The sequence below is a fragment of the Burkholderia sp. 4M9327F10 genome, assembly GCF_005503145.1.
In the GTDB taxonomy this organism is placed as follows: domain Bacteria; phylum Pseudomonadota; class Gammaproteobacteria; order Burkholderiales; family Burkholderiaceae; genus Paraburkholderia.
Genome location: NZ_SCNV01000003.1, coordinates 284,837 through 333,818, shown reverse-complemented (window position 1 = coordinate 333,818; position 48,982 = coordinate 284,837). Strand labels below are relative to the sequence as shown.

The 48,982-nt window shown below is 61.7% G+C and carries 52 protein-coding genes (1 of these 52 only partly in view); 25 read left to right on the top strand and 27 right to left on the bottom strand.

Annotated elements, in window-relative coordinates; translation table 11 throughout:
- From FFS45_RS05790 to FFS45_RS05780, 3 genes are all read left to right on the top strand, one after another.
- Positions 1-1,493, top strand: a 1,493-nt coding sequence (locus FFS45_RS05790) for a DHA2 family efflux MFS transporter permease subunit (protein ID WP_137953736.1), incomplete at its 5' end; no start/stop codon positions are given.
- A gap of 131 nt (positions 1,494-1,624) precedes the next feature.
- Positions 1,625-2,539 carry a glutaminase gene (locus FFS45_RS05785; protein WP_137953735.1) on the top strand — a complete coding sequence of 305 codons (915 nt, stop codon included), beginning with the start codon at positions 1,625-1,627 and terminating at the stop codon, positions 2,537-2,539.
- A gap of 180 nt (positions 2,540-2,719) precedes the next feature.
- Positions 2,720-4,141 carry a pyridoxal-dependent decarboxylase gene (locus tag FFS45_RS05780; protein ID WP_137953734.1) on the top strand — a complete coding sequence of 474 codons (1,422 nt, stop codon included), beginning with the start codon at positions 2,720-2,722 and terminating at the stop codon, positions 4,139-4,141.
- Between the two features lie 97 nt (positions 4,142-4,238).
- Here the strand turns inward: FFS45_RS05780 and FFS45_RS05775 are convergent, their stop codons facing one another.
- Positions 4,239-5,768 carry a PLP-dependent aminotransferase family protein gene (locus FFS45_RS05775; RefSeq protein WP_137953733.1) on the bottom strand — a complete coding sequence of 510 codons (1,530 nt, stop codon included), beginning with the start codon at positions 5,766-5,768 and terminating at the stop codon, positions 4,239-4,241.
- 123 nt (positions 5,769-5,891) lie between these two features.
- On the opposite strand from FFS45_RS05775, the gene FFS45_RS05770 reads away from it, so the two are divergent.
- Positions 5,892-6,530, top strand: a complete 639-nt coding sequence (locus FFS45_RS05770) for an FMN-binding negative transcriptional regulator (protein ID WP_137953732.1) — start codon at positions 5,892-5,894, stop codon at positions 6,528-6,530.
- A gap of 81 nt (positions 6,531-6,611) precedes the next feature.
- Here FFS45_RS05770 and FFS45_RS05765 read toward each other — a convergent pair whose 3' ends face one another.
- A complete protein-coding gene (locus FFS45_RS05765; RefSeq protein WP_137953731.1) occupies positions 6,612-7,517 on the bottom strand; it encodes a LysR substrate-binding domain-containing protein in 906 nt (301 codons plus the stop codon).
- A 166-nt stretch (positions 7,518-7,683) separates the two neighbouring features.
- Here FFS45_RS05765 and FFS45_RS05760 point away from each other — a divergent pair, with 166 nt between their 5' ends.
- The 3 genes from FFS45_RS05760 to FFS45_RS05750 are packed head-to-tail and all read left to right on the top strand — an operon-like array spanning position 7,684 to position 9,424.
- Entirely contained in the window at positions 7,684-8,226 is a 543-nt protein-coding gene (locus FFS45_RS05760) for a sugar ABC transporter (protein ID WP_137953730.1), read from the top strand.
- Positions 8,227-8,233: 7 nt separating this feature from the next.
- The gene (locus FFS45_RS05755) at positions 8,234-8,560 is read left to right on the top strand and encodes a hypothetical protein (RefSeq protein WP_137953729.1); all 327 of its coding nucleotides are present in this window, start codon (positions 8,234-8,236) and stop codon (positions 8,558-8,560) included.
- A gap of 18 nt (positions 8,561-8,578) precedes the next feature.
- Entirely contained in the window at positions 8,579-9,424 is an 846-nt protein-coding gene (locus FFS45_RS05750; protein ID WP_137953728.1) for an MBL fold metallo-hydrolase, read from the top strand.
- Positions 9,425-9,712: 288 nt separating this feature from the next.
- On the opposite strand, the gene FFS45_RS05745 is transcribed toward FFS45_RS05750, so the two are convergent.
- From FFS45_RS05745 to FFS45_RS05720, 5 genes are all read right to left on the bottom strand, one after another.
- A complete protein-coding gene (locus tag FFS45_RS05745; RefSeq protein WP_137953727.1) occupies positions 9,713-10,117 on the bottom strand; it encodes a VOC family protein in 405 nt (134 codons plus the stop codon).
- A gap of 278 nt (positions 10,118-10,395) precedes the next feature.
- Positions 10,396-10,803, bottom strand: coding sequence for a hypothetical protein (locus tag FFS45_RS05740; RefSeq protein ID WP_137953726.1), 408 nt, complete (start codon positions 10,801-10,803; stop codon positions 10,396-10,398).
- Between the two features lie 1,115 nt (positions 10,804-11,918).
- A complete protein-coding gene (locus FFS45_RS05730; protein WP_137953724.1) occupies positions 11,919-12,272 on the bottom strand; it encodes a hypothetical protein in 354 nt (117 codons plus the stop codon).
- An 87-nt stretch (positions 12,273-12,359) separates the two neighbouring features.
- Complete coding sequence (locus FFS45_RS05725; RefSeq protein WP_137953723.1) at positions 12,360-12,767, bottom strand: nuclear transport factor 2 family protein; 408 nt, start codon at positions 12,765-12,767, stop codon at positions 12,360-12,362.
- Between the two features lie 30 nt (positions 12,768-12,797).
- Positions 12,798-13,580: a glucose 1-dehydrogenase gene (locus FFS45_RS05720; RefSeq protein ID WP_137953722.1), complete on the bottom strand. Its 783-nt coding sequence runs from the start codon at positions 13,578-13,580 to the stop codon at positions 12,798-12,800.
- A 114-nt stretch (positions 13,581-13,694) separates the two neighbouring features.
- Here FFS45_RS05720 and FFS45_RS05715 point away from each other — a divergent pair, with 114 nt between their 5' ends.
- Positions 13,695-14,594 (top strand): LysR family transcriptional regulator, encoded by a 900-nt coding sequence (locus FFS45_RS05715; RefSeq protein WP_137953721.1) that lies wholly within the window; start codon positions 13,695-13,697, stop codon positions 14,592-14,594.
- A gap of 140 nt (positions 14,595-14,734) precedes the next feature.
- On the opposite strand, the gene FFS45_RS05710 is transcribed toward FFS45_RS05715, so the two are convergent.
- Both FFS45_RS05710 and FFS45_RS05705 read right to left on the bottom strand, forming a co-directional pair.
- Positions 14,735-15,346: a hypothetical protein gene (locus FFS45_RS05710; RefSeq protein ID WP_212745702.1), complete on the bottom strand. Its 612-nt coding sequence runs from the start codon at positions 15,344-15,346 to the stop codon at positions 14,735-14,737.
- Between the two features lie 24 nt (positions 15,347-15,370).
- Positions 15,371-16,237 (bottom strand): AraC family transcriptional regulator, encoded by an 867-nt coding sequence (locus FFS45_RS05705; RefSeq protein WP_137953720.1) that lies wholly within the window; start codon positions 16,235-16,237, stop codon positions 15,371-15,373.
- 134 nt (positions 16,238-16,371) lie between these two features.
- On the opposite strand from FFS45_RS05705, the gene FFS45_RS05700 reads away from it, so the two are divergent.
- On the top strand, positions 16,372-17,034 hold the full coding sequence (locus FFS45_RS05700; RefSeq protein ID WP_249362666.1) for a glutathione S-transferase family protein: 663 nt from the start codon (positions 16,372-16,374) through the stop codon (positions 17,032-17,034).
- An 86-nt stretch (positions 17,035-17,120) separates the two neighbouring features.
- Here FFS45_RS05700 and FFS45_RS05695 read toward each other — a convergent pair whose 3' ends face one another.
- The 4 genes from FFS45_RS05695 to FFS45_RS05680 form a co-directional block, all read right to left on the bottom strand.
- Positions 17,121-17,606, bottom strand: a complete 486-nt coding sequence (locus tag FFS45_RS05695; protein WP_137953719.1) for an NUDIX hydrolase — start codon at positions 17,604-17,606, stop codon at positions 17,121-17,123.
- 363 nt (positions 17,607-17,969) lie between these two features.
- Complete coding sequence (locus FFS45_RS05690; protein ID WP_137953718.1) at positions 17,970-18,263, bottom strand: hypothetical protein; 294 nt, start codon at positions 18,261-18,263, stop codon at positions 17,970-17,972.
- A gap of 411 nt (positions 18,264-18,674) precedes the next feature.
- Positions 18,675-19,037, bottom strand: a complete 363-nt coding sequence (locus FFS45_RS05685; RefSeq protein WP_137953774.1) for a transcriptional regulator — start codon at positions 19,035-19,037, stop codon at positions 18,675-18,677.
- Between the two features lie 5 nt (positions 19,038-19,042).
- Positions 19,043-19,345: a type II toxin-antitoxin system HigB family toxin gene (locus tag FFS45_RS05680; protein WP_137953717.1), complete on the bottom strand. Its 303-nt coding sequence runs from the start codon at positions 19,343-19,345 to the stop codon at positions 19,043-19,045.
- A 147-nt stretch (positions 19,346-19,492) separates the two neighbouring features.
- On the opposite strand from FFS45_RS05680, the gene FFS45_RS05675 reads away from it, so the two are divergent.
- The 3 genes from FFS45_RS05675 (at position 19,493) to FFS45_RS05665 (ending at position 22,630) form a co-directional block, all read left to right on the top strand.
- Positions 19,493-20,437, top strand: a complete 945-nt coding sequence (locus tag FFS45_RS05675; protein ID WP_249362665.1) for a PadR family transcriptional regulator — start codon at positions 19,493-19,495, stop codon at positions 20,435-20,437.
- Positions 20,438-20,490: 53 nt separating this feature from the next.
- Positions 20,491-21,306, top strand: a complete 816-nt coding sequence (locus FFS45_RS05670; protein WP_137953716.1) for a siderophore-interacting protein — start codon at positions 20,491-20,493, stop codon at positions 21,304-21,306.
- A gap of 61 nt (positions 21,307-21,367) precedes the next feature.
- Positions 21,368-22,630 carry an MFS transporter gene (locus tag FFS45_RS05665; RefSeq protein ID WP_137953715.1) on the top strand — a complete coding sequence of 421 codons (1,263 nt, stop codon included), beginning with the start codon at positions 21,368-21,370 and terminating at the stop codon, positions 22,628-22,630.
- Between the two features lie 150 nt (positions 22,631-22,780).
- Here the strand turns inward: FFS45_RS05665 and FFS45_RS05660 are convergent, their stop codons facing one another.
- Complete coding sequence (locus FFS45_RS05660; protein WP_249362663.1) at positions 22,781-23,791, bottom strand: EthD domain-containing protein; 1,011 nt, start codon at positions 23,789-23,791, stop codon at positions 22,781-22,783.
- Positions 23,792-24,487: 696 nt separating this feature from the next.
- On the opposite strand from FFS45_RS05660, the gene FFS45_RS05655 reads away from it, so the two are divergent.
- The gene (locus tag FFS45_RS05655) at positions 24,488-24,931 is read left to right on the top strand and encodes a MarR family transcriptional regulator (protein ID WP_249362661.1); all 444 of its coding nucleotides are present in this window, start codon (positions 24,488-24,490) and stop codon (positions 24,929-24,931) included.
- 295 nt (positions 24,932-25,226) lie between these two features.
- Entirely contained in the window at positions 25,227-26,408 is a 1,182-nt protein-coding gene (locus FFS45_RS05650; RefSeq protein WP_249362659.1) for an MFS transporter, read from the top strand.
- 28 nt (positions 26,409-26,436) lie between these two features.
- On the opposite strand, the gene FFS45_RS05645 is transcribed toward FFS45_RS05650, so the two are convergent.
- The 4 genes from FFS45_RS05645 to FFS45_RS05630 form a co-directional block, all read right to left on the bottom strand.
- The gene (locus FFS45_RS05645) at positions 26,437-28,374 is read right to left on the bottom strand and encodes an EAL domain-containing protein (protein WP_137953712.1); all 1,938 of its coding nucleotides are present in this window, start codon (positions 28,372-28,374) and stop codon (positions 26,437-26,439) included.
- 181 nt (positions 28,375-28,555) lie between these two features.
- Complete coding sequence (locus FFS45_RS05640) at positions 28,556-29,359, bottom strand: enoyl-CoA hydratase (RefSeq protein ID WP_137953771.1); 804 nt, start codon at positions 29,357-29,359, stop codon at positions 28,556-28,558.
- 108 nt (positions 29,360-29,467) lie between these two features.
- The gene (locus tag FFS45_RS05635) at positions 29,468-31,240 is read right to left on the bottom strand and encodes an AMP-binding protein (RefSeq protein ID WP_249362657.1); all 1,773 of its coding nucleotides are present in this window, start codon (positions 31,238-31,240) and stop codon (positions 29,468-29,470) included.
- 52 nt (positions 31,241-31,292) lie between these two features.
- Positions 31,293-32,426 carry an acyl-CoA dehydrogenase gene (locus FFS45_RS05630; RefSeq protein ID WP_137953711.1) on the bottom strand — a complete coding sequence of 378 codons (1,134 nt, stop codon included), beginning with the start codon at positions 32,424-32,426 and terminating at the stop codon, positions 31,293-31,295.
- Positions 32,427-32,704: 278 nt separating this feature from the next.
- Between FFS45_RS05630 and FFS45_RS05625 the strand changes: the two genes are divergently transcribed.
- From FFS45_RS05625 to FFS45_RS05605, 5 genes are all read left to right on the top strand, one after another.
- The gene (locus FFS45_RS05625; RefSeq protein WP_137953710.1) at positions 32,705-33,748 is read left to right on the top strand and encodes an AraC family transcriptional regulator; all 1,044 of its coding nucleotides are present in this window, start codon (positions 32,705-32,707) and stop codon (positions 33,746-33,748) included.
- 109 nt (positions 33,749-33,857) lie between these two features.
- A complete protein-coding gene (locus tag FFS45_RS05620) occupies positions 33,858-35,375 on the top strand; it encodes a nodulation protein NfeD (RefSeq protein ID WP_137953709.1) in 1,518 nt (505 codons plus the stop codon).
- Positions 35,376-35,465: 90 nt separating this feature from the next.
- Positions 35,466-36,239: a slipin family protein gene (locus FFS45_RS05615; protein ID WP_137953708.1), complete on the top strand. Its 774-nt coding sequence runs from the start codon at positions 35,466-35,468 to the stop codon at positions 36,237-36,239.
- Positions 36,240-36,351: 112 nt separating this feature from the next.
- Positions 36,352-36,612: a DUF4148 domain-containing protein gene (locus FFS45_RS05610; RefSeq protein ID WP_137953707.1), complete on the top strand. Its 261-nt coding sequence runs from the start codon at positions 36,352-36,354 to the stop codon at positions 36,610-36,612.
- A gap of 333 nt (positions 36,613-36,945) precedes the next feature.
- The gene (locus tag FFS45_RS05605; protein ID WP_137953706.1) at positions 36,946-38,247 is read left to right on the top strand and encodes an NCS2 family permease; all 1,302 of its coding nucleotides are present in this window, start codon (positions 36,946-36,948) and stop codon (positions 38,245-38,247) included.
- 177 nt (positions 38,248-38,424) lie between these two features.
- On the opposite strand, the gene FFS45_RS05600 is transcribed toward FFS45_RS05605, so the two are convergent.
- Together FFS45_RS05600 and FFS45_RS05595 are read right to left on the bottom strand one after the other, a co-directional pair.
- Complete coding sequence (locus FFS45_RS05600; protein ID WP_137953705.1) at positions 38,425-38,715, bottom strand: DUF1488 domain-containing protein; 291 nt, start codon at positions 38,713-38,715, stop codon at positions 38,425-38,427.
- A gap of 291 nt (positions 38,716-39,006) precedes the next feature.
- Positions 39,007-39,279 carry a DUF2964 family protein gene (locus tag FFS45_RS05595; protein ID WP_249362655.1) on the bottom strand — a complete coding sequence of 91 codons (273 nt, stop codon included), beginning with the start codon at positions 39,277-39,279 and terminating at the stop codon, positions 39,007-39,009.
- 201 nt (positions 39,280-39,480) lie between these two features.
- Between FFS45_RS05595 and FFS45_RS05590 the strand changes: the two genes are divergently transcribed.
- From FFS45_RS05590 to FFS45_RS05580, 3 genes are all read left to right on the top strand, one after another.
- Positions 39,481-41,391, top strand: coding sequence for a sigma-54-dependent Fis family transcriptional regulator (locus tag FFS45_RS05590; protein WP_137953769.1), 1,911 nt, complete (start codon positions 39,481-39,483; stop codon positions 41,389-41,391).
- A 147-nt stretch (positions 41,392-41,538) separates the two neighbouring features.
- The gene (locus tag FFS45_RS05585) at positions 41,539-42,690 is read left to right on the top strand and encodes a VIT1/CCC1 transporter family protein (protein ID WP_137953704.1); all 1,152 of its coding nucleotides are present in this window, start codon (positions 41,539-41,541) and stop codon (positions 42,688-42,690) included.
- On the top strand, positions 42,687-42,968 hold the full coding sequence (locus FFS45_RS05580; protein ID WP_137953703.1) for a 2Fe-2S iron-sulfur cluster-binding protein: 282 nt from the start codon (positions 42,687-42,689) through the stop codon (positions 42,966-42,968). Before FFS45_RS05585 ends, FFS45_RS05580 begins: the two co-directional genes overlap by 4 nt.
- Positions 42,969-43,196: 228 nt before the next feature.
- Here FFS45_RS05580 and cysC read toward each other — a convergent pair whose 3' ends face one another.
- From cysC to FFS45_RS05565, 3 genes are all read right to left on the bottom strand, one after another.
- Positions 43,197-43,787, bottom strand: coding sequence for an adenylyl-sulfate kinase (gene cysC / locus FFS45_RS05575; protein WP_171029574.1), 591 nt, complete (start codon positions 43,785-43,787; stop codon positions 43,197-43,199).
- Positions 43,788-44,252: 465 nt separating this feature from the next.
- The gene (locus tag FFS45_RS05570; RefSeq protein ID WP_137953702.1) at positions 44,253-44,447 is read right to left on the bottom strand and encodes a YqaE/Pmp3 family membrane protein; all 195 of its coding nucleotides are present in this window, start codon (positions 44,445-44,447) and stop codon (positions 44,253-44,255) included.
- Between the two features lie 51 nt (positions 44,448-44,498).
- Entirely contained in the window at positions 44,499-44,690 is a 192-nt protein-coding gene (locus tag FFS45_RS05565) for a DUF1653 domain-containing protein (protein ID WP_137953701.1), read from the bottom strand.
- A 170-nt stretch (positions 44,691-44,860) separates the two neighbouring features.
- Between FFS45_RS05565 and FFS45_RS05560 the strand changes: the two genes are divergently transcribed.
- From FFS45_RS05560 to infA, 3 genes are all read left to right on the top strand, one after another.
- Entirely contained in the window at positions 44,861-45,079 is a 219-nt protein-coding gene (locus FFS45_RS05560; RefSeq protein WP_137953700.1) for a hypothetical protein, read from the top strand.
- 525 nt (positions 45,080-45,604) lie between these two features.
- Complete coding sequence (locus FFS45_RS05555) at positions 45,605-45,886, top strand: hypothetical protein (protein WP_137953699.1); 282 nt, start codon at positions 45,605-45,607, stop codon at positions 45,884-45,886.
- A gap of 37 nt (positions 45,887-45,923) precedes the next feature.
- Positions 45,924-46,199, top strand: coding sequence for a translation initiation factor IF-1 (gene infA / locus FFS45_RS05550; protein WP_137953698.1), 276 nt, complete (start codon positions 45,924-45,926; stop codon positions 46,197-46,199).
- A 54-nt stretch (positions 46,200-46,253) separates the two neighbouring features.
- Here infA and FFS45_RS05545 read toward each other — a convergent pair whose 3' ends face one another.
- From FFS45_RS05545 to FFS45_RS05530, 4 genes are all read right to left on the bottom strand, one after another.
- Positions 46,254-47,036, bottom strand: a complete 783-nt coding sequence (locus FFS45_RS05545) for an IclR family transcriptional regulator (RefSeq protein WP_249362653.1) — start codon at positions 47,034-47,036, stop codon at positions 46,254-46,256.
- Positions 47,037-47,142: 106 nt separating this feature from the next.
- Positions 47,143-48,048 (bottom strand): SMP-30/gluconolactonase/LRE family protein, encoded by a 906-nt coding sequence (locus FFS45_RS05540; protein WP_137953696.1) that lies wholly within the window; start codon positions 48,046-48,048, stop codon positions 47,143-47,145.
- The gene (locus FFS45_RS05535; RefSeq protein ID WP_137953695.1) at positions 48,045-48,890 is read right to left on the bottom strand and encodes a citryl-CoA lyase; all 846 of its coding nucleotides are present in this window, start codon (positions 48,888-48,890) and stop codon (positions 48,045-48,047) included. Before FFS45_RS05535 ends, FFS45_RS05540 begins: the two co-directional genes overlap by 4 nt.
- A gap of 10 nt (positions 48,891-48,900) precedes the next feature.
- On the bottom strand, positions 48,901-48,982 hold the end of the coding sequence (locus FFS45_RS05530) for an MFS transporter (RefSeq protein WP_137953694.1). The gene runs 1,367 nt beyond the window's last position; 82 of the gene's 1,449 nt are visible here — the last part of the coding sequence; the start codon falls outside the window, past its right edge — the gene reads right to left on this strand; it ends in the stop codon at positions 48,901-48,903.

Genomic DNA, 48,982 nt, shown 5'->3' with positions numbered 1-48,982 from the left:
TCGCCGTCGCGCTCGCCACCTTCATGAACGTGCTCGACACGTCGATCGCCAACGTCGCCATCCCGACCATCTCGGGCAACCTCGGCGTCTCAGTGGATGAAGGCACCTGGGTGATCACCGTATTCGCGGCCGCCAATGCCGTGTCGATTCCGCTCACCGGTTGGCTCACCCAGCGCGTCGGCCAGATCAAGCTGTTCGTCGGCGCCATTCTGATGTTCGTGCTGTCGTCATGGCTATGCGGTATCGCCCCGACGCTGCCCATCCTGCTGATGGCCCGGATACTCCAGGGCGCCGTCGCCGGTCCGCTGATTCCGCTGTCGCAGGCAATTCTGCTCGGCTCGTATCCCAAGGAGAAATCCTCCACGGCCCTCGCCTTGTGGGCCATGACCGCCACGGTCGGCCCGATTGCCGGGCCCGCGCTCGGCGGCTGGATCACGGATAGCTATAGCTGGGCGTGGATCTTCTACATCAATATTCCGGTGGGTATTTTCGCGGCCGGCGTCACGTGGATGATCTATCGCACCCGCGAAACGCCCACCCGCAAGCCGCCTATCGACGTGGTCGGCCTCGGCCTGCTGATCGCCTGGGTCGCCTCGCTGCAGGTGATGCTCGACAAGGGCAAGGATCTCGACTGGTTCTCCTCGCCGGTGATCGTGATTCTGGGCATTACGGCGCTGATCAGTTTTGCGTTCTTCCTGGTGTGGGAGCTGACCGAGGAGAATCCGATCGTCGACCTGCGCCTTTTCAGCCAGCGCAACTTTCTGGGCGGCACGATTGCGATCTCGGTGGCTTACGGGGTGTTCTTCGGCAACCTTGTGCTGCTGCCGCAATGGATGCAGGAGTACCTGAACTACCGCTCGGTGGACGCCGGCCTCGTGACCGCGCCGCTCGGCGTGTTCGCGGTGATTCTCGCGCCCGTCATGGGCCGCGTCCTGCCGCGCTCGGATGCGCGGGTTATCGCCACGCTCGCGTTTGTCGGCTTTGCAATTGTGTTCTATATGCGCTCGCGCTACGTGATCGAGATCGACACCTGGCATCTGGTGCTGCCTACCCTGCTGCAAGGCATTCCGATGGCGATGTTCTTCGTGCCGCTGACTGCGATCATCCTGTCCGGGCAGCCGCCGAACAAGATTCCGGCGGCCGCGGGCCTGTCGAATTTTGTGCGGGTGTTTTGCGGCGCGGTGGGCACCTCGATTGCCGGCAACGAGTGGAATAACCGCACGGTGCTGCACCATGCGCGCCTGACCGAACAGGCCACCGTCGATAATCCGGTGTTCAACCAGCAGATCGCTTCGACCCAGTCGCTACTGCATCTGAACACGCAGTCGGCGCACGCGCTGTTCGACTTCACGGTGAATACGCAAGCCGCAATGATGGGGCTCAACGATATTTTCTACGTGTCGGCGATCATCTTTGTGCTGATCATTCCGTTGATCTGGATTACGCGGCCCTCCAAGGGCGGTGGTGGACCGGACGCGGCCGGGGCTCACTAAGCGGGCTCACTAAGCGGGCTCACTAAGCGCCACGCGGGCAATGCGACAGGCCGGCCGGGCGATGCTCCGGCCGATTCGCCATTTGCGGCGGCTTGCCAGTAAAATCGCGGCTCCCACGCTCGCTCCAGCTCATGAACTACCAAGGCATCCTCGAACAGATCCATCACGATCTGCAGCCCTATCTGGGCACCGGCCGCGTTGCCGACTACATTCCCGAACTGGCAAAGGTCCCAGCCGACAGCTTCGGCATGGCCATCGTCACGACCACCGGCGAAGTCTTCCGCACCGGTGAGGCCAACACCCGTTTCTCGATTCAGAGTATTTCCAAGCTATTCGCCTGCACCATGGCTTTCCGGCTGCTCGGCGACGAGTTGTGGCAGCGCGTCGGCCGCGAGCCGTCGGGCACGGCGTTCAATTCCCTGGTGCAGCTCGAAACGGAACAAGGCAAGCCGCGCAATCCGTTTATCAACGCCGGCGCGCTGGTCGTCACCGACGTGCTGAGCCGCCGTTTCGTGCGGGCGGAAACCGCGCTGGTGGAATTTATGCGCCGCCTGACCGGCGAGGTGACGATCGACTACGATTTACGCGTCGCGCAGTCGGAGCTGCAACACGCCCACCGCAACCGGGCGATGGCGCATTTCATGGCGAGCTTCGGCAATATGGAAATGCCGGTCGATGTGGTGGTAGACGCGTATTGCCGGCAATGTGCGATTTCCATGAGCTGCGTCGAGCTGGCCAAGGCGGCGCTGTTTCTGAGCAATGGCGGCGTGGTGCCGTCGACCGGGGAGCGGATTCTCGACGTTAGCTCCGCCAAGCGCCTGTCCGCGCTAATGCTGACCTGTGGCACTTACGATGCCGCAGGCGACTTTGTGTTTCGCGTCGGCTTGCCGGCAAAAAGCGGTGTGGGCGGCGGCATCGTCGCGGTGCTGCCGGGCGAGATGGCGGTGTGCGTGTGGTCGCCGGGGCTCGATGCGAACGGCAATTCGCTTGCCGGCGTAAAGTCATTGGAATGGCTGACCACGCTGACGGGGAAGTCGATTTTTTGATGCCGCCGTCAGCGGTAAAGCCGTTACCCGGTGGATACGATGATCGTGGTTCGAGCTGTGGAGAAACGCTATTACATGAAGCTGTAGTTGCCTCGCTTGCATATGAGTTCTATAGCGGCGCAAGCCTTCGGGGATGATGGACGGCTTGCGCTCCGGGTCACCGCTACACTGGAATTTCGCATGAACGACATCTCCGCTTTTCGCCCTGTACTTGAACACGCGCTGAATCACTCGCTGGCGCATCTGGACAACCTGGAGCACAGCCCCGTCGCGGCCCGCGCCAGTCTGGATACGCTGCGCGAACGCTTGCTGAAACCGCTCAACAGCGAGGGCATGCCTGCTGAGCAGGTGATTGATGAACTCGTCGCTGACACCGCCGGAGGCATCATGGGCAGTGCGGGCGGCCGTTTTTTTGGCTGGGTGATAGGCGGATCGCTGCCCGCCGCGCTGGCGGCGGACTGGTTGACCAGCGCCTGGGATCAAAACGCGGCGTCGTATGCATGCAGCCCAGCGGAAGCGGTGATTGAAGAGGCATGCGGCGACTGGTTAAAAGATCTGCTCGGCTTGCCCGAACACGCCAGCTTTGCATTGACGAGCGGTTGCCAGATGGCGCATGTCACCGCGCTGGCGGCAGCGCGAAACGCGTTGCTCACGAAGCGAGGATGGCAGGTTGAACGCGACGGCCTCTTTGGCGCGCCGAAGCTTCGCATCCTGAGCGGCGATCAGTTTCACGGCAGCATTACGCGAGCAACGCGTTTGCTGGGAATGGGAACGGATTCGGTGACAGGACTGCGGACCAATCAGTCCGGTCAGCTGGACGCCGCAACGCTTGAACAGGCGCTGGAGAATTCCCCCGACGCGCCCACGATTGTCCTGCTGCAGGCGGGCGACCTCAACATTGGTGCGTACGACCGCTTCGCTGAGCTCATTCCACTCGCGCATCGCTATCAGGCATGGGTCCATGTCGATGGGGCGTTCGGCCTGTGGGCTAACGCCAGTGCACGCTATCAACACCTGCTCTCGGGTGTCGAGCATGCCGATTCGTGGTCAACCGATGGGCACAAATGGCTAAACGTGCCGTACGACAGCGGTTTTGCCTTCGTCGCGCACCCGCAGGCGCATCGCAATGCGATGTCCTACGAAGCAAGCTACATATCGCACAACGATCAGGTTCGCGAACAGAAGGACTGGAATCCGGATTGGTCGAGACGTGGGCGAGGAGTGGCAACTTACGCGGCGCTACGGCAACTGGGCCGCCGCGGCGTTGCTGCCTTGATCGACGGGTGTTGCGATGCTGCGCACGGCCTCGCGACCGGCATCTCCGCCCTTCCCGGCGCCGAGCTGATCTGGGAGCCGCAGATCAATCAGGGGCTGGTGCGCTTTCTGGATCCGCGACCGGGCGCCACGGAGAGCGATCATGACAGATGGACCGATGCGGTCACTCAGGCGGTTCTGGATGGCGGGGAAGCGTTATTCAGCAACACTACCTGGCGCGGGAAGCGTTGCATGCGCGTGTCTGTATGCAACTGGCAAACCAGCGCGCAGGATGTGGCGCGTGCGATTGCAGCCGTGGCGCAGGCGTTGCGGGAGCGGAATACGTAAAGGAAGGTCGGCCTGGACGGATAAGGTTTTAGGCCGAGCCATTCCTGCGCGTCTGCGCGTCAGCCAGGATGGCTACCTTGCTTTCGCTCTCAGCCACTCACGAGGATGCCTTTCGTAAAGCACCGTGTCTTCGTTTGCGTGCCTTCATCACTTCGGCGATCACTGCGGCAAGACGTTGCGCGGCCGCCTTCATTTGCGCGTTGCTGAATCCCCCGAATCCGAGCACGAGACCAGGCCGCCCCGTTCCCGGCGCAAACATCGGCGATACGGCGCGTACAGCCACTCCGGCACGCGCGGCAATCTCCACCACTGCGCGATCGTCCACGCCCTCCGCCAGCCAGAGGACAAGATGCATGCCCTGATCGCCGGGTTCCAGCCACGCCCAATTCTTGGGAAGCAGCGCGTCAAGCGTTTCTATCAGTTGAATCCGATGGTCGGAGTACACCGTCCGGACTTTGCGGATGTGGCGCTCCAGATAGCCCTGGGCCATGAAGGCCGCCAGCACATGCTGGTCGGCGTTGGGTGGATGACGGTCCATCAGCACACGCGCACCGCAAAATGCATCGACCAGATCATCGGGAACGATCACATAACCTGCCCGCAATGATGGAAACAGGATCTTGCTGAACGTGCCGAGATAGACGACCCGTTCCGGGTCCAGTCCCTGAAGCGACGGAAACGGATAGCCCTGGTATCTGAGCTCGCTGTCGTAGTCGTCTTCGACGACCCATGCCTGGTTGGCACGCGCCCACCCCAACAACGCATTGCGCCGGGCCATGCTCATCGGCATCCCCAATGGGTACTGATGCGACGGCGTGACAAACGCAGCGCGGGCATGAGGCGCCATGCGGATCCCTGCTTCGACGTCGATGCCCTCGGCGTCAACCGGTACGCGAACCATCGCATCGCGGCGCCCCGTGCTCTCGAGTATTGCAGTAACGCCACGGTAGGCCGGATTTTCTACCCAGGCCTGATCGCGCGGACCCAGCAACACTTGAGACGCGAGAAAGAGCCCCTGCTGCGTTCCGCTGGTAACGATGACCTGACCCGGATCGCAGCGCACCGAACGCGACTTGCGCACATAGCCGGCAATCGCTTCACGCAGCGGCAACGCCCCGTGCGGATCGGTGTATCCGGCCGGCGCGCCGGGCCCTTTGGCACGCAGACGATTGCCGAGCCGGCGCCAGATGTCGGCCGGAGCCGTCAAACCGATGGGTACGGAAATGGCAAACGGCACCGGAGGCAGCGGCTTGAATTCCCGCGCGATCTGCGCAAACGCTGCCGCGGGCGCCGGCAAGCCGGCCCGAGCCGGGCGCCGCAGGGCTGCGCGAGGTTCGCTGGCCGGTTGCGGTTCGGCCAGCGCCTGTGCGACGCGCGTGCCAGCGCCTTCCTTCGACTCCAGAAAACCCTCGGCGATCAACTGCTCGTAGGCGTCGACCACCGTGCCGCGCGCAATTTGCAGCGAAGCCGCTAGCGCGCGCGTGGACGGCAACGCGTCGCCAGGTTCGATATCGCCTTGGCGCACCGCTTCCCGCAACGCCTGCGCCACCTGGCGGCTCAGGCTGCCCGCCGCGCGATCCAAAGTGCCGAGAGACGGAATCTCTGCGACCCGGGCCGTTCTCGCCATTATTCTGGTCCTATAAAAATGCTCCAAACCGGCCCTGTAGGATAAACCAGTTTTTCACCAGAATGCGTACAGGAGAACTTCGAAACAGCCCCTTCAACACCTCAACCCGCTCCCGGAACCAGCATGTACGTACCAGCCCATTTCAATGAGTCCCGCACCGATATCCTGCACGCGCGCATCGCGCAATATCCCTTCGGCACGTTAATTACGCATGGGAAAGGCGGTCTGGACGCCAACCACATTCCGTTCGAACTCGCAGCAGGCGAAGGCGAGCTGGGCGTGCTGCGCGCGCATGTCGCGCGGGCCAATCCGGTATGGCAGGAGGTCGCGAACGGCGACGAGGTGCTCGTAGTCTTTCGTGCTGGAGATGCCTACATCTCACCGAGCTGGTACCCGAGCAAACATGAATTCCACAAGCAGGTGCCGACCTGGAACTATGTTGTCGTCCATGCATACGGACGCATCGCCGTTCACGATGACGAGCGATACGTGCGTGGCGTCGTTGGCCGGCTGACACGCACGCACGAGGCCTCGGAACCCGAGCCCTGGAAGATGGGCGACGCCCCAAGGGACTATATCGATACCCTGCTCAAGTCGATTGTCGGGCTGCAGATCGACATCACGCGACTGGTCGGCAAAACCAAGCTGAGCCAGAACAAGGAACCCGGGGATATTCGAGGCGCAGGCGAAGCGCTCAAAGCGCGCGAAAGCCATCAGATTGGCGATGCGATGCTTGGCCGGGTGGAGAGGAATCCGGAATAAATGCCCCGGAATAAATGCTCCGGGACAGGCGTTGTTCCGTATAGGGGCCATGCTGCGGGCCGATCTCATCGCGAACTAGCCTCAGGCGCCGCTATGAAGTGCCAATCCGCGGGCATCATTGAGCATCCATTTTGCAAATGCCTGCAGTGGCCCCTCAGCCAGTTCGATCGGCTCAGGAAGGACGAGGCAGAAGTTTTTGGTAATCGCCTTGCCATCTGGCCACGGTGCGACCAAACGGCCCTGCTCCAGCTCGGCTCCGATGTAAAGGCGCGGCACCAGTGCGACACCTAAGCCGGCTAGCGCCGCTTCTATCAGCATGGAATGGAGATCGTAACGTGCGCCAATCGCCGAATTGGTCAGCACGATGCCGGACTCCTGTGCATAAATCTGCCAGGCGTCCGGGTTTTGTCGCCTGTGAAGGCGTGGCAGATCATCAAGCGACGGGGTCGCCCCCGCGCCTGCGAGGAGCGCGGGGCTACAGACGGGCACAAGCACCTCCTCCAGCAGCGAATGGAGATGCATTCCCGTCCATGCCGGATGCTCAAAATGAATGGCTGCGTCAAAACCGCTGCCCGCAAGGAGGAACGGCTCCATACGTTCGGCGATATGCACCGTGATGTTCGGATGCTTAAGTTGAAAATGTTTCAGCCGGGGGATAAGCCAGCGGGTGGCAAAGGTCGGAATTGCGGCGATATCAATGCTCGCGCCCTCGATGGGCTGCCCCATCAGGTACAGACTGTCCCGTTCCAGCCGATCCAGAATCTCACGAACCTGCACCGCGTATCGCGCACCGTTGGGTGCAAGCCGCACCCGATTGCCAATTCGCTCGAACAAGGTGACGCCCAGAAACGCCTCCAACCGGCCAATCTGGCGACTGACGGCGCCCTCGGTCCGCGCCAGCTCCTCGGCGGCTCGGGCGAAGCTTCCGTGTCGGGCCGCAGCCTCAAACGCCTGGAGCGCGGAATTGCTTGGAATCTTGCGTGGCATTGGCGTCTCGCCGATCAGAATGTGTTCGTGGTCAGCTTGAGCAAATATCACTGAAGCCTGACTTTATTTCGTTTTATGGGCCGGAAATGCCAGCTTAGCATTACGTTACTGCAATGAACATGAAACGTTCGCAGAAGGATATGCATCCCTCTCGAAGGACACTCTGATGATCTACACCGTGGAATGCAGCTTCGCCGACCTCAACAGCGAAGCCGAATGGAACGACTTCTACAGCCTTGAGAAGCTGCCCGCTCTCATCTCGGTGAGCGGGTTTCACACGTCGCAGCGATTCAAATCGATAAGCGATGGTTGCCCCGTCTATCTGGCCATCCACACGATCGACGGCCTCGACGTGCTGACCGGAGAGGAATATCGCCAGAAAGGCGGCGGTAATTTTGCGAGGTGGCAGCAACACATCAACGACTGGCATCGAAATCTCTACAGCGATATCGGTTTTGCCCCAGCCGTAAAAGACGATGAACTCCTCGTGCTTTGTGCAAGCGGCCCACATCCCTTGATCCAGATGGGCCTCAAGCCGCTGGCCATGCAGGCCGTTGCGCTGGAGAAATTTCCCGAACGCCGTTGGCTCGGCACACTGCCCCGGAAAGACGCTCAGCTTATCGAGAGCACCTCGGAAGACATTCACCTTTACTCGCCGATCACGGAGCAACTGACAAGCGCCCGCTCCCTTTCGACTGCGCAGGAATAGGTCCGCGATGCCGAACGTCACTTTCTATATTGATGCGAGGCAGATGCCGTCTGACGAAAGTCTTGCCGGGCTTTCGCGCGATTGCGTCGAATTCTGTACGAATGTCCTTGAAGCGGAGCTCAAGAACGTTCACGTCATTTTCTTAAATGTTCGGCACGGGCATGGGCATCCGGTCTTCGTGGAAATCCAATATCGCCTTGAGACGTTTCGCACGTCACCGGTCATAAACCAGTTTATGGAAGCGCTGGATAACGCCATCGCTCGCCACACAGGTCTCACGGCGCGCATCCGTTGTTTTGGTTACGCCGCGTCGAACATTCACGCCCGAAATTAGCGGCTCCGGAGAAGCATTGTGTCCACCCTTACCTTTCCCAGTCAGCAAGTCGGGGATTTCACAATCACCGCCATCAGCGACGGATATCTCACCGCCAGTCTCGACTTCCTCTCGAATATCGATACCTCCGCGGCGTCCAGAATGCAGCGTGACGCCGGGCAGAAAGAACCCACCGCTGTACACATCAATTGCTACGTAGTACGCGGCGCGGGCCGCACCGTTCTCATCGACGGTGGGGCGGGAGGTTTCAAGCAATGGGGCGGCCACCTGAAGACCAACCTGGTGCTTGCTGGTATCGAACCCTCAACGATTGACACCATCCTGCTCACACACGCCCACCCCGACCATGTCGGGGGGCTGGTGAATGGAGCAGGACAAGTTACCTTCCCGAATGCGGAGCTGGTTGCGCATCGGCGAGAGGTCCGGTTTTGGCAGGACGACGGCAATCTGAGTCGTGCCAGCGAGCGGGCGCGCGGTAACTTCCTGATAGCGCGTCAGGTGTTTGACGCTTATGGCGACAAGTTACGCAGGTTCGATGAGGGACAAGTGCTTCCCGGTATCAGCGCGATGCCGCTACCGGGGCACACGGATGGACACACTGGATATGTTCTTGAGTCTCGTGAGCAGGGCCTTCTTGTCTGGGGGGATGTGGTTCATTTCCCGCACATCCAGATTCAGCGGCCAGACGTATCGATTGCCTTCGATCAGGATGCGTCCGTGGCCGTTACCACACGGTCGCGGCTCCTGGATCGGGTCAGTTCGGAGGGGCTTCTGGTCGCCGGCATGCATTTGGGAGAACTCGGTTTCGCGCGAATCAGGCGAATGAGCGGGAAATATGGGCTGGTTTACGAGGCCGAAGGGTGAGGTCACAGATTGCCTTGGCGGAGCGACCGCTTATTACGGTGAGGGAGCGTTTGTCCTTATCAGTCGGATGGCTGGTTAGGGGGAGACAAGCTTATGAGAGGCCGACCGAAAACGCGTGTGGATGACGGTTTCTCGCCGAACCAAGTCTGATTAGAGAAGTTCTGCAGTCCACATGAGACATCTCATACCGCTCTGAAAGGCCGTTCGTGTCAGCATTCTCATGCGTGGCACCCAAGTTGAAGCCGTTCCGACAGGCAACGATCGAGCATGTGCCCGCCGAACGTGCGCTCAGTCCGCGACCTCTGGGGTTGGAAGAACCTGGCCAATATCTATGCGATTCCCATCGGGATCCGCCAGCACGAAACATCTAAGCCCGAAGTCAGCATCGCGTAAGGTCTTGATGATCCGAACATTTTGGATAGCACAGTGCTCGTAAAGGACAGTTGCATCTTCCACCATGAGGTGAGCTACGTTATGTAGTGGTGCCTTGTGGTTTTTGTTCTGAGCCAGATGCAGTTCAGCCTTGTCCTTCTTCAGGATGGCAAACCCGACGGGATTGCCGTTCTCAAACACCTTATTAAACCCCAGCACACCGCAGTAGAACTGGAGGCTCCGGTTGAGATTCTGAACGCCGATACTTGCTGCGAGTCTTCCGAAACTAACGCCATGCGACGATGGCAACGTGGTTTCCATGTTGAGGCTCCATCCAATGAGCCAGAGGCAGCCCGCAAGGCGGTGCTTATCGGCAGCATGCGTGGTCTCGTTAGGCGGAGCGGTGTCCGCACGATAAGCGCCGCACAACGAGATGCGCAGCGTGCCACAAACAATAGCAGAAAGTCACAGCGCGTTCAAAAGCGCCGAGATACGTTCGGCGAGCGCCAAAAATGCACACACGGCGCAAACCGATTCGGCGCTGATTGCCGAGGATCTACCGCACGGGGTCGATTGACCGTTCCTGGCCAAGTGCCATCTCATACACCATGGGAGCGCGCATTCAGATAGTCATCAACCCTCTTCAACAACAACGCGCAGCGTTGCATCGTCGCTTCACTATCATTCAATTCTTGACGTTCGACGATTGTGAATTCCTGAACAAATGAACCGGCCGGGAACTGCTGCCAGCTTAGGTCAATGTGGTACCAGTCATCGCCAATACGGAGCCCATTCCAGAAGTGGACGTCTAGTGCTTTCCCGGTCCATACCTTCCCTTTAATGATTTCAGTTTCGGGGTAATAGTGCTGCACCACCCGGGACGTTGGGTAGCACTGGCCCAACGCAGGATTTCCCATTTGCTCAACTTCTAGATAAGCGGTTCGTTTATCCCAGGAGGCGGCTAGCGCTTCACGAAGGCGAAGCATGAAATCCGGGGGGCGTGCCATAGTCAGGTCCGATCTATTGTGTTGCGCCAAGGCGCTTGCAGGAGATTGGTTGCCGCCAATCGCCCAGTGGATGGTTGGCAAATTGTCAGGGATTCAGGTATTTGTGTCGAGCGGCTGCTTCATGGCCGGTTACTGCCGGACGGCGATTGGCAGCACGCGACCCGGAGCGGTCAGTCGCGATTACCCTAACTGGACGTTCGCGAGTATGAAACCCGCCATTTGCCTTGTGATGTCGGTGTGGCTACACTGCGCGGGCGATAATGATGCGGCAAGTAGCGGGCTTCTAGCGAGGCGTCCGTCAGGTGCCAGTGAAACCGTGCTGGGCGGCAGGAGGAAACAGCGACGTGAATGCTCCATTTTCCGGCGGGTGTGCATGCGGGGCGATCCGCTATGTATGCTCGCGTGTGCCAGTTGCGACGTTAAACTGCCACTGCCTGGACTGCCAGCGCTCAAGCGGTGCCCCTTTTGCTTCCGGCTTCATCGTCCGGGTGTCGGACGTGACGATTGCTGGCACGCCGAAGACATACGCGGTTCTTGCCGGCAGTGGCATGCTCGCGACACGCAGCTTTTGTTCCGTTTGTGGCTCTCCTCTATTCACTCAAGGCGAAGCTGCTCCGGAGGTGATGTCCATCCGTTTCTCTACGTTGGACAATCCGTCGGAGTTTCAGCCGATGCTGGATATCTGGACATCTAGTGCACAACCATGGGTTTGCCGTAGTCAGGCCATTCCTCACTATCCTCTGTCACCCTGACTCGCTCGCCGTCGACCGCGCGACTGACCGTGTCGGAGCAGTTTTTGCCGGTGGCAGCCAACAGCGGCTCCTGGCCGAACTCGGAGGTTCGGCCAACGCCAGTCAGTCGCCTGCTCGATCTCGACGCGAACTTCCCTTGTCGACCCCATAGCGACATTCACGAGTTGCCCCGAAACATCCGCTTTGAGCCAGGAAGGGGACATCTGTGAATCGGAGGGGACATCGCTTATCCATCGCCTGAAGTTGCGGACACGCTACCTGTAGCGCCGGGCCCTCGCAGCCCGCTCACACCGTATCCAATTCCAACTACCTTCGAGGTCCGACAAGCATGGAAGTCGGGAGATGTCGGATCAGTGCAGATCATCAGTCTATGAAGGCGAACAGCTCAAGCAGCCTTCCTTGGCGTGTGATCGCTATGTCGACGCCGGTCACGGTTGCTCTATTGGCTTCGGGCCCATATCCCCATGCGAGACGACCGATTCCATGCATGACCTGAACCGGTCCACGCTCGATAAATTCGAAACCGGGGAATCTCGCTTGCAACTCATCGACCCTGCGATTGATCTCATCGAAGCCGGCATACCGGCCGTCTGGATCGACGAAGATACCTTCCGGTAGCCAGATGGTTTTCAATTCAATCAAGCGTGCCGCAGAATCTCGCTCGCCAAAGACCAAAAGCAGATTGCGCTTCAGAAGTTCACTTACCGAAAAGCACATCGCGGATTCCCTTTAGTAGCCGGCGATCTGGCCGAACCATGTCCGCGCTCCCGACGAACCTGTGCGTTGAAAGCGGGTTGCTGCGTCTCAGTGTCGGGCGGCCGCTGATACAGCGAAACTGTCCTCCAGCATCAGGAAGCTCGCGATCTTTGCGCAGGAGAAGGTCATAACGATCGCAAATGCGCTATCGATCAGTTTTCCAGTGGCGTTGACCCGCGTTTTCAGATGGCCGAGAATCACAGCCCGATCGTCGCTGGCGAGCACATCCTCGATGTCAAGGCTGATGCGCTCGATCATTGTTTGCGTGTCGCGAATGAAATCCGATATGGCATCGCGTCCCGTCTTCTGGCCAACCCAAGGCAATACTCCTGCGTCCCCAGGGATCTTCCAGTCGAGATCGGGCGTGCACAATGAAGCGATTTCCTCAGCGCTTGCGCCCGAACCCATTTTTTCAAGGAACAGATGGGCGAGACGAAGGTTGTCCTGCGAACTCATGATGTTTTCCTTAACATGTTGAGACGAAAATCAGACCTGTACGCGTCCGCCGTCGACAAACATCTCGATACCGGTGATATAGCTGGCATCATCGGACGCGAGGAAAGAGACCGCCTTCGCGATCTCGTCGGTGGTGCCGACCCGGCCAAGCGGCGTCGTCTTGGCAACTTCCTCGCGATACGCCTCGATCTGTTCGTCGCTCATCTTGAGTTCGGTCTTGTAAGCCGGCGTCACGACGACGCCGGGCGCAACCACATTGACGCGGATGTCACGGCCTTTGAGATCGGATGCCCAGGTTCGTGCGAATGATCGCAAGGCCGCCTTGGTGGCGGCATAGACACCGAACGATGGTACGCCCTGTACCGACGTGATCGACCCCGTGATCACGATCGCGCTGCCAGGACGCATGAACGGCAGTGCGCTTTGCACGGTGAGCAGCGTCCCTTTCACGTTGATGCCGAAATATTTGTCGAATTGCGCTTCAGTGATGTCGCCTAGCTTCGCAAATTCTCCCCCGCCGGCGTTCGCAAACAGGATGTCGATTCTCTGGTGCGCCGTCGTGACTGTCTGGACGATGCGCTCGAGGTCTTCAGCGGACGAGATGTCGCCGCAAATCGCACACGCACCGTGACCTATCTCGGATACCGCCGCGTCCAGCTGCGCCTGCCGCCGCCCGGTGACGAACACTGTGGCGCCTTCGCGAGCCAGGCGCTTCGCGGTGGCGAGGCCAATCCCGGTACTACCGCCGGTTACGAGCGCGATCTTTCCCGCATGCTTGGTCGAATGGATGTTGTCGTAAAGAGAGGTTGTCATCTCAAGGTTCCCGATTCATTTAGCCGATGACCCATCCTAGATTAAGCACATGTGCAGATAAATGGGTACAGTGTGGTTTGTCTATTCACATCTGTAGATAATCGGAGCCAGACGATGGACCATTTGCAGGCAATGCGTGTCTTTTTCCGCGTTGTCGAGACAGGGGGATTTGGTCGGGCGGCCCATTCCCTGAACATGCCTAACGCCACAGCAAGCAAATGGGTCAAATCACTGGAAGCGCATCTCGGCGTCAAGCTGCTGGAGCGCAATACGCGGCGTGTCAGTGTGACTACCGATGGCGCTGCCTACTATGAGCGCACCCGGCAACTGCTCAGCGAGCTCGACGACATCGAGGCCACGCTCGGCCGGGACCAGGCGAGTCCGCGCGGGGTACTCAGAATCGACGTCGGGGGGTCGACCGCAAGCGGCATCCTCATTCCCGAGTTGCCGGCCTTCCTTGCCCGCTATCCGAAGATCACGGTCCGGCTTGGCGTTACCGATCGCACCACGGATCTGATCGCGGAGAACATCGACTGTGCGATCAGAAGCACGTCGGATGACCCGGACCTGGTGACGCATCCGATCGGCACGCTGGCGTGGACCACCTGCGCGAGTCCGGCGTATCTCGCGAAGCATGGAAATCCGAAGCATCCACAGGACATCGTGGACAGGAACATGCCGGTGGTCGGATATTTTTCCGCTAGTACCGGTATTACGCAGCCCCTTGCGTTTCGCCGAGGCCAGGAGACGATTACGCTCGGGCACGTACGCAATGATGTGCTTGTCAGCGAGAGCAATGCGCATCTTGCATCCGCACTGGCTGGTTTGGGCATCGTCCACACTCTGGACTTTATGGTTCGCCCATTCATCGAGCAAAAGAAACTGGTGCCTGTTCTCGCGAGATGGCGGCCGGACCCACTCAAGGTCTATATCGCGTATCCGCCCAGCCGGCGATATAGCACCAAGGTGCGTGTGTTCGCGGATTGGGCAGCGACATTGTTCGCATCCACTTGAGTCTTCAGTCAACCATCGGTACTCATCCTCGGCTACTGGCTGGCCTTCCGCCCGGGAACACCCCGGGCTCTGTCCGTCGCATCGCGAGGACGCGATGATGAAAGCTGCGACGTGTCATGCCTCCCGTCGTACCAAAGACATCACCGCACCGGCTCGATCTTGAAATCATCCACCGCCACACCAAGATCCACGCCTTCACCGCTGGCGCTCAACGCCATCGAAGTCGTTCCCTTGGTCAGCACCTGGGCAGTGCCGCTATTGCCTGCGCCAGCCGAGGCGCCGGCCTGCGCGTAACTGCCGTACACTTCCTTGATGCTGTAGACATTGGTGATATCACCGTGACCGCTGACGCGGAACTTGCCGGCTGTCAGGCCGCCGCCGTGTACGCTGATCGTGACAGCGGCCCTTTGGCCATTGTCGCAAGTTACTTTGCCGCGCCCTTCGGCGTGCTGATAAATCGCCGACCATCCGGACATGCTGAAGGTCAGATGGCACTTCACCGGCGCGCCGGCAGCCTGAGCCGAAGTGGCGGTCAAGCCCGTCAGGGCACCCACGCACAGCAACGTCGCGGCGGTCGATACAAGGTTACGCTTGCTCATAGAATCCTCGTGGCACATGAAGATGGGGTATCCAGTGTAACCGCCATTTGCATCCTGCTGGTCAACAGGCGCCTTATGAGGCAGCAGGAAGAACGGTCCGAGAAAAGCATGGCGGAGCTCTGTGAACCGATTGTGAAGAGGAATCTCGATCACAACCTGATCGTTGCGGACCGGAGGTCAAACTTCGGGGATGTCGTGTTTCGGCGATATGCCGAATTTGCGCGTGTAATCGCGGCTGAACTGCGCGGCACTTTCGTAACCGACCTCGAATGCCGCTGTGGAAACCGAAAGCGCGCCGGCACGTAACAGGCGGCGCGCCTCCAGAAGCTGCAGGCCCTTTCGATACTGAAGCGGTGACGACGCCGTGATCGCCTTGAAATGCTTGTGAAACGAGGATGGACTCATCCCGACGCTGCGCGCGAGCCCCGGAACCTCGACGGGCGATCGAAAGTCACGCCGCAGTTGCGCTATCGCGCGCGCAATGGCGCTGGCGTGGCTGTCACGGCGGATCAGGTTGCGTAACATCCCGCCGAACGGTGCCGTCGCAAGCCGGTAGTGGACCTCGCGCGAGACGAGCGGCCCCAGCACCGCAGCATCCGTCTGCCTGCCCGCGAGTGCAAGATAGCGATAAAACGCGTCGACGAGTTCGGCATCGCAGCGGTGGACCGCGAGCGACCGAGACGGCGCGGCCGGAGCAGGCGATTCCGGCAGCGCCTCATACAGATCGCGCAGCATGTCCAGTTCGACATTGAAGATCAGTGCGAGATAGGGAGTCTTCGTGACTCGCGCTATCACCGGAAGGTCGTGACTGACGAGCAGGCACTCTCCCACCTGCATCGGATATGAATGCGTTCCCAGTACCGTTTCTTTTCGCCCCTGGAGGATCAGGATAACAACCGGCTCGTAGATCGCGGCTTCGAACGATGTCGGGTGGTGGTGCCGGAGAATGCCGAGGCTCTTCAGCGGCTGCACGTACTGGCTCCCATGGGCATTCAGGCGGGGGAACTGGCGCGCGGCGAGTTCGGCGAGATCTACGAGGTTCATGCTGCGAGTCTAGCATCGCCATTGCGCGTTTCTGTCTCCGGTTAGAGGATCGAGCAAGAAGCAAGGAGATACTGACAAGTATCTTGCGCAATGGAGTCGTACATTGAGCACATGACAAACCACACATTGCGCACATGACGAACCATCTGCTGACCGTACATCACCTCGGGCACTCCCAATCGGAACGGATTGTCTGGCTTTGCGAGGAGCTTGGGCTCGAATATGAGCTGAAACGATACGAGCGCCGCGCGGACAACCGGCTAGCGCCGCCGGAATACCAGGCACTGCACCCGATGGGAACGGCGCCGGTCATCACCGACGGACCGTTGGTGCTCGGTGAATCCGCAGCGATTGTCGAATATCTGATCGAGGTACATGGCAACGGGCGGCTCGCCGTGAAAAAGGATGAGCCCGGATTCGCCGACTATCTTTATTGGTTCCACTTTGCTAACGGAACCCTGCAGCCACTCGTCTTGCAGGTGTGGTTTCTCGAACGAGTCGATCCATCCGGGGAGAATGCGACACTGCAGAGATTGAAGGAGCGGTTCACCCTGGTTTTCTCGACGATCGAGAAGCGTCTGGGCGACGCGCGTTATCTCGCCGGTCCGGAACTGACGGCAGCAGACATCATGACGGTGTTCTCGCTTACCACCATGCGGCGGTTCAAGCCGTACGATCTCTCGCCGTGGCCGAACATCCTGGCCTATCTGCAGCGGATCGGCGCGCGCCCGGCGTATCGGCGCGCCACGCAGAAGTCAGATCCGGATATGACGCCATTGTTGGGCGCCACTCCATAGAGAACGCAAGGCCTTCAGCTACGGACCTGATCTGTGGGTGTGTTGCCCGCCCCGTTGAGATGTCCCGAAAGTAAAGACGCCCACTATCAGCAACGCTCTCTGCCGAGATACGCGACGACCGCCGGTGTCAGCGCGATGCCGCGCAATTCCTCCGGCGATGCCAGATGCGCGCCGATAATCTCGCGGTTATCAAGCCGCAACTCAGGCATGCAATCGAGGTGCAGTTCGAAGAAGTGCACCCGGTCTCTTCGCCCTTCCCAAATACCGCAGGCATTCCCCGCGGGGAGTAATGGATACGACGAGAGACCAATCTCCTCCTCCATCTCGCGCCGCGCCGCTGCATCAGGCGCCTCACCGGGCCGGACACTCCCGCCGGGAAAATTCCACTCGGCGCGGTACGATGACTTCACGAGCAGCAGTGCCTGCCCGACGTAGATTGCTACCAGCGCGCCCTCATGACGAGGCCGTCGAAGATGCCACCAGGCGCGAGCAAGCCGGAATCCGAGGCGAAGCGCCATGCGCCAGACAAAGTCGATCAGCATCGTGGGCCGCACTCGCTCAAGGCTCGGCATGAGGTCTCTCCTTTTCACTTCATTCCATGGTCATCCGGCACATTATGCGCAGGCCAGGTCAGTCGCATTAACTTTTCCCTAAAGTCGCGAGCTATGTGGCCATTTGCTGTTATTCGACCACCCTGCGGGCACACAACCCGTCGTTGTGCCGCAAGGACACTGCCAGGAAGAGGAAGAGGTCAGGAGAAACAAAAAAAACCGCTGTCCGTGGGGGCAGCGGTTTTTCTTGCGATGGGTAGCGGATCGAGGACTCGAACTCCTTATGCGTCCGTCGGCATTTGCGCGTCCATGACGCCGCTTCGTCGCTTTGCGCTGATTTGCGCTGATTTGCGCCTGGTTGCCGGTTGTCCGCCTTGGCAGATGTTATTGGGCAGCAGGCGACGCCGTGGACGGGGTCGCCAGCGTGTTGTTGACTCCGAAAGCGGGGCTGGCCGGCGCCGAACTATTGTTGATGCTCTTCTGCTGGCTCGAACCCGGCGACATGGTGCCCGTGCCGCTATCCGAGTTGGTGGAGCTCGACGTGCCATAGCCGCTCGTTGCATTGGCGGCAGGCGACACGACGCTCGGGGTTGCCAACGTGTTGTTTTGTGCATAAGCGCCGCCCGACAGCATGAGTGCGGCGGCGGCCGCGATAAGTGTGCTGGTTGCCTTGTTCATGATTCGTCCCTCCGTGCTTGGGTTGGAATATTGACGCAAACGATCCATTTGCATTTATCCATGCGGTCGTTGTACGCCTGGCCATGGCGTGCCCAGGTAAGCGGCACCTCGTTCGGGCCAGCGACGCCCGCTATGTCTCAAACGGCTCAGGCAATGCGCGATAAGGCTTCGCACCCCGGTATTGCACCGTATTGACGACATACACTGCGCCCGCAGTTCGCGATCGAGTCTATGGCAGATGACGCCAAGTGTAGGAAAGTGCTCGCTGATAATTAAGCGCATTGTTCGCAAGGGTTAATTGCGATTTTTGAGGCGGCCATCCTTTATGCCGCATGGTTCGTGCCCGCAGCGAACATTGCGTTCGGCCTGGATGAAGGCACAGGCTGCGCCGATAAGACCACTACTCCCGGTTCAAGCCACGCCAATCAGCACGTCAGCAGGAATGCGCAGTCCCGCATGCAGGCGGCGAATCATCGTCAGGCTGAGGGCGCGTTTGCCGTTCAAAACCTCATAGACCCGGTTTGCGTTGCCGATATAAGGCTGCATATCCGGGACAGATAAGCCAGCTTGTTCCATCCGGAACTTGATGGCCTCGACAGGATCGGGGCTTTGCAGCGGGAAATTTTCGGCTTCGTAGCGCTCCACCAGAATTGACAGAATATCGAGGCGATCACCGTCCGGCGTACCAGACGCCGGATCGGCGTCAACGAGTTCAGATACGGCCGCAAGCGCAGCCTTGTAATCATCTTCCGTGTGCAGGGGGCGAATATCCATTTTCATTACTCCATTTCCACCGTTCCAGCGTCGATCTTGTCGTACTCGGCGTGAGTGCCAACGAATTTGACATAGATGACGCCGATCCGATACGCGACTGCAACTATCAATCGAAAGTCGTTGCCTTTGATGTTGAATACCACCCTGTTTCTTCCGACGAAACTCGCAGACGCATATTGATCCTTGATGTCTTGCGGCGTTTTCCAGTTCGCCTGGGAAGCTTCCGCGTGCCATGCCAACAAAGCTTGCTTGGCCTGGGCATGCCCTTCGATGAACGAAAGAAGGTTTCTTTTGGCAACGATTCGCATGGGAGACATGTTAGTCCCAAATTGGGACTAACACAACCTCAAACGGCGTCTCACGAATCCCCGATCCCGCCCCACATTTCGCGTTTGACAAACCATCTTTAGATATATATCTTACGACACATCTTAAGACACAACAGGAGGTCCCAGATGCGTCACTCCCATTATTCCCGCCGTCACTCCGACACCGACGGCCGTTATTCCAGCGACGGCTTCTCGCTGCACGCCCTGTTACACGCTCTTGGCCGCGAATACTTCCGCGAAGGCCGCGGCAGCCGTGAAGACCGCAGCGAACGTGGCGAGCGCGACGAGCGCGACGAGCGCGACGACAGCCGCCGCGGCCGTGGCCATCACCGGCGCGGCTTTGAAGACTTCGACGGCGCCCGCCGTGGCTTTGCTTATCCTGACCGTTTCGCACTGCATGCGCTGTGGCACGCGATTGGCGGTCATCACCACCGCCGCGGTGAGCGCGGTGGCCGCTTCGGTGGCGGCGCTGGCGGCTTCGGCGGCGGTCCGGGAGGCTATGGCGGCGGCGACGGCGACGGTTTCCCGCGCGGCCGCAAATTCACCTCGGACGATCTGCAACTGATGCTGCTGGCCCTGCTGGACGCCCAGCCGAGCCACGGCTATGAGCTGATCAAGGCGCTCGAAACACGCTCGAACGGCTTCTACAGCCCGAGCCCGGGCATGGTCTATCCGGCGCTGACCTACCTCGAAGAACTGGGCTATGTCACGGTCCAGCTCGAAGGCAACCGCAAGCGCTACGAACTGGCCGAACCCGGTCGTCAACACCTCGCGGACAACCGCGACCGTGTCGACCTGATGCTCGCCAAGCTGACCCATATTGCCCGCAAGATGGATTCGGTACGGCGCGCGTTTGCCGGCGAAGAACCGTTGGACCCGAGCGAAGGCGGCTGGCTGCCGGAGCTGATCGAAGCGCGCCGCGCGCTCAAGCTTGCCCTGTTCCGCCGCGACAACGTGCCGGCTGCGGAACAGCGCCGGATCGCGGCCATCCTCGTACGCGCTACCGCTGAAATCGAGGGCAATGCAGGGGCTGCTGCCACCGGTAGCGGCCCCGGCGCGGGCGATGCCTGAGCCTGTGCGGCCGGCATCCCCAGCACTACCCAACATAACTGGAGAGAACACTTATGCTGACCAGGTCCGATCTCGCGGTCACCCGCGTACGTCATCCCCTGAAATTTCGTCTGCTGCAAGTCAAGCGTGTGCAACCGCTGACGCCTCACCTGATTCGCGTCACCTTCACTGGCGACGATCTGCACGATTTCGTATCGGCATCGTTCGACGATCACATCAAGGTCTTCTTCCCCGCACCGGGCGCCGACAAGCCGGTGTTGCCGAGCGCCGGCCCTAACGGTCCGATGTTTCCGGAAGATCAGCCGCGCCCGGTGGCGCGCGATTTCACGCCGCGCCGCTACGACCGTGACGCGCGCGAGCTGGATATCGAGTTCGCCATGCACGAAGCTGGGCCGGCCGCCGCGTGGGCAGCCCAGGCAAAGGTCGGGCAATATCTCGGCGTGGGCGGCCCGCGCGGCTCGCTGGTGATTCCGACTGCCTTCGACTGGCATCTGCTGATCGGCGACGAGACCGCCCTTCCGGCAATTGCCCGGCGTCTGCAGGAACTGCCGGCAGGCACGCGTGTGGCAGCGGTACTCGAAGTGGCCGATCCGTCGGCGCGCATCGAATTCGACACCCAGGCCGAGTTGCATGTGGTGTGGCGCTACCGCAGCGATTCGCCGTATCGCGGCGATGCACTGCTGCAAGCGGTGCGCGACACCTATCTGCCTGACGGCGAAGGCTATGTGTGGGCAGCGGGCGAATCCGCAACGATGCGCGCGGTCCGTTATCACCTCTGCACGGAACGCGGCGTCGACAAATCGCGTATCCGCGCAGCCAGCTACTGGAAACAGGGCGCCGAAGCGGTTCACGAAAACCTCGACGACTGAACCCGCGCAGTGCCTGCCGCCAGCCACACGGCTGGCTTTTACCTTTTCAAGGATCCTGCCGATGTATTCCATCAGCACCAAGCATGAACAGCGCCTGCTCTGGCTGCTCGCGCTGACGCAGTTCACCATCATCATGGACTTCATGATCATGATGCCGCTGGGACCGCAGATCATGCACACCTTCGGCATCACGCCGGCGGCGTTCGCGACGGCGGTCTCGGCCTATTCGTGGTGTTCGGGACTCTCGGGCCTGCTCGCCGCTACCTATATCGACCGCTTCGACCGGCGCAAGCTGCTGCTGATCGTCTACGCATTGTTCGCGCTTTCCAACCTCGGTTGTGCCCTCGCCAGCAGCTTTCCGCTGCTGCTCGCGGCACGCGCGTTCGCGGGCATCACGGGCGGTGTGCTCGGCTCCGTGATCATGGCGATCGTGGGCGATGTGATCCCGATCGCACGGCGCGGCGCGGCCACCGGCACCATCATGACGTCCTTCTCGCTCGCCGCGATTGCCGGGGTGCCGGTGGGCGTGATGCTCGGAGCGCACTTCAGTTGGGCAGCACCGTTTGTGCTGCTGGTCGTGCTCTCCGTGCTGATCTGGTTCGGTGGGGCACGCGTCGTGCCGCCGCTCGCGGAACATCTGAGCCGCCAGCCCCCTCCGCTGCGCCAGGTCCTGCCCGATCTCGTCCGCCTGCTCAGCAATCTGCGTCATCTGAATGCATTTGCGCTCACCTTCATGATGATGGTGTCGCATATGATGGTGATTCCGTTTATCGCTCCGATGCTGGTCCTCAACCACGGCGTACCGCCTGCCCATCTGTCGTGGATGTATATGGGCGGCGGCTTCGCGACGTTCTTTACTTCGCGTGCGATTGGGCGCCTCGCCGACCGTTATGGCAAGCACCGGGTATTTCGCATCATCACTCTGGTGTCGATGCTGCCGGTGCTGTTCGTCACTCATCTGCCCGATCTGCCTTTCGTCGCGGTCGTGCTGTTCTTCCCGTTCTTTATGGTGGCAATGTCCGGGCGGATCGTGCCGATGCAGGCACTCCTCACCACGGTTCCCGAGCCGAGCCGCCGCGGCGCGTTCCTGAGCGCCAATAGCGCACTCCAGGCGCTCGGCATGGGTTGCGGCGCCTGGCTCGGCGGTCTGATGCTGACCAATACGGCGAGCGGCCAGATTGCCGGTTATGGCACGGTCGGCTGGGTGGCGGTGGCTATCGCAATGGCGGGGATCCTGTGGATCGGCCGGGTGCACGCGGCGGCGGCCAAAACACCGCCGGGTGCAGCGGCGGAACTTCACCCGGAACCGCTGAGCGAAGCCTGATTCTGCGAGGCGGCGGGAGTTCGGCCATTAGCCGCATTGGCTTCATTGGCCGATCGCCGCCGCCCTTGCTGGCATCTACCTGAACAACTTGATGGTGGCCTCGATCGCGTTGACATCCCCCACAAACGTTAGCATGACTAAGCACAACGCCTAGGCGCGTGTCGCTGTTTCCGGGTAAATCTGATTGACCACCTGATACGACAGACCCGTCCAGTACTCCCCGCCTTCCTGCGCGACAAACTCCGCTTCCTTGTGCGCGAGCTGCGCCACACCGGGATCGAGCAAAAAGTCTTCCAGATCGTTGATCGACGTAAAGCCCATGATCGACACACCGTCGATCTTATGGCCCACCGGATGAAAAAACGGCTGCCCGGGCTCCGTTGCGCCGATGTTATGCAACTGAACATAGCGCTTGACGTAGCGGGTCGTCGCCGGCTGCTGAAGCACATGGCGTGCATATTGATTCAGCCAGGCCGCGTGAAATCCTTCACGCGACAAACCGGCCTTTCGCCTCACCACCTTGACCAGCAGGATCGATTCACGCTGCGTTTCGCTCGGAATCACGATGTGCTGGCGCGACAGCACGGGGCACAATTCGCGGAAGATCGCCCGATCCTCAGGCAGAATCTTCGCGTCGATCTCGGGCTGACTGAAAACCGCCTGCAACCCCGCGAGGTCCTCAAACGCCAGATAAGCGATGCCGTCCCATTGCGGCCGCCGGTACTCCGGCACATGGCCGATCACCGTGTCGAACAGCTTGCCGGCCGCATCGACGGGTGGCGTATACGGCAGCGGCGACTCGTTGGAAGGGCCGGCCGGCAGACGGTGAATCTGATCGTAGCGAAGCAGGTGCTGAATGCCGTTGGCCTCAGACGGCTGCGCATGGATAAAGCGCGGTCCGTGCGTCTTGCGCCAGTACTCGGTCCATTTCTCGAACCCGAGATTCGGGTTGTTCTCGAAAGCGCTAGTTGCTGTGGCGGGATCCTTGACCAGTTCACCTCGCGCGTCGAGCAGCAGATTCGGATCCCGACGGCGCTCGCTCAGCGCGGCGTTGTCGGCCCGCGACAACAGCGAACAGATGACCGTGAGCGGTTCGGAATAGGCCCGGTAGGTTTTCAGATAAGGCGGGCGAAATCGGCTTTCGGTGGATACGTTAAACACCCTACACTCCCGTTTTTCGAAGCAGCGGCAAGGTACGTCGCAATGCGGACCGCCGATCCTGCGGCGCGCGCCACGCACCACACACGGCGGCTGATATCGCGACAGGTACGCATGACATATTAATTAGCATAACTTATCTATTAACCTGCTTTTACCACCAGATCCACACGAGCATCCCTGGACTGCTCGCGTCGCAACCCGCCGCCTCGCGAAATATCAAACAAGGCGAACTTCAACCGAAGCCGAAACGGAACGGGAGCAAACCTTGAAAAGAATCATCGCACGAGATTAGATCGCATGCAATCTATTTAGCAGGGCACTTAAGCAGCGCAAGGACATGCGCAGACGAGGATTCGGAGGAGCGTCCCAAGGCTAACGCTCCCCGCAAGCGATAGCTGCTGCGATAACATATCTCAAAGGCATAAATCACGTGAGATATAGATGCGCTGGACCCGGGCGGGCAACATGGCGCTGCCCCACGGCGGCTCCATCACACATCAACCTTGCAGTTGCCGCCAATCCAAGCTCAAAGATACGGCTGATGTGCGTGCTATATTCGCTGACTTAAGCCTCCGGAACAATTATCTGCAGTAGCGGCGGCCTTACCGCTACCCTGGCCGCGCTGCAACGCACCTGCTTCGCATTGAAAGCGAATGCCGGCATGAACTGAGACCTCTTTAGATCGATTCCGACGGTATGTCTTCCAGCCTGCTCTCTCTCGCCGAAGATACCTTTTGCTTACGCCTGCAACGGGCGGCGCGCATGTGGCGCAAGGTTGCCGATATTGAGCTCAAGAAGCTGAACCTCTCGGAAGCCACCTCTACGCCGCTGTGGCTCATCTACAAGATGGGCGAAGGTCTTCGCCAGCGCACGCTGGCCGAACACCTGGGCCTTGAAGGTCACTCGCTGGTGCGCCTGCTCGACCAACTGGAAGAAGCCGGTCTCGTAGTACGCCGCGACGACGCACTCGACCGGCGCGCCAAGACCCTGTATCTGACTGATGCGGGCCGGCAGGTCGGCGAACAGGTCGACACCATGGTCAAACACATCAAGAACAAACTGCTGCACGGAGTGGGCGCCGATCAACTGGCGCTGGTCGATTCCGTGCTGAACACCATCGCCACCTCCGCCGAAAAATAGCGCTGGCTCACGAAGCAGCAGGCAAAACCGAGCCGCCTGATTCGCGCAGCGTGATCGAACCGCCAGTCGGCAAGGGCGCGTTTCTGGAAGTACACCGATTGGACGCGGAGAATACTCAAATTACATCTCATGCGATGTAATTCTGTGCCATCATAAACACCAACCACACGACGTGAAGCCTGGCCCATGACCGGTCATCGCATCACATGGCATGGCCGCCGGATCGCCCCGGCGAGCGTCGCACCGTGCCTTCCTGTCACCCATCCCGTTCACGCAACACGCCATGAGGTGCACATTGACGACATCTGCTGCGGTGTCAGCCAGCCATGAGCCGCTAACGCGAAGCCTTGTCCTGTTACTGGCCATTGGCACCGGCATCGGCGTGGCCAACGTGTATTACATCCAGCCGATTCTCGCCACGATTCAACAGGATTTCGGCGTTCCGGCGCATTGGGTCGGCTGGGCGCCCACACTGACGCAAATTGGTTACGCGCTAGGCATGCTTTTACTCGCACCGCTGGGCGATATGCTGAATCGCCGTTCGCTGATTATCGGCAAAGGCCTTCTGCTAATTCTCGCGTTGCTTGCCACGGCATTGTCGCCAAACTTCACAACGTTGCTTGTCACAGGCACGATGATTGGCCTGCTCGGCAGCGTCGGACAGGACTTTATTCCGGTTGCTGCCCACCTCGCTCCCGAGTCGCACCGGGGACGCGTAGTCGGCACGGTCACCACCGGGCTGCTGACCGGTATTCTGTTGTCCAGAACATTCGGCGGGATCATCGCGGAGAACTTCGGCTGGCGCGCCATCTATGCGGTTGCAGCGGTTCTGGAAGGCGCGGTCGTGCTGGCGGTGTGGCGCTACCTGCCCTCGCTGCCGGTCAGCGTGCGTGGCCACTACGGCGATCTGCTCGCGAGCCTCGGCAAACTCTGGCGCAAGCATGCGCCGTTGCGCAGAGCGGTTTATACGCAGGCACTCGTGGCATCCTCGCTAGGCGCGTTCTGGTCGACCCTCGCGCTGGCGCTGGCCGCTCAGCCGTACCGGCTGGGCGCCGGCGCCGCCGGCGCTTATGGGGTAGCCGGCGCGGCGGGAGCGCTTGCCGCTCCCCTGCTCGGCCGCCTGGCCGATCGCGCCGGCCCCGTGCCGGCGATCCGGACCGGCTGTCTGCTGGTGGCGCTGTCGTTCGCGGGCATGTGGCTCTTTACCGGCTCGCTGCTTGCTCTCGGTGTTGGCGCGGCGCTGTTCGACCTCGGCGTGATGGCGGCCTTCGTCTCCCATCAAACCATCGTCAATACAATCGAACCTGCCGCGCGCAGCCGTCTTAACGGGCTGCTGGTCACGGGTGCGATGTTCGGTGTCGCGGCCGGTGCGGAAGCCGGCAACCTGGCGCTCGCCTACGCGGGCTGGCACGGCGTCTGCCTGGTCGGCCTCATCGCAGGCGTCGGCGCACTGGTGCTTACCCGCCGCAGGTCCTGAGATGCGCCGCTATCGCGCGCTTTGCCATTTATCGGCCTTCGTCGGCGCCCTGCGCGGCCAGCCCCTCTTCGAGGCGCGGAATCTCGCCGCCACGAAGAGGCTTGCCGAGCAGGTAGCCTTGGGCGTGCGTGCAGCCGCAGGCGCGGACGAACTCCAGTTGCTCAGGCGTTTCGATGCCCTCAGCGGTAGTCGGCATGCCCATTTCCCGGGCCAATGCCACAATGCCGCGAACCACCGCAGCGGATTCGCGCCGGTGTACCGCCTCCTTGACGAACGAGCTGTCGATCTTGAGCTTGTCGAACGAAAAGCGCACAAGCGTCGACATTGTCGAAAATCCGGTTCCGAAGTCATCCAGCGCCAGCCCGATACCCAGGGTGCGAAGTCTTGCGACATTACGCCGGGTGGCGATATCGTCGCTTAGCAGCACGGTCTCGGTGACCTCGATATTCAGGCGCTCCGGCGGCAATTTCGTTTTACGCAGAATGGCTTCGACAGTCGCCGCGAACGATTCTTCGCGCAATTGCACGGGTGACACATTGACGGCGACCGGCACGGCATCGCGCCAGCCCGCCGCCTCGTCGCATGAGCGCTGTAGCGCCCACTCTCCTAACGCCAGCACGAGGCCGGTTCGCTCAGCGGTTGGAATAAATGCCACCGGAGACAGCTCGCCGCGAGTCGGGTGCGTCCAGCGAAGCAACGCTTCGCGGCCCGAAATAACGCCGTCGCTCAGATCGACGATTGGCTGATATTCCATCCTCAGGCCCGTGAACGACTGCATGGCGCCTTCCAGATCGCTGCGCAGCAGGCTCAGACTTTCGTCGGAAACGTGCTTGTCGGCGTCGAACACGGCATACGCGCTCTTACCGTTGCGTTTGACCGCGTACAAGGCGCGATCTGCGCAGATCAGCAACTGCGGCCCCGTCTTGCCATGCTCCGGATAGAGCGAAACGCCGACGCTCGCGCCAATATGCACACGAGCCTCGTGAAGCCCAAACGGGCGCGCGAGGGTCCTGACAATACGGTCCGCCAGCGCACGGACCTCATGAGCAAGCGGCGCGCCCTCGGGGATCACGACGAACTCGTCGCCGGCCAGCCGTCCAACGAGGCCGTCGCCCGGCAATATCTCGCGCAGGCGGATCGCCGCTTCCTGAAGTATCTGGTCGCCGGCGGCATGACCCAGGCTGTCATTGATGGCCTTGAAGCCGTCGAGATCGATTAGCAGAACCGCAAACGCATGATCCGCACTTGAGGAACCCGCTTCGGTGCGCTCCAGCAAGAGCTCGTTGATACGGGCGCGATTGGGCAAACCAGTGAGACTGTCGTGGCGCGCAAGGCGATGGCTGCTTTCACGCGCCATCAGCAACGCGACGGTGTCCCGATTGCTGCGCAGGGCGACCGTGAAGAAGCCCGCCGCGCAGAATGGCGCCTGAAACAACAGGACGAGCTTGCCCGAGCCGGGAGAAAGGGCCGCGCCCAACCCTAGCAAGCCGAGAATCAGTGAAATCTGGATCAGCACGAGGCGCGGCGTGCCGGCATTGCGTCCGGCGAGCCCACCGATCAAACCGACTGCGCAAACGTTGCCGAGCAGGAAAAGTGTCTGGTCTCCGCTGATATTGCACAGCAAACTGCCAAAGCCGAACAGCGCGCTCCAGAGAATACTTGCCACCAGAAAGGCCGATGTCGGCGTCGGCTGACCGCGTTCGCTACGGCGCGAACAAACATAGATCAGTGTCAGCCGCGTGACCAGCAGCGCGACGACCGCGCTAAGCCAGCCGGCGTACAGGGGGTTCGGATGGAGGTGGTAAGCCGTCGCGCAGACGCTGATTTCGCAAATGGCCGCGAAGACAATCGACGCGGTCCGGGTGAACAGGTTGGCAAGCAAAACCTGCCGGTTGTCGGCACTCAGATGCTGGGACGAGGAGACGATCCATTGCAAAAATGGAGACCTGGGTTCACTGAAAGCCATGACCTGCGCACTTTTGACGGTTGATTGATCGAGACGGCGACTCCTCGGATTATTGCGTAAACGTTAAATCGGCGGTAAAGGAGCGAGTTGAAAAGCCAACACACTGCTTTACCGCCGCAAATAGATCGCCTGAAAGCGACAGTTTCGACGTTTTACTGATACAAAGTCATACTAAGCATCTTCAATTTCCGGCATCTGCCTGGCCGGTCTGCGTCACATGCCACTGCGGCGGCCGCTTCTCAAGAAACGCGTTGACGCCTTCGCGCTGATCCGGGCCGTCGAACAGATCGACAAAGCGCTCGCGCTCCACCGCCAGCGCCGCCGAGCGCGGCACGCCATGGCGCGGCTGGTGAATCAGGCTCTTGCTGAATGCAACGGCTTGCGGGCTGAGCGCGGTAACACGGGTCGCCATCGCCAGCGCGGCTTCGCGCGCCGCGCCCTTCTCCACCACTTCTTCGACGAGGCCAATGCGCAGCGCCGTCGCGGCGTCGACACGCTCGCCGGTCAGGATCATCCGCTTGGCCCAGCCTTCGCCAACGAGCCACGGCAGCGTCTGCGTGCCGCAGCCGCAAGGCAGCAGGCCGACGGCCGTTTCGGGCAAGGCAAGCTGCGCATGCTGCTCGGCGATGCGAATATCGCAGGCGAGCGCGCATTCGAGTCCGCCGCCCATCGCATAGCCGTTGATCGCCGCGATCACCACGGCCCGCGCATTCTGCAACGTCTCGAAGGCGGCGCCGAAACGTGCTGCTGCAGTGCGCGCCACTTCTCGATTGCCGTCGGCGAAGGTGTTCAGATCGGCGCCCGCGCTGAAGAATTTCGGACCGTCGCCGGTAATCACGATGGCGCGCACGCGCTCATCGGCATTCAGCGTTTCAATAGTGTGCTGCAGTTGCAGCAATCCGTCCGGCGTAAAGGCGTTCGCCGGTGGGCGTTTCAGCGTCAGCAGCGCGATGGCGCCATGGTTGGCGTAGTCGAGTTCGATCATCATGGGTGTCCGGCTGGAATGTCAGGGCAAGGGCCGCCGCAAAAAACCGGCGGCCCGTCGAAATCGTAAAAGAACGGTTGTGCGCCACCGCAACGCGAGGCGAGCCAGCTATTTGCCGCTCGCGCCGTTCGAACCGCTTGAACCGCTTGAACCGCTCGTGCCGTTCGGGCCGCTCGAACCGGCAAGATCCGGAAAGTCCTCTTCCCAGTACTCACCAGGCTCGCGGGCGGGCTGCGTGTCCCGCTCCAGTTCGCGGCGCCGCAACTCGACCCGGCGAATCTTGCCGGAGATGGTCTTGGGCAATTCGCTGAACTGCAGACGCCGGATCCGCTTGTACGGCGAAAGCTTTTCGCGCGAAAACTGGAACACGCTGCGCGCCAGTTCGGGGCCGGCTTCGTAGCCATGCCGCACCGTCACAAACGCTTTGGGCACCGAGAGGCGCAGCGCGTCGGCGCTCGGCACCACCGCGGCTTCGGCAATCGCCTCGTGCTCGATCAGCACGCTTTCCAGCTCGAACGGGCTCAACCGGTAATCGGACGACTTAAACACGTCGTCGGCGCGGCCCACATACACGTAGTAGCCGTCGTCACGGCGCATGGCTACATCGGAGGTGTGGTAGTAGCCGTTGCGCATGGCCTGCGCCGTGGCGTTGGGGTTGTTTGCATAGCCGGTCATCAGGCCCAGCGGACGGTGCGCGAGCGGCAAGGCAATTTCGCCTTCGCTCGCCGGCTGATCGTCGGCATCCACCAGTTCGATCCGGTAGCCCGGCAGGGGCCGGCCCATCGCGCCCGGCACCACCGGCTGGCCGGGCGGGTTGCCGACCTGGCAGGTGGTCTCGGTCTGGCCAAAGCCGTCGCGGATCGTCACGCCCCAGGCATGGCGCACACGCTCGATAACCTCGGGATTCAACGGCTCGCCCGCGCCGACAATCTCACGCAGCTTGACCGGATAATCCGCCAGCGGCTCCTGCACCAGCATGCGCCAGACCGTCGGCGGCGCGCACAGTGTCGTCACGTTGCAGCGCACCAGTACAGCGAGGACATCCTGCGGCACGAAGCGCGCGTAGTTGAATACAAATACGCAGGCTTGCGCATTCCACGGCGCGTAAAAGCAGCTCCATGCATGCTTGGCCCAGCCGGGCGAACTGATATTCCAATGGATATCGCCAGGTTGCAGGCCGATCCAGTACATGGTCGACAGATGGCCGACCGGATAGCTTTGATGCGTATGTTCGACGAGCTTGGGCTTGGACGTCGTGCCCGAGGTGAAGTACAGCAGCAGCGGATCGGTCGCGCGGGTCGGACCGTCCGGCGTAAAGTGCGGCGCGGCGTCGTAAGCGCCGGCCAGATCGATCCAGCCTTCGCGCGGCGTGCCGACCGACAGGCGCGTCAATGGAATCTCAAGCGTCTCGAATTTCACCAGCTCCGCGCTGTCCACCACGACGAATTTTGCCGCGCCAATCTGCACGCGGTCGCGCACATCGTCGGCGGATAGCTGGGTGGTGGCGGGCAGCACAATGGCGCCGAGCTTCATGGCCGCCAGCATCACGTCCCAGAGTTCGACGCGATTGGGCAGCATCAGCAACAGGCGGTCGCCGCGCCCTACCCCGACACCGCGCAGGAAATTCGCCATGCGCGCCGAGCGTTCCGACATCTGCGCATACGAGTACCGGGTGCCGGCGCCGGCGGGATCGTCGACGATCCAGAGCGCCGGGTTGTCGTTGCCCTGCGCAATCACATCGAAATAGTCGAGCGCCCAGTTGAACTCGTCGAGCGCCGGCCACGCGAACTCGCGATAGGCACGCTCATAGTCAGTCCGGTGGCGCAACAGCAGGTCGCGAGCGTCGAGAAAGCGCTGCGTCGAAAGGGCCGGCACGGTCATCGTCGTCTCCAGGGGCGGCGCGGATGCGCTCTATTGGCGGTTAATTCTGCGCCTAAATCTGCCGCGCAATCACCATTCTTTGTACTTCGCTGGTGCCCTCGTAAATCTGCGTGATACGGGCATCGCGATAGTGGCGCTCCACCGCGTAGTCCTCCAGGTAGCCATAGCCGCCATGAATCTGGATGGCGTGCGAGCAGACTTCCTCGGCGACTTCGGAGGCATACAGCTTGGCCTGCGAGGCCTCGGACAGGCACGGCTGGCCCGCGCTGCGCAGCCGCGCCGCGTGATGCACAAGGAGCCGCGCTGCGTTCAGGCGCGTGGTCATATCGGCCAGCATGTTGGCGACGGACTGATGTTCCTTGATGGCCTTGCCGAACTGGATTCGCTCATTGGCATAGAGACGCGCCGCATCGAAAGCCGCCCGCGCAATGCCCACCGCCTGCGCGGCAATGCCGATGCGCCCGCCTTCTAGGTTCGACAGCGCGATACGCAATCCGTCACCGCGCTGGCCGAGCAGATTGGCCTCGGGTACGGCACAGTCGTCGAGCGAGATCGGGCAGGTGTCCGAAGCGCGGATGCCAAGCTTGTGCTCGGGGCGGCCCACGTTGAAACCGGGGGTATCGGTCGGCACGATAAACGCCGACAGGCCGCGCTTGCCCAGTTCGGGATCGGTCACGGCGAACACAATGGCGATATTGGCCCGCGCGCCGTTGGTCACAAACTGCTTGCTGCCGTTGAGTATCCACTTGCCGTCGCGCAGCTCCGCCCGGGTGCGCAGATTGTTGGCCTCCGAACCGGCCTGCGGCTCGGTCAGGCAGAAGGCGCCAATCCGGCGCCCGGTGGCAAGATCCTCCAGGTACTCGCTTTTTTGCGCGTCGCTGCCGAAATTGAGGATCGGCCCGCAGCCGACCGAGTTGTGCACGCTCACCAGCGTCGCGCAAGAGGCGCAGCCGGCGGCGATCTCTTCGAGCGCGAGCGCATAGGCCACATAGTCGGTGTACGAGCCGCCCCACTCGGATGGCACGATCATGCCGAGAAAGCCCAGCTCACCCATCTGCCTGACCACCTCGTCCGGCAGTTTCGCTTCACGGTCCCATTGCGCCGCGTGGGGCGCGAGGCAATCGACTGAAAAGTCGCGTGCCGCGTCGCGGATCATCCGTTGATCGTCGGTGTAGAAATTGTCCATGATTCAAGCTTGCGTCTCCGTCCAAGTGTGGACAAGTGTAGGCAAGCTACTGGACAGCTTCGATGCTCTGCCCGATCATTCTGCATGAGCGCATTTACCATTCCGGCATGCCTGAACAAGCCGGTCAGGCATACCCTGATGAGATTTGCATGCCCCCGCGAACGGCGCACTGAGCGCGTTTGCCACGCCGGGCCTGCGCGCACGTTGCCATACGGCACGTCTGACACCGGCTTTGCGTCCCGTTTGCCACACCATGCCCTGTACTTTGCTTCGACTTCATGACCCCGAAAAACGATAGAGGAACCATCTCGCTTAGCCTCGTCGAGGAAACCCTGGCGCTGGCGCGTGCGCGCGGCCTCGACGTGCTGCCGCTGATCGAGGCGGCCGGTATCGCGCCGCAGATGCTCGGCGCGCCGAGGAGCCGCGTCTCCTCGGCGCAATACGGCGCGCTCTGGGCCGGTATCGCCCGCGCGCTCGACGACGAGTTTTTCGGCCAGGATTCACATCCGATGCGCTGCGGCAGCTTTATCGCCATGACCCAGTGCGCCCTGACGGCGCGCGACGGCGCCCATGCGCTGACCCGGGCGCTCGGTTTCATGCGTCTGATCCTCGACGACATGAGCGCGCAGTTGAGCACGGAACCGCAGCGCGTGCGCCTCACATTCAGTCACCGCGAAGGCACGCCGCAGCCGACCATGTTCGCCTATGCGACCTACTTTATCCTCGTGTACGGCCTCGTATGCTGGCTGGTCGGCCGGCGCATTCCGCTGCTGGCTGCACGCTTTCGCTGTGCCGAACCGGCCGCGGCGCAGGAATACCGGCTGATGTTCTGCGACGACATGCGCTTTAGCCAGGACGCTTCCTATGTGGATCTGGCGCCGGACTTTCTCGATCTGCCGGTGATCCAGACGACGCAGTCGATCAAGCCGTTTCTACGCGATGCGCCGGGCAACTTTGTAGTCAAGTACCGCAATCCCGGCTCGCTGGCCGCACGGGTGCGCAAGCTGCTGCGTTCCATACCGATGGCCGGCTGGCCCGCTGCCGATGAAATGGCGCAGCGCCTGCATCTGGCCGAGGCGACCATGCGACGGCATCTCAAGCAGGAGGGTTACACCTACCAGTCGATCAAGGACGATCTGCGGCGCGATATCGCCATCGGCGAACTGCAGGACAGCGGGCGCACGATTGCGGAAATCGCGGCGCGGGTGGGCTTTGCCGAACCGAGCGCGTTCCATCGCGCGTTTCGCAAATGGACCGGCATGCGGCCGACCGACTACCGGCTGGCGCGGGGCAATCTCACGCATCTGGCGGAATCGGACTAAGCTATAAACAGCAGGCCCGCCCGTTTCCGGCCCGCGCCGCCCGATGGGTCTGGATCAGGTCTGGTGAATTGATCCGGCCAGCATCGATGCGGCGCCCTGGCCGTTCGCGATGAGAACGTACCCGTTTCTCCCGTTTCGGCAATCCGGCCCGCGACGCCGGCGTATCCCCGGCGCTCTTGCGATCCGGTCCCTGCGCGGCATTGCCGCGCTAGGCGTTCTCTTGGCGTTCGCCGGCACACTGATCAGCGCTCCCACCTCAAGCCTTGAAGCCGCCGCGGCGCCCGGCCGCGTGGTGGTGATTCCGATCAACGGCGCCATTGGCCCGGCCAGCGCCGACTTTATCGTGCGCGGCCTGCAACGCGCCGCGCAGGAGCAGGCGCAACTCGCCGTGCTGCAACTCGATACCCCCGGCGGCCTCGATACCTCGATGCGCCAGACTATCAAGGCGATCCTGGGCTCGCCCGTGCCGGTGGCGGCGTTCGTGGGCCCAAGCGGGGCGCGGGCCGCGAGCGCGGGCACCTATATCGTCTATGCCAGCCATATTGCGGCGATGGCGCCAGGCACCAATCTCGGCGCCGCGACGCCGGTACAGATCGGCGTGGGCGGAGCCGAGCCGCCTGGACAAAACGGCCCACCATCCGGGCAGAACGCTGCGCCAGCGGGGCAGAACGCCGCGTCTTCCGACAGCCAGTCGGCTGAAACGCGCAAGCAGGTCCACGACGCAGCCGCCTATATCCGTGGCCTCGCCCAACTGCGCGGCCGCAACGCCGACTGGGGCGAACATGCCGTGCGCGAAGCCGTGAGCCTGTCGGCCAACGAAGCGCTGGCGCAGCATGTGATCGACCTCACCGCCCGCGACGTGCCCGACCTGCTGCGCCAGCTCGACGGCCGCACGGTCAATACCGCCTCGGGCGATCAGCGGCTGAACACGGCCAATGCGCCCATCGTCACGCTCGAACAGGACTGGCGCAGCCATTTCCTCGCCGTTATCACCGACCCGAACGTGGCCTTGATTCTGCTGATGATCGGCATGTACGGGCTGTTCTTCGAGTTTGCCAATCCAGGCTTCGTGCTGCCCGGCGTGGTGGGCGCCATCAGCCTGCTGATCGGCCTCTTTGCGATGCAGATGCTGCCCATCAACTATGTGGGGCTCGCACTGATTTTTCTGGGCCTCGCATTCCTGATTGCCGAAGCGTTTCTGCCCACCTTCGGCACGCTTGGCTTTGGCGGCATTGTGGCCTTCGTGGTGGGCGGTCTGATGCTGATCGATACGGACGTGCCCGGCTACGGCATTCCCTTTACGGTAATCGCGGCCGTCACCGCGTTCAGCGCGCTATTCGTCTTCACCGTTTCGAGCGTCGCGCTGCGCGCCCGCCGCCGTCCGGTGGTGACCGGCTCGGAGGGGCTGATCGGCAGCGTGGGCGTGGTGCTCGACGGCGGCCTCGTGCCGCACGGCAGCTCGGAGGCGGGCGAAGGCTGGGCCCGGGTACATGGCGAGCGCTGGCATGTATGCAGCGCGGCGCCGCTTGCACCTGGTCATGCGGTGCGCGTGACTGCCCGGCGCGGCCTGACACTTACCGTTGTACCGGCGGAAGGATCACAGCGGCGAGCGGAGGGACCGGAGTAACACGCTAAAGCGCTCATTCCGGTCGACCGCTGTGCATGGAACCGGCGTCAGCGCCAAAGCGCTCACGCGGGTCAAACAAGGAGAACTTCCATGATCGGTTTCACATTCGGCTTCGGCAGCATTCTGATCGTGCTGGCGGCCATCCTGATCGCCTCGTCGATCCGCATCTTCCGTGAATACGAACGCGGAGTTGTGTTTATGCTCGGGCGCTTCTGGAAGGTCAAAGGGCCTGGCCTCGTACTGATCATCCCGGTGGTACAGCAGGTGGTGCGGATCGACTTGCGCACCGTCGTGTTCGACGTGCCGCCGCAGGACGTGATTACGCGCGACAACGTCTCGGTCAAGGTCAATGCCGTGGTGTATTTCCGCGTGGTCGATCCGGAGCGGGCGGTGATTCAGGTGGCCAAATACTTCGAGGCGACCAGCCAGTTGGCACAGACCACCTTGCGCGCCGTGCTCGGCAAGCACGAACTCGACGATCTGCTGGCCGCTCGCGAACAGCTCAATGCGGATATCCAGAAGGTGCTCGATGCGCAAACCGACGCCTGGGGCATCAAGGTGGCCATCGTCGAAATCAAGCATGTGGATATTAACGAAACAATGATCCGCGCCATTGCACGCCAGGCCGAAGCCGAACGCGAGCGGCGCGCCAAGGTGATTCACGCGGAGGGCGAACTGCAAGCCTCGCAACACCTGCTGGAGGCGGCGCAGACGTTGGCGCGGCAGCCGCAGGCCATGCAGCTGCGTTATCTGCAGACGTTGACGACGATTGCCGCGGACAAGAATTCAACCATTGTGTTTCCGTTGCCGATCGACTTGCTCAGCGCGGTGCTGGACAGAATGGGTAAGCCGTCGGTGTCGTGAGTTGCGCGAATGCCGCGCCGTGCAACGATGCGTTGTGGATTTGCTCCTTTCGCAGTGGAGGAGTGAATTCTAAAATTCAGGGATTATCCTGATTGCTCGAAGGGAGCCTGTTATGAAAACCCTCTCCAACATTAGCCTGGGTGTGCTGCTCGCCGCCTGCTGCGTCACCTCCGCGTTTGCCCAGGCGCAAGGGACATGCAACCCCAACGGCCCGAAGAGCCGTGCTGAAGTCAAGGCAGAGCTGAAGCAGTGGCTTGCCGCCGGTTACGATCCGCTCGACTGGCTTGATTACCCGGACAATGCCCAGCGCGCAGGCCTGATCGTCGCGCAGCAGCGCGCTGCGGCGGGCCATGTCGGAGCCTGCGGGCAGTAAAACCGGCCGGCTCGTTTCAGGCATCGAGCGCGCGTCTTCCGTTTGCCCCCTCGCCTGACTTTGCGGCGTTCCACACGGCGCCGCCAGGCATCCCTTTGCCCCACCCTCCACGCCGGCAAGGTATCATTTCGCCCCTTCGATACCGGCACCCCACGACACGCCCCCTCCCGACTGTTGCATCCGCTCCACGGCGGGCGTGCCCGTGCGGTACTTCGCCGGTAATCGTGACTACAATCCGCCCGTAGCGCTGTGCGTGCGCCCGCCGTCGTCAGAAGCGGCAGCGGCTGACAAGCACCATAACAAACGACTTCATCACGACCCGGAACCCGCCTTATGGACTCGGTAAAACGATACTTCGGCTTCGACGAAGCTGGCACCAACCTGCGCACCGAACTGCTCGCAGGCCTGACCACCTTCCTGACGATGGCCTACATCATCTTCGTCAACCCGGCGATTCTCGGCGATGCGGGCATCCCCAAGGACGCCGTTTTTGTGGCGACCTGCCTCGTAGCGGCCTTGGCCTCGCTGATCATGGGCCTGTATGCCAACTACCCGATCGCCTGCGCGCCAGGCATGGGGCTGAACGCCTACTTTGCCTATACCGTCGTCAAAGGCATGGGCTTCACCTGGCAGGCCGCGCTCGGCGCCGTGTTTATCTCCGGGTGCCTGTTCATGATCGTCACGCTGTTCCGGGTGCGCGAGGTGATTGTCAACGGCATTCCGCATTCCATCCGTATTGCCATCACGGCGGGTATCGGCCTTTTTCTTGCGATTATTTCGCTAAAGACAGCAGGTGTGGTGGTCGGCAATCCGGCCACCCTGGTGACGCTCGGCAATCTGCATGACCCGCATGTGATTCTCGCGATCATCGGCTTTTTCGCCATCGTCACGCTCGACTTTCTGCGGGTGCGCGGTGCGATTCTGCTTGGCATTGTGGGGGTAACGGTGCTGAGCTTTTTCTTCGGCGGCAACCAGTTTCACGGCATCGTGTCCGCGCCGCCGTCGATCGACGCCACGCTGTTTCACCTCGATATCCGCGCCGCGCTGTCGACCGGCGTGCTCAATGTGATCCTCGTGTTCTTCCTCGTCGAGCTGTTCGATGCGACCGGTACGCTGATGGGCGTCGCCAATCGCGCCGGCCTGCTGGTCGAAGGCAAGATGCACCGCCTGAACAGGGCGCTGCTCGCCGACAGCACCGCGATTCTCGCGGGCTCCGTGCTCGGCACCTCGTCGACCACGGCCTATATCGAAAGCGCCTCGGGCGTGCAGGCCGGCGGCCGCACCGGCCTGACGGCAATCACCGTCGCCGTGCTGTTTCTCGCAGCGCTGTTCTTTGCGCCGCTCGCGGGCGTCGTACCCGGCTACGCGACCGCCCCGGCGCTGCTCTATGTCTCGTGCCTGATGCTGCGTGAAATGGTCGACCTGCCCTGGGACGACGCCACGGAAGTGGTTCCCGCCGCGCTGACAGCCCTGTTGATGCCGTTCACGTACTCGATCGCCAACGGCGTGGCGTTCGGCTTTATCTCGTACGCGGGACTCAAGCTGCTGACCGGCCGGGCACGCCAGGTCAAGCTGGTGGTGTGGGTCATCGCAGCGGTGTTCCTGTTCCGCTACTTCTATCTCGGCGCCGAGTAAGGTCCACCGCGGCCGCGGCAAGGCGGGCCGGTGCAAGGGGCAACGTCTTGCCGCGCCGCGTGATCTGACGCAGCGCCAAACGGCGGCGAGCCGCAGCGGTTTGGGCTTCTATTGCCCACATCCGGCAACCGGTCAACCGTTAGCAACCCTGATCAACCTCGGCGCGCCCGGCAATCGTCAATTGCGCCAGTTCGCTTCGTAGAAGCGTACATAGCCGCTGCGCAGCACGAGGCATTGCGCGCTCGTCTCCGACAGCAGGCGGCGCGTCGCCGCCTCGATCCGGGCCCGATGTTCGGCAAAGGCGCCGATCATGTCTTCGAGACGGTACGAGGCCGCCCCGTAGTGGTCTTCAAGCGCCTCGGCGGTAATCATGCACTCCACCCTCTCGCCATCGACCATTGCCGGGAACGCCAGGGTAAGTTCGCGCCCCGAATACTCAGGGGTTTCGTTCGGGAAAATGATCTGCATGGGATTCGCCTTGGTTTGACGGGTGGATCACGCTAGGCCGCGCACGCCTTATTCTGGTTGCCTCCTTCCGTGGTCGAGGCGCGGGTCACAACAACGGCAAAAAGCGCGAAAACACGCTCGTTGCAGTTGATTTCATTCACTTTAGACGACTTCCTGCGGGCCGCAAGTTTTCCTTCCGGATTGACCACTCTGGTGCAGGATGCGCCCAGTGCTGGGCACGGCAACACAGTCCTACCCACCGGCGCGCTGCGTCTTGCGCATCGCGCCGTCCGTCGACACAAGGCAGTGCGTCTACGAGTGATCTCTTGGCCAGAGATTCAGCAGGACGGCACTTGCGACGACGCTGGCGGCGATTGCCGCAGCGCCGGACAAGGTCACATCGCTCTCGTCGAACAGCATTCCATGAATCACTATCGCTATCCCCACGACCGACGCAAACGTCGCCAGCACTGCAAGGATGACCCTGAATTCCGTATGCACCATGGCGTACTCCCGAACTGGCGCTGTCGAGGCGGGCAAAGCCTCTGCGGGACGCGGCGCGAACGCATCCCATAGCTGAATCATTGCACCTTTGCGCGCGAACGCAAGCCCGGAATTGCCCGCGAGTGCGACGCAGCGGCACAGCGCAATCCTGTAAGATGAATCTTCGGCAGCGCGGCATGCTGCGCTGCGGGATGGCAACGGGCGGGCAACGTACCCCCTGTGCCGCAATCCAACCGGAGACGAGCAGTGACCCATCGCCCTGGCACGCCCACTACGGCGCCGTTGGCCGTCCGCCCCCTGGCGGACCGGACCGATCTGCTTGCACAGGCCCATGCGCGCTCAGTCGAGGTCGGACTGCGCGCCTCGGAAACCCCCGACTTCCACCCATTGCGTCAACCAGCGCTGCGCAATCTGGTCGAACGCAATCATTCCCTGTATGCGCATGCGCTGCCGGTGATGGAGACGCTGCATGCGCAGATTGTCGACACGCAAAGCATGGTGGTGCTGACCGACAGTCACGGCGTAATCCTGCATAGCCTCGGCGACAACGACTTTATCGAAAAGGCCAGGCGGGTTGCGCTCTGCCCGGGGGTGTCATGGGCCGAGTCGGATCGCGGCACCAACGCCATCGGCACGGCGCTGGTCGAGGGCCAGCCGACCGTCGTGCATGCCGGCGAACACTTTCTTCGTGCCAACCGGATTCTGACCTGCTCGTGCGCCCCCATCGCCGATCCCTATGGCCGCACGATCGGCGCGCTCGATGTGAGCGGCGACACGCGCGGTTTTCACAAACACACGCTGGCGCTGGTGCGGATGTCCGCGCAGATGATCGAGAACCATCTGTTTTCCAACCAGTTCGCCGACGCCGTGCGCATCCATTTTCATGCGCGCGCCGAATTTATCGGCACGCTGTATGAAGGGCTCGCGGCGTTTGCGCCGGACGGCACGTTTCTCTCCGCTAACCGCAGTGCGCTGTTTCAGTTGGGGCAGCCGCTCGCGGCGCTGCAACAGCAATCGTTCGAGGCGCTGTTCGGCAGCGCCTTTCCCGCCGTGTTGCAGCAAACGCTCTGCGCTCCGGGCGAATGCACCACGCTGACGTTGCCCAGCGGCGTGCGCGTCATCGCGCGCGGAGAATTCGCGGCGCCGCGCCAGTTCGCGCCGGCCGCCGGTCTCGCCGTTCAGGCGACCGGCACAGCCGCCGCGATGCGTCCCTCAGCCCAGCCGGCCGCGCCGGTAACGCTCGCCGCGCTCGACACCGGCGACGCGCGAATGGCGGCCCTCCTGCGACATGTCGCCAAGGTCCGTGGCCGCGATATTCCAATTCTCGTGCTCGGCAAGACCGGCACCGGCAAGGAATGGCTTGCCCGTGCGATCCATCACGATTCGCCGCGCCGCGCAGCGCCGTTTGTCGCGCTCAACTGCGCATCGCTGCCTGACACGCTGATCGAAGCCGAACTGTTCGGCTATGAAGACGGCGCGTTTACCGGCGCGAAAAAGCGCGGCAGCGTCGGCAAGATCGTGCAGGCCGACGGCGGCACGCTGTTTCTCGACGAAATCGGCGATATGCCGCTCGCCCAGCAGGTGCGGCTGATGCGCGTGCTGCAGGAGCGCACCGTGGCGCCGCTCGGCAGCACGCGAGCGATTCCGGTCGATCTGCGGATTGTCTGTGCAACCCACCGCGATCTGCGCGCCATGATCGAAACTGGAACGTTCCGCGAAGATCTGTACTACCGCATCAACGGGCTCGTCGTGACCTTGCCGGCGCTGGGCGAGCGCACGGATCTGGCCGAACTCGTGACCCGCATCCTCCACGCGCAACGCGACAGCGAACGCTTGCCCGTGCGGGTCAGCGCGGATGTGCTTGATCAGTTCAGACGGTGTCGTTGGCCCGGCAATCTGCGACAACTGGCGAACGTTCTGCGCACGGCCGCGATCATGGCCGAGGGGGCCGCACAGATCGATATCGAACACCTGCCGGAGGATTTCCTGCACGACTGCGTTGAAGGTGCGAGTGCGGCGGAGAGTGCGGCAGACGCGCAGCCGCGGCATAGCGCCCGGATGGAGGACTGGCAGACGACGCTGATCGCGCAAACCCTCTCGCGTCACGGCGGCAATATCTCGGCCACCGCCCGCGAACTGGGCCTTGCGCGCAATACCGTGTATCGCTATCTGCGCCGCAGCCGCATCCATTGATCTGCGTCACCCGGCAGCGCAGGCATCGCAATCAGACGTATTGGCATTCGCAGTCAAAGCGCGTCGTGGGGGCTTGCCCCTGCGACACGACGCGCCGCGCCGCGACGGGTTAAGCTTCGGCACTACCACCGCGCGAACCCGTCACCCATGGCATCCCGACACGAACTCAAACGCTACCGAGCCAACCTCGCCGATGAACTCGATAGCGCCGCGCTATACGAGACGCTCGCTCATGCCGAGAAAAATCCGGCGCGCCGCGATGTGTTCCAGCAGCTCGCGGATTCGGAGCGCGAACACGCCCAGGTCTGGCTCGAAAAGCTGCATGCCAACGGCGTCAAGGCGCGAGCGCCGCGACGCAGTGTCAAGACGCATCTGATGCGCGGGCTGGTGCATACCTTCGGGCCTTCGTTCGTGCTGCCGACCCTCGCCGCCGCCGAATATGCGGACCGCAACAAATATGCGAACCAGCCGGATGCGGCACGCCTGTCCGCCGAGGAGCAGCATCATGCGGCCGTGGTGCAGGCAGTGGCGGACCAGGCCCGTAACGGCGCGGCCGGGGTGGACTCCAGCACGGAGTCAAAGGGTGCCCAGATCGCCAATGCCGAGGAATGGCACAAAGGCGTGCGCTCGGGTAACGATTTGCGCGCGGCCGTGCTCGGCGCGAACGACGGGCTGGTGTCCAACTTCTGCCTGATTATGGGCGTGGCCGGCGCGGGCACCGGCAACAAGGCGATTCTGTTGACCGGGTTTGCCGGCCTGATTGCCGGGGCATGCTCGATGGCGCTCGGCGAATGGCTCTCCGTGACGAACGCACGCGAACTGGCCCGTACCCAGATCGCCAAGGAAGCCGAGGAGATCGAACAGACGCCGGATGCCGAGCGCCACGAACTCGCACTGATCTATCAGGCCAAGGGGATCGAAGCGGGCGAAGCGCGGCGCATTGCCGCCCAGATCATGCGCGACAAGGATAAGGCGCTCGATACGCTAACCCGGGAAGAGCTCGGGATCGATCCGGCTGAACTCGGCGGCAATCCATGGTCGGCGGCAGGCGTGTCGTTCTGCCTGTTCTCGCTGGGGGCGATATTCCCGGCCATGCCGTTTTTGTGGGCGCATGGGTTGCCGGCGATCCTGCAATGTATCGGCTTGAGCGGCCTCGGGCTTGCGGCGGTCGGCGTCTTTACCTCGCTATTCAACGGCCGCGGTGCGGCGTTTTCAGCGTTCCGGCAGATTGTGATCGGCCTGATCGCAGCGGCGTTTACGTTTGGCGTCGGGCACCTGTTAGGGGTGTCGATTTCATGAAAGTGCGTGTCGAGCCCCTGGGGCGTACCTTCGACGCACCCGATTCGCTGACGATCCTCGAAGCCGCCGGCTTCGCCGATCTGCGCCTGCCGCGTTCATGCCGCAATGGCACGTGCAGGACGTGCATGTGCCGGATGGTAAGCGGCACGGTTTCGTACACCATTGAGTGGCCCGGCTTGTCGCGGGAAGAAAAGGTGGAGGGGTGGATTCTGCCGTGCGTGGCGGTGGCAGAGTCGGATCTGGTGATTGAGGTGCCGGATGTGGTGGAGTTGGGCTGACCGCGCTGTTGGACCGCGGCCGCTCTTGGGCGTGCGGTGTCGCCAATCATCACCTTATCGGCCGATACAAAAAAACCCCCAGCCACCAAAATCCATGGCTGGGGTCAACTCTCTCGCGCGCACGGTATTTCAGCGCGCATAGCCAATGTAACGGTATGCGCGCCGCAGATTAATCACTGAATCTGGAAAAGTCCTTTTCCGCGTGCCGTCTCCCGGGTTTGATCCGGGTCATGCCCCCAGCCGCCGGACCGTGCTTTTAACGCCCGCCGTTCGAGCACTTTTACCCAGACGCAAAATAATGGTCGCTACAGCGCTTTCCACACGGCAACGCGATGTTTCGATCACCAGGTCCGGGTTGGCCGGCACCTCGTAAGGCGACGAGACACCTGTAAATTGCGCGATCTTGCCGATTCGCGCCTGCGCATACATGCCCTTCGGGTCGCGCTGCGAGCAGACATCGGCCGAGGCCGAAATAAACGTTTCCAGAAAGCCGGCGCCCACAATCGCGCGAGCCATCTCGCGCTGGACCGCAAGCGGAGAAATCGTCGCCACGACCACGACATGGCCGCTCTGCTGGAACAGTTTTGCCACATGCGCGATGCGGCGCACATTCTCGAGACGGTCCAGATCCGAAAACCCAAGATCCGAGCAGAGCCCTTCCCTTAGCGCATCGCCATCGAGCACGACCGATTTCGTGCCCTCGCTCAGCAGTTGAGCGTGCAGCGCCTGCGCAATCGTGCTCTTACCGGCGCCGGGCAACCCCGTCATCCAGATAACCGGTGCTATATGAGCGTCCATCAATCCGTCGTTTGAGTTCATGGGGTGGCGTCCAATCTGTTTCGGTCTAACTTTAACGTTTGCGCCGCGCTTTTCCGTCGCTGTTAATAGAGCATTCTCTTTACAGAAAATTTCGCCCTCACTGGCGGGTCCCGGGCCACTGGCCGGAGCGCCAGGCGGGACGGGCGAGAGCAGCGAGATCGTTCATTCGCACAAGCTGAACAGTGTGTTGTCTTTTCCAGTGATTTTCTAATGCCCGCAACGGCCTACACTGACGGCACTCCGTTATCCCGAACGCCATCATGCTGCTCGCATTCTTTATCCTGTCGCCGCTCGGCATACTCGCGCTGATTGGGTTCGCGCGCCGGATCAATCCGCTGACCGGTCACTTTACCGACCTCAAATAGGCACCCCCGCCCCGACGAACCGGGGCGCCGGCTCGCTCCCGCCGGACGCCGCCGCTGTGCGGCGATTGCGCAGTCATTGCGCCGCCTTAATGCCTAACGCCTAACGCCGCGAGCCAAGCGCGCGTTCGATCTTCTGGTCGGTCTTGTACTGGCTAAGCGCATACACCGACCAGATCGCCGCTGGAATCCAGCCAATCAGCGTGACCTGCAAAATCAGGCAAATAATCCCGGCAAATGGACGGCCGATCGTAAAGAACTGGAACCAGGGCAGGATGATGGCAAGCAACAGGCGCATGCGGATTTCCTCGTGAGATCCGGCCGGTCCGGAGAGATCTGGCGCGCCGGATCAGTTGATGGGAGCGAAGCGCGGCACCTTGCCGCCTTCATGGTCGATCAGTTCGAAAAATACCGAAGCTGGACGGGTCCAGATCGTACCATTCGCGGCACGATAGACAATCATCGTGACACTCGGATCCGACTCGAGTGTCGCCTCGCAAACCAGTTCGTAGATGCCGCCTTTGTAGTGCTGATAGCGCACGGTTCAGAGCCTTCTGTAGTTGAGGTTGGAGAAGTTGAAAAATGCTGCGCGGGAAAAACCAGCATCCTACGCGAGCGTCGCGCACCGCGCGATGCGGATGCATTTTTGTTCGCTTGGCGGGCAGAATTTTTTCGTGCGATAAATGGGTGACCTATTTCACGGAGCAACAGATGGCCACGCTTGAAGCACTGCGCGCCGTGCTTGACGATGAAGGCACGCCCGAAATCATCCGCAATCACATCATCGACTCGCTGCAATACACCCTGCGCAATCACGGCCAGATTTTCACCTCAAAGGAAGTCGAATGGCTGGCCGTCTGGGACGATGCCCGCATTCCGCTTGCCGCCTCGCGCGAACTCAAGAAGCGCGTAGCCGAAATATCCCGCTAAGTCCGCAGTCGGCGCGAGCCATCGGTTTGCGCCCATCTCACACGGCTCTCGCCAGGCCCGGCAAGGCTGGCAAGGGCTTTCGCCACGCCGGTTTTCGGCTCACCGCAGCGCGCCCGGCAGTTTTTGCTATCCAATTTCCCCCATTTAGTGCATCATATCGAAATAGCTGAATTCGGCATTTGCAGTACCGGTAGCATTAACGGGGGCAACCCCCAAGCATCTCCGCGCCACCCCCGACTGTTCGACCGCCGCCCGTCGGCGATCCCGTCACTCCGGCAATGTGCAGCACGCATTCGCCGCCGCGAGTTGTGCAGCTTTTCAAGCGCCTGATGTCCGCGCGACATTAGCGTGTTTCTTCTCCATTAAATCCGCGAATTTGCGCGGCTGCGCTCAAGCCCCCTGCCATCGGGCCTGTGCCACTCTTTTTCCATGGCGGCGCGCACCGGAAGTGCAGCGCTGCCGAGGCTGTTGTGTCATGCGTAACACGCGTGGCAAGGCGGCCAGGTAATACAGGACAAGTACTTTATGAATTCAGTTGTCAAGACCTACAAAGGCTACGAAATCCATCCGCTCGTGTATCCGCGCCGTCCTGCCGACGGTTCGGCCAGCCGCAATCCCGACGCCGGCTATGAGGCCTCGGTACGCATCTGCCGCGTCGGCGCCAATCCGGCTGCCGATGGCCGGGTGTTCCGCCTGCCGTATCTGTGGCCGTTCGAAGGCACGGGCAAAGCCCGCCTCGCGTGCATGGCGCATGCGGAACAGTTGATCGATGGCCGCGTAGACGGCCAGTCGGTCGCCGATCTTTGAAGCAAAGCCCCCTTACCCCATCGACCAGGAGTTATGCATGGCGAAAGAAGAACTGATTGAACTTGACGGTATCGTCGACGAAGTACTTCCGGATAGCCGCTACCGCGTGACGCTCGACAACGGCGTCGTGGTGGGTGCTTACGCGTCCGGACGCATGCGCAAGAATCACATTCGTATTCTCGCGGGCGACCGCGTGACACTCGAGCTGTCGGTCTACGACCTGACCAAAGGACGGATCAATTTCCGTCACAAGGACGAACGCGCTTCCGGTGGCGGCGCCGCCCGCGCTACTCCGCAGTTGCGTCGCCGCTAGACCGGCGAGGCAGGTTTGCCGTCGCCGTGACGGCCGCTCCCCCAAGCGTAGCTGTTAGCGCGCCTCCTCCGGCTTCAGCAAAGCCAGAGCAGCGCGCAGCGGGGCCGCATCCCCGCCGAGCTGTTCGCTCGCTTCAATGGCCGTCTCGAGCATCGGCCGGCGCATGCGCAGCATCAATGCTTCGTCGACACGCGAACGCGGCCCTGCCAGCGTAAACGTGCCGGCAAGCGGCCGTGCCGCCGAAAACACCGGCGTGGAAATACCCGCCGTTTCCGCATCCCGCTCCCCCAGCGACAGGTAATAGCCGTCGTGGCGGATCCGCTCGTATAGCTCCCCTCGCCCGCCGTCGAACGCGCTTAGCACACGTCCGCCCGAGCCTTTGTCCATCGGCAGGACATCGCCCTCGCGCACGTGATCGCGAATCGCGTGGGTCGAATCGACCCGATGCAGACAGACCCGCAGATCCTTCTGCCGCACATAGAACGACACGCTCTCGCCGCTCTGGTCGCGCAGGCGGCGCATCAACGGCAACACCACATCCCCGAGCTGCAGGCTGCGCTGATAAAGCGCGCCCAGTTGCAAGGTGGCCGGCCCGACGTAGTAGAGGCCTTCGTCCGAACGCAGCAACAGCCGGTGATGCGCCAGCGAAGCGATCAGCCGCAGGATGGTGCTTTTATAGAGCCCGGTGCGCGCCGCCAGTTCGGCGAGCGAGACGCCTTTGTCGTTGGGGCGAAACGCAAACAGAATCGCAAAGGCGCGATCGAGCGCGGCGACTCCATCAGGGGCGGACGAGGGGCCCGCGACGGCTTTCTCAGCAGCGTCGCCGGAGCTGGACACATTCGAAGGTTTGGATGATCTGGAAGCGGCCATAGGCAGTGCGACGGGCAAGGAGCGGCAAGGAAGGGCAAAAAGCGCCAGGCGTTATGCCTGACAGAACAGCATTTTACCCGCCCAGCCCCGGCGTATTCCACTGCGCAGATAAAACCGCACCAGTGCTCGAATCGGTGATGTACAAGGTGTTATACTGCGCGCCGCCAAATGTCACGTTGGTGATGGTGCGGCCCGCGCACGACTCAAACCTGGCAATCCCCTCGCCATGCGGATTCAGCACAAACACCGCGCCCAGCGATGCATGCGCGACAAACAGATTGCCGCTACGGTCCATTGTCAGACCGTCCGGCCCGCTCACGCCATAGAACTGCGCAAAGCGCCCGACCTTGCTGGTACTGCCGTCCGCAAGCAGCGGTAGACGCCAGATGGCGTTATCGCGCGTCATGGCGACAAACAGCACTTTTTCGTCAGGGCTCAGCACCAGTCCGTTCGGACTCGGACCATTCGAGATCAGGCAATCGAGCCGGCCATCGGGGCGCAAACGGTAGACGCGCCCAGTGGGATCGTGCAGGCCGGTTTGGCCCTGATCGGTAAAGTAGATATCGCCGTTGCTGGCGACGATCAGATCGTTGGGCCCTTTAAAGCGTTCGCTATTGCGCCGCGCGATCACCGGGCTCACCGCCCCGCTCGCGGGATCGAGCGCGAGAATGCCGTTCTTGTAGTCCGCAATCAGGATGCGGCCATCGGGATGCCATGCCAGCCCGTTCGGCTCGCCGTCGTATTCGGCGACTACGCTCCATTCGAGTTCCCGCGAAATCCGCAAGATGCGTCCGTGCGGAATATCGACGAGATACAGATTGCCGTGCGGATCGAAACATGGGCCTTCGATAAACGAATCGACCACCGCCCCGCCCTTGTTGGCACGCGACCACTCCGTCACTTCATGACGGCGCAGTGTTTGCGGCATCGTCGTATGAACTGCGGTGCCGATCACGGGCGGCACGGGATACCAGTTCATTGCCTCTCCTCTTCAGGGTCGAGATGGCGCGTGGCGGGCCCAGTATAGCGATAGGCCATCTGGCGCGGCATCGGCCCCTTGTTACGTTCGCCGCGTCCGCGCTGCTCCCACGCATGCGACAGAATGCCGACTGCACGCGACAGGCAGAAGACACCGCGCGCCAGCTCCGGGGCAAAGCCGAGTTCGGCGTAGATCACAGCGGTGGCGCCATCGATATTCATCGGAATCGGCTTCGACTTGCGCGCTTTGAGCAACGCTTCGATACCGCGTGCGATAGCGGCATAACGCCCTGACACGACACCCTCGGCTGCTGCCTCATCCACCATACCGAGCAGCCGGCCCGCACGGGGATCGACGGGATGGAAGCGATGTCCGAAGCCCGGCAGATATTTGCCGTGCGCGGCAATAAAAGCGTCGATGCAGGATTCCACCGCCTGCGCGAGCGCGGCTCCGCCGGCCTGCGCCTGCTCGATTGCATGGAAAATCTCGACGGCTTGTTGTCCCGCGCCGCCGTGCACATCGTCGAGCGTATTGAGCGCCGACGCCATGGCGCCGTTCATGGGCAAGCCGCAACTGACCGCCATGCGCGAAATCGCAATCGACGGTGCATGCGGGCCATGATCGACCGACGCCACCAGCGCCGCCTCCAGCAAACGCGCTTCGCCCGCACTCGGCAAATCGCCGCGCAGCATTAGCCAGATCATCTGTGGAAAGCTGATCTGGCCGATCAATTCCTGAATCGGATAGCCGCGCACCTGGATCGAGCCCGGGTGAATATCGATGATCGAGGTGCTCCAGTAATCGGCAGCAAGCGCAGCAGGGTCGAGTGGTGTATGGGTCATGATGCCTGTATCAACGGTTGATATCTTCGAGTGCCAGGCCCTTGGTGGCCGGTCCCATAATGCCGATCAGCAGCATCACAAACACCATGCAG

Excerpts from the sequence above, each read along its gene's own strand:
- FFS45_RS05785 (WP_137953735.1), top strand. The coding sequence starts at position 1,625 with ATGAACTACCAAGGCATCCTCGAACAGATCCATCACGATCTGCAGCCC.
- FFS45_RS05780 (WP_137953734.1), top strand. The coding sequence starts at position 2,720 with ATGAACGACATCTCCGCTTTTCGCCCTGTACTTGAACACGCGCTGAAT.
- FFS45_RS05775 (WP_137953733.1), bottom strand. The coding sequence starts at position 5,768 with ATGGCGAGAACGGCCCGGGTCGCAGAGATTCCGTCTCTCGGCACTTTG.
- FFS45_RS05770 (WP_137953732.1), top strand. The coding sequence starts at position 5,892 with ATGTACGTACCAGCCCATTTCAATGAGTCCCGCACCGATATCCTGCAC.
- FFS45_RS05765 (WP_137953731.1), bottom strand. The coding sequence starts at position 7,517 with ATGCCACGCAAGATTCCAAGCAATTCCGCGCTCCAGGCGTTTGAGGCT.
- FFS45_RS05760 (WP_137953730.1), top strand. The coding sequence starts at position 7,684 with ATGATCTACACCGTGGAATGCAGCTTCGCCGACCTCAACAGCGAAGCC.
- FFS45_RS05755 (WP_137953729.1), top strand. The coding sequence starts at position 8,234 with ATGCCGAACGTCACTTTCTATATTGATGCGAGGCAGATGCCGTCTGAC.
- FFS45_RS05745 (WP_137953727.1), bottom strand. The coding sequence starts at position 10,117 with ATGGAAACCACGTTGCCATCGTCGCATGGCGTTAGTTTCGGAAGACTC.
- FFS45_RS05740 (WP_137953726.1), bottom strand. The coding sequence starts at position 10,803 with ATGGCACGCCCCCCGGATTTCATGCTTCGCCTTCGTGAAGCGCTAGCC.
- FFS45_RS05730 (WP_137953724.1), bottom strand. The coding sequence starts at position 12,272 with ATGTGCTTTTCGGTAAGTGAACTTCTGAAGCGCAATCTGCTTTTGGTC.
- FFS45_RS05725 (WP_137953723.1), bottom strand. The coding sequence starts at position 12,767 with ATGAGTTCGCAGGACAACCTTCGTCTCGCCCATCTGTTCCTTGAAAAA.
- FFS45_RS05720 (WP_137953722.1), bottom strand. The coding sequence starts at position 13,580 with ATGACAACCTCTCTTTACGACAACATCCATTCGACCAAGCATGCGGGA.
- FFS45_RS05715 (WP_137953721.1), top strand. The coding sequence starts at position 13,695 with ATGGACCATTTGCAGGCAATGCGTGTCTTTTTCCGCGTTGTCGAGACA.
- FFS45_RS05705 (WP_137953720.1), bottom strand. The coding sequence starts at position 16,237 with ATGAACCTCGTAGATCTCGCCGAACTCGCCGCGCGCCAGTTCCCCCGC.
- FFS45_RS05700 (WP_249362666.1), top strand. The coding sequence starts at position 16,372 with ATGACGAACCATCTGCTGACCGTACATCACCTCGGGCACTCCCAATCG.
- FFS45_RS05695 (WP_137953719.1), bottom strand. The coding sequence starts at position 17,606 with ATGCCGAGCCTTGAGCGAGTGCGGCCCACGATGCTGATCGACTTTGTC.
- FFS45_RS05690 (WP_137953718.1), bottom strand. The coding sequence starts at position 18,263 with ATGAACAAGGCAACCAGCACACTTATCGCGGCCGCCGCCGCACTCATG.
- FFS45_RS05685 (WP_137953774.1), bottom strand. The coding sequence starts at position 19,037 with ATGGATATTCGCCCCCTGCACACGGAAGATGATTACAAGGCTGCGCTT.
- FFS45_RS05680 (WP_137953717.1), bottom strand. The coding sequence starts at position 19,345 with ATGCGAATCGTTGCCAAAAGAAACCTTCTTTCGTTCATCGAAGGGCAT.
- FFS45_RS05675 (WP_249362665.1), top strand. The coding sequence starts at position 19,493 with ATGCGTCACTCCCATTATTCCCGCCGTCACTCCGACACCGACGGCCGT.
- FFS45_RS05670 (WP_137953716.1), top strand. The coding sequence starts at position 20,491 with ATGCTGACCAGGTCCGATCTCGCGGTCACCCGCGTACGTCATCCCCTG.
- FFS45_RS05665 (WP_137953715.1), top strand. The coding sequence starts at position 21,368 with ATGTATTCCATCAGCACCAAGCATGAACAGCGCCTGCTCTGGCTGCTC.
- FFS45_RS05655 (WP_249362661.1), top strand. The coding sequence starts at position 24,488 with ATGTCTTCCAGCCTGCTCTCTCTCGCCGAAGATACCTTTTGCTTACGC.
- FFS45_RS05645 (WP_137953712.1), bottom strand. The coding sequence starts at position 28,374 with ATGGCTTTCAGTGAACCCAGGTCTCCATTTTTGCAATGGATCGTCTCC.
- FFS45_RS05640 (WP_137953771.1), bottom strand. The coding sequence starts at position 29,359 with ATGATCGAACTCGACTACGCCAACCATGGCGCCATCGCGCTGCTGACG.
- FFS45_RS05635 (WP_249362657.1), bottom strand. The coding sequence starts at position 31,240 with ATGACCGTGCCGGCCCTTTCGACGCAGCGCTTTCTCGACGCTCGCGAC.
- FFS45_RS05630 (WP_137953711.1), bottom strand. The coding sequence starts at position 32,426 with ATGGACAATTTCTACACCGACGATCAACGGATGATCCGCGACGCGGCA.
- FFS45_RS05625 (WP_137953710.1), top strand. The coding sequence starts at position 32,705 with ATGACCCCGAAAAACGATAGAGGAACCATCTCGCTTAGCCTCGTCGAG.
- FFS45_RS05620 (WP_137953709.1), top strand. The coding sequence starts at position 33,858 with ATGAGAACGTACCCGTTTCTCCCGTTTCGGCAATCCGGCCCGCGACGC.
- FFS45_RS05615 (WP_137953708.1), top strand. The coding sequence starts at position 35,466 with ATGATCGGTTTCACATTCGGCTTCGGCAGCATTCTGATCGTGCTGGCG.
- FFS45_RS05610 (WP_137953707.1), top strand. The coding sequence starts at position 36,352 with ATGAAAACCCTCTCCAACATTAGCCTGGGTGTGCTGCTCGCCGCCTGC.
- FFS45_RS05605 (WP_137953706.1), top strand. The coding sequence starts at position 36,946 with ATGGACTCGGTAAAACGATACTTCGGCTTCGACGAAGCTGGCACCAAC.
- FFS45_RS05600 (WP_137953705.1), bottom strand. The coding sequence starts at position 38,715 with ATGCAGATCATTTTCCCGAACGAAACCCCTGAGTATTCGGGGCGCGAA.
- FFS45_RS05595 (WP_249362655.1), bottom strand. The coding sequence starts at position 39,279 with ATGATTCAGCTATGGGATGCGTTCGCGCCGCGTCCCGCAGAGGCTTTG.
- FFS45_RS05585 (WP_137953704.1), top strand. The coding sequence starts at position 41,539 with ATGGCATCCCGACACGAACTCAAACGCTACCGAGCCAACCTCGCCGAT.
- FFS45_RS05580 (WP_137953703.1), top strand. The coding sequence starts at position 42,687 with ATGAAAGTGCGTGTCGAGCCCCTGGGGCGTACCTTCGACGCACCCGAT.
- cysC (WP_171029574.1), bottom strand. The coding sequence starts at position 43,787 with ATGAACTCAAACGACGGATTGATGGACGCTCATATAGCACCGGTTATC.
- FFS45_RS05570 (WP_137953702.1), bottom strand. The coding sequence starts at position 44,447 with ATGCGCCTGTTGCTTGCCATCATCCTGCCCTGGTTCCAGTTCTTTACG.
- FFS45_RS05560 (WP_137953700.1), top strand. The coding sequence starts at position 44,861 with ATGGCCACGCTTGAAGCACTGCGCGCCGTGCTTGACGATGAAGGCACG.
- FFS45_RS05555 (WP_137953699.1), top strand. The coding sequence starts at position 45,605 with ATGAATTCAGTTGTCAAGACCTACAAAGGCTACGAAATCCATCCGCTC.
- infA (WP_137953698.1), top strand. The coding sequence starts at position 45,924 with ATGGCGAAAGAAGAACTGATTGAACTTGACGGTATCGTCGACGAAGTA.
- FFS45_RS05540 (WP_137953696.1), bottom strand. The coding sequence starts at position 48,048 with ATGAACTGGTATCCCGTGCCGCCCGTGATCGGCACCGCAGTTCATACG.
- FFS45_RS05535 (WP_137953695.1), bottom strand. The coding sequence starts at position 48,890 with ATGACCCATACACCACTCGACCCTGCTGCGCTTGCTGCCGATTACTGG.